This window comes from Colwellia sp. TT2012 (assembly GCF_001440345.1).
GTDB lineage: Bacteria > Pseudomonadota > Gammaproteobacteria > Enterobacterales > Alteromonadaceae > Colwellia.
The window spans coordinates 57,672-115,342 of record NZ_LJYX01000017.1 but is presented as its reverse complement, the minus strand read 5'-3'; the positions used below and the strand labels follow the sequence as shown (position 1 = coordinate 115,342).

The 57,671-nt window shown below is 39.2% G+C and carries 49 protein-coding genes, 5 tRNA genes and 3 pseudogenes (2 of these 57 cut by a window edge); 33 read left to right on the top strand and 24 right to left on the bottom strand.

From position 1 onward, the window contains the following. From sucC to ASU03_RS10175, 4 genes are all read left to right on the top strand, one after another. Positions 1-541, top strand: the 3' portion of a protein-coding gene (sucC, locus tag ASU03_RS10190) for an ADP-forming succinate--CoA ligase subunit beta (protein ID WP_057181172.1). The gene continues 629 nt to the left of window position 1, outside the view; the window shows 541 of its 1,170 coding nt (coding positions 630-1,170); its start codon lies beyond the left edge, outside the window; its stop codon occupies positions 539-541. Continuing rightward, entirely contained in the window at positions 541-1,413 is an 873-nt protein-coding gene (gene sucD, locus ASU03_RS10185) for a succinate--CoA ligase subunit alpha (protein ID WP_057181171.1), read from the top strand. The genes sucC and sucD overlap by 1 nt, the downstream gene beginning before the upstream one ends. Before the next feature lie 111 nt (positions 1,414-1,524). Further along, positions 1,525-2,121 carry a hypothetical protein gene (locus ASU03_RS10180; protein WP_157465882.1) on the top strand — a complete coding sequence of 199 codons (597 nt, stop codon included), beginning with the start codon at positions 1,525-1,527 and terminating at the stop codon, positions 2,119-2,121. A 925-nt stretch (positions 2,122-3,046) separates the two neighbouring features. Next, entirely contained in the window at positions 3,047-3,484 is a 438-nt protein-coding gene (locus tag ASU03_RS10175) for a plastocyanin/azurin family copper-binding protein (protein ID WP_057831731.1), read from the top strand. A 123-nt stretch (positions 3,485-3,607) separates the two neighbouring features. On the opposite strand, the gene trxC is transcribed toward ASU03_RS10175, so the two are convergent. After that, positions 3,608-4,042: a thioredoxin TrxC gene (trxC, locus tag ASU03_RS10170; RefSeq protein ID WP_057831730.1), complete on the bottom strand. Its 435-nt coding sequence runs from the start codon at positions 4,040-4,042 to the stop codon at positions 3,608-3,610. A 248-nt stretch (positions 4,043-4,290) separates the two neighbouring features. On the opposite strand from trxC, the pseudogene ASU03_RS19920 reads away from it, so the two are divergent. After that, positions 4,291-4,442, top strand: a pseudogene (locus ASU03_RS19920) (transposase); the annotation flags it as partial. Positions 4,443-4,528: 86 nt separating this feature from the next. On the opposite strand, the gene ASU03_RS10165 reads toward ASU03_RS19920, so the two are convergent. Then, a complete protein-coding gene (locus ASU03_RS10165) occupies positions 4,529-5,125 on the bottom strand; it encodes a TetR/AcrR family transcriptional regulator (protein WP_057831729.1) in 597 nt (198 codons plus the stop codon). Between the two features lie 123 nt (positions 5,126-5,248). Here ASU03_RS10165 and ASU03_RS10160 point away from each other — a divergent pair, with 123 nt between their 5' ends. From ASU03_RS10160 to ASU03_RS10150, 3 genes are all read left to right on the top strand, one after another. Further along, a complete protein-coding gene (locus tag ASU03_RS10160; RefSeq protein WP_057831728.1) occupies positions 5,249-6,004 on the top strand; it encodes an SDR family NAD(P)-dependent oxidoreductase in 756 nt (251 codons plus the stop codon). A 94-nt stretch (positions 6,005-6,098) separates the two neighbouring features. Beyond that, entirely contained in the window at positions 6,099-6,698 is a 600-nt protein-coding gene (locus ASU03_RS10155; RefSeq protein WP_057831727.1) for an FMN-dependent NADH-azoreductase, read from the top strand. Positions 6,699-7,125: 427 nt separating this feature from the next. Beyond that, entirely contained in the window at positions 7,126-7,479 is a 354-nt protein-coding gene (locus ASU03_RS10150; protein ID WP_057831726.1) for a DOPA 4,5-dioxygenase family protein, read from the top strand. Between the two features lie 197 nt (positions 7,480-7,676). Here ASU03_RS10150 and ASU03_RS10145 read toward each other — a convergent pair whose 3' ends face one another. Together ASU03_RS10145 and ASU03_RS10140 are read right to left on the bottom strand one after the other, a co-directional pair. Continuing rightward, complete coding sequence (locus tag ASU03_RS10145) at positions 7,677-8,126, bottom strand: SMI1/KNR4 family protein (protein WP_057831725.1); 450 nt, start codon at positions 8,124-8,126, stop codon at positions 7,677-7,679. 118 nt (positions 8,127-8,244) lie between these two features. Further along, the gene (locus ASU03_RS10140) at positions 8,245-8,601 is read right to left on the bottom strand and encodes a winged helix-turn-helix transcriptional regulator (RefSeq protein ID WP_057831724.1); all 357 of its coding nucleotides are present in this window, start codon (positions 8,599-8,601) and stop codon (positions 8,245-8,247) included. A gap of 135 nt (positions 8,602-8,736) precedes the next feature. Between ASU03_RS10140 and ASU03_RS10135 the strand changes: the two genes are divergently transcribed. Both ASU03_RS10135 and ASU03_RS10130 read left to right on the top strand, forming a co-directional pair. Continuing rightward, positions 8,737-10,068: an aldehyde dehydrogenase family protein gene (locus tag ASU03_RS10135; protein ID WP_057831723.1), complete on the top strand. Its 1,332-nt coding sequence runs from the start codon at positions 8,737-8,739 to the stop codon at positions 10,066-10,068. A 74-nt stretch (positions 10,069-10,142) separates the two neighbouring features. Continuing rightward, positions 10,143-10,928 (top strand): prolyl hydroxylase family protein, encoded by a 786-nt coding sequence (locus ASU03_RS10130; protein ID WP_057831722.1) that lies wholly within the window; start codon positions 10,143-10,145, stop codon positions 10,926-10,928. Between the two features lie 91 nt (positions 10,929-11,019). Here the strand turns inward: ASU03_RS10130 and ASU03_RS10125 are convergent, their stop codons facing one another. From ASU03_RS10125 to ASU03_RS10110, 5 genes are all read right to left on the bottom strand, one after another. Continuing rightward, positions 11,020-11,889: an MYG1 family protein gene (locus ASU03_RS10125; RefSeq protein ID WP_057181209.1), complete on the bottom strand. Its 870-nt coding sequence runs from the start codon at positions 11,887-11,889 to the stop codon at positions 11,020-11,022. 194 nt (positions 11,890-12,083) lie between these two features. Then, a complete protein-coding gene (locus tag ASU03_RS10120; protein WP_057831721.1) occupies positions 12,084-12,359 on the bottom strand; it encodes a hypothetical protein in 276 nt (91 codons plus the stop codon). 134 nt (positions 12,360-12,493) lie between these two features. Further along, positions 12,494-12,784: a YkgJ family cysteine cluster protein gene (locus ASU03_RS19910; protein WP_082627242.1), complete on the bottom strand. Its 291-nt coding sequence runs from the start codon at positions 12,782-12,784 to the stop codon at positions 12,494-12,496. A 388-nt stretch (positions 12,785-13,172) separates the two neighbouring features. Beyond that, positions 13,173-14,147, bottom strand: a complete 975-nt coding sequence (locus ASU03_RS10115; protein WP_057831720.1) for a transposase — start codon at positions 14,145-14,147, stop codon at positions 13,173-13,175. A 363-nt stretch (positions 14,148-14,510) separates the two neighbouring features. After that, positions 14,511-16,367: a DUF885 domain-containing protein gene (locus ASU03_RS10110; RefSeq protein ID WP_057831719.1), complete on the bottom strand. Its 1,857-nt coding sequence runs from the start codon at positions 16,365-16,367 to the stop codon at positions 14,511-14,513. Positions 16,368-16,546: 179 nt separating this feature from the next. Between ASU03_RS10110 and ASU03_RS10105 the strand changes: the two genes are divergently transcribed. Next, positions 16,547-17,014 carry a GNAT family N-acetyltransferase gene (locus ASU03_RS10105; RefSeq protein WP_057831718.1) on the top strand — a complete coding sequence of 156 codons (468 nt, stop codon included), beginning with the start codon at positions 16,547-16,549 and terminating at the stop codon, positions 17,012-17,014. Positions 17,015-17,112: 98 nt separating this feature from the next. Here the strand turns inward: ASU03_RS10105 and ASU03_RS10100 are convergent, their stop codons facing one another. Together ASU03_RS10100 and ASU03_RS10095 are read right to left on the bottom strand one after the other, a co-directional pair. Then, complete coding sequence (locus tag ASU03_RS10100) at positions 17,113-18,579, bottom strand: M28 family peptidase (RefSeq protein WP_057831717.1); 1,467 nt, start codon at positions 18,577-18,579, stop codon at positions 17,113-17,115. Positions 18,580-18,594: 15 nt separating this feature from the next. After that, positions 18,595-19,128 (bottom strand): YaeQ family protein, encoded by a 534-nt coding sequence (locus tag ASU03_RS10095; RefSeq protein ID WP_057831716.1) that lies wholly within the window; start codon positions 19,126-19,128, stop codon positions 18,595-18,597. Between the two features lie 245 nt (positions 19,129-19,373). On the opposite strand from ASU03_RS10095, the gene ASU03_RS10090 reads away from it, so the two are divergent. After that, positions 19,374-20,504 (top strand): pyridoxal-phosphate-dependent aminotransferase family protein, encoded by a 1,131-nt coding sequence (locus ASU03_RS10090; RefSeq protein WP_057831715.1) that lies wholly within the window; start codon positions 19,374-19,376, stop codon positions 20,502-20,504. 152 nt (positions 20,505-20,656) lie between these two features. On the opposite strand, the gene ASU03_RS10085 is transcribed toward ASU03_RS10090, so the two are convergent. Beyond that, positions 20,657-21,076: a VOC family protein gene (locus ASU03_RS10085; protein WP_057831714.1), complete on the bottom strand. Its 420-nt coding sequence runs from the start codon at positions 21,074-21,076 to the stop codon at positions 20,657-20,659. A 918-nt stretch (positions 21,077-21,994) separates the two neighbouring features. Between ASU03_RS10085 and ASU03_RS19900 the strand changes: the two genes are divergently transcribed. From ASU03_RS19900 to ASU03_RS10055, 8 genes and pseudogenes are all read left to right on the top strand, one after another. After that, positions 21,995-22,234: a beta-ketoacyl synthase chain length factor gene (locus ASU03_RS19900; RefSeq protein WP_082627241.1), complete on the top strand. Its 240-nt coding sequence runs from the start codon at positions 21,995-21,997 to the stop codon at positions 22,232-22,234. 134 nt (positions 22,235-22,368) lie between these two features. Further along, positions 22,369-23,060 (top strand): annotated as a pseudogene (locus ASU03_RS19895) (beta-ketoacyl-ACP synthase); the annotation flags it as partial. A 243-nt stretch (positions 23,061-23,303) separates the two neighbouring features. Further along, positions 23,304-25,292: a collagenase gene (locus ASU03_RS10075; protein WP_057831712.1), complete on the top strand. Its 1,989-nt coding sequence runs from the start codon at positions 23,304-23,306 to the stop codon at positions 25,290-25,292. A gap of 300 nt (positions 25,293-25,592) precedes the next feature. Further along, positions 25,593-25,784 carry a hypothetical protein gene (locus ASU03_RS20730; RefSeq protein WP_157465881.1) on the top strand — a complete coding sequence of 64 codons (192 nt, stop codon included), beginning with the start codon at positions 25,593-25,595 and terminating at the stop codon, positions 25,782-25,784. A 281-nt stretch (positions 25,785-26,065) separates the two neighbouring features. Beyond that, the gene (locus ASU03_RS10070; protein ID WP_057831711.1) at positions 26,066-26,269 is read left to right on the top strand and encodes a hypothetical protein; all 204 of its coding nucleotides are present in this window, start codon (positions 26,066-26,068) and stop codon (positions 26,267-26,269) included. Between the two features lie 291 nt (positions 26,270-26,560). Then, positions 26,561-26,995, top strand: coding sequence for a CBS domain-containing protein (locus tag ASU03_RS10065; RefSeq protein ID WP_057831710.1), 435 nt, complete (start codon positions 26,561-26,563; stop codon positions 26,993-26,995). A gap of 194 nt (positions 26,996-27,189) precedes the next feature. After that, entirely contained in the window at positions 27,190-31,320 is a 4,131-nt protein-coding gene (hrpA, locus tag ASU03_RS10060; RefSeq protein ID WP_231731550.1) for an ATP-dependent RNA helicase HrpA, read from the top strand. A gap of 97 nt (positions 31,321-31,417) precedes the next feature. Further along, on the top strand, positions 31,418-31,717 hold the full coding sequence (locus ASU03_RS10055) for a PilZ domain-containing protein (protein ID WP_057831709.1): 300 nt from the start codon (positions 31,418-31,420) through the stop codon (positions 31,715-31,717). Between the two features lie 112 nt (positions 31,718-31,829). Here ASU03_RS10055 and ASU03_RS10050 read toward each other — a convergent pair whose 3' ends face one another. Continuing rightward, on the bottom strand, positions 31,830-34,916 hold the full coding sequence (locus ASU03_RS10050) for a collagenase (protein ID WP_057831708.1): 3,087 nt from the start codon (positions 34,914-34,916) through the stop codon (positions 31,830-31,832). A 481-nt stretch (positions 34,917-35,397) separates the two neighbouring features. Next, positions 35,398-36,588, bottom strand: a complete 1,191-nt coding sequence (locus tag ASU03_RS10045; RefSeq protein WP_057831707.1) for a class I SAM-dependent methyltransferase — start codon at positions 36,586-36,588, stop codon at positions 35,398-35,400. An 88-nt stretch (positions 36,589-36,676) separates the two neighbouring features. Between ASU03_RS10045 and ASU03_RS10040 the strand changes: the two genes are divergently transcribed. Continuing rightward, on the top strand, positions 36,677-37,006 hold the full coding sequence (locus tag ASU03_RS10040; RefSeq protein WP_231731549.1) for an acylphosphatase: 330 nt from the start codon (positions 36,677-36,679) through the stop codon (positions 37,004-37,006). A 41-nt stretch (positions 37,007-37,047) separates the two neighbouring features. Here ASU03_RS10040 and ASU03_RS10035 read toward each other — a convergent pair whose 3' ends face one another. The 4 genes from ASU03_RS10035 to ASU03_RS10020 all read right to left on the bottom strand — a co-directional run bounded on the left by ASU03_RS10035 (position 37,048) and on the right by ASU03_RS10020 (position 39,429). Continuing rightward, a complete protein-coding gene (locus tag ASU03_RS10035; protein WP_057831706.1) occupies positions 37,048-37,257 on the bottom strand; it encodes a DUF1653 domain-containing protein in 210 nt (69 codons plus the stop codon). A gap of 36 nt (positions 37,258-37,293) precedes the next feature. Further along, entirely contained in the window at positions 37,294-37,740 is a 447-nt protein-coding gene (locus tag ASU03_RS10030) for a hypothetical protein (protein ID WP_057831705.1), read from the bottom strand. Between the two features lie 141 nt (positions 37,741-37,881). Continuing rightward, positions 37,882-38,862, bottom strand: a complete 981-nt coding sequence (gene cysK / locus ASU03_RS10025) for a cysteine synthase A (protein WP_057831704.1) — start codon at positions 38,860-38,862, stop codon at positions 37,882-37,884. A gap of 132 nt (positions 38,863-38,994) precedes the next feature. Continuing rightward, on the bottom strand, positions 38,995-39,429 hold the full coding sequence (locus ASU03_RS10020; protein ID WP_057831703.1) for an META domain-containing protein: 435 nt from the start codon (positions 39,427-39,429) through the stop codon (positions 38,995-38,997). Positions 39,430-39,742: 313 nt separating this feature from the next. Here ASU03_RS10020 and ASU03_RS10015 point away from each other — a divergent pair, with 313 nt between their 5' ends. From ASU03_RS10015 to ASU03_RS09970, 10 genes are all read left to right on the top strand, one after another. After that, positions 39,743-40,477, top strand: coding sequence for a DUF599 domain-containing protein (locus ASU03_RS10015; protein ID WP_057831702.1), 735 nt, complete (start codon positions 39,743-39,745; stop codon positions 40,475-40,477). Continuing rightward, on the top strand, positions 40,470-40,958 hold the full coding sequence (locus tag ASU03_RS10010; RefSeq protein ID WP_057831701.1) for a DUF2919 family protein: 489 nt from the start codon (positions 40,470-40,472) through the stop codon (positions 40,956-40,958). Before ASU03_RS10015 ends, ASU03_RS10010 begins: the two co-directional genes overlap by 8 nt. A gap of 34 nt (positions 40,959-40,992) precedes the next feature. Then, entirely contained in the window at positions 40,993-41,763 is a 771-nt protein-coding gene (gene dnaQ / locus ASU03_RS10005; protein WP_082627239.1) for a DNA polymerase III subunit epsilon, read from the top strand. Next, complete coding sequence (locus ASU03_RS10000; RefSeq protein WP_057831700.1) at positions 41,754-43,115, top strand: TIGR03503 family protein; 1,362 nt, start codon at positions 41,754-41,756, stop codon at positions 43,113-43,115. The genes dnaQ and ASU03_RS10000 overlap by 10 nt, the downstream gene beginning before the upstream one ends. A gap of 348 nt (positions 43,116-43,463) precedes the next feature. Further along, positions 43,464-43,540 (top strand) — tRNA-Asp (locus tag ASU03_RS09995). 192 nt (positions 43,541-43,732) lie between these two features. Then, positions 43,733-43,809: transfer RNA gene (locus tag ASU03_RS09990), tRNA-Asp, on the top strand. A 190-nt stretch (positions 43,810-43,999) separates the two neighbouring features. Next, positions 44,000-44,076 (top strand) — tRNA-Asp (locus ASU03_RS09985). A gap of 190 nt (positions 44,077-44,266) precedes the next feature. Continuing rightward, positions 44,267-44,343, top strand: a tRNA-Asp gene (locus tag ASU03_RS09980). A gap of 190 nt (positions 44,344-44,533) precedes the next feature. Further along, positions 44,534-44,610, top strand: a tRNA-Asp gene (locus tag ASU03_RS09975). Between the two features lie 581 nt (positions 44,611-45,191). Then, a complete protein-coding gene (locus ASU03_RS09970; RefSeq protein WP_057831699.1) occupies positions 45,192-47,012 on the top strand; it encodes an acyl-CoA dehydrogenase C-terminal domain-containing protein in 1,821 nt (606 codons plus the stop codon). A 106-nt stretch (positions 47,013-47,118) separates the two neighbouring features. Here ASU03_RS09970 and ASU03_RS09965 read toward each other — a convergent pair whose 3' ends face one another. The 3 genes and pseudogenes from ASU03_RS09965 to ASU03_RS22090 all read right to left on the bottom strand — a co-directional run. After that, positions 47,119-47,793: a TetR/AcrR family transcriptional regulator gene (locus ASU03_RS09965; RefSeq protein ID WP_057831698.1), complete on the bottom strand. Its 675-nt coding sequence runs from the start codon at positions 47,791-47,793 to the stop codon at positions 47,119-47,121. A gap of 166 nt (positions 47,794-47,959) precedes the next feature. Next, on the bottom strand, positions 47,960-50,389 hold the full coding sequence (gene fadE / locus ASU03_RS09960) for an acyl-CoA dehydrogenase FadE (RefSeq protein ID WP_082627238.1): 2,430 nt from the start codon (positions 50,387-50,389) through the stop codon (positions 47,960-47,962). 1,529 nt (positions 50,390-51,918) lie between these two features. Then, a pseudogene (locus ASU03_RS22090) lies at positions 51,919-52,416 on the bottom strand (IS3 family transposase); the annotation flags it as partial. Positions 52,417-53,058: 642 nt separating this feature from the next. Between ASU03_RS22090 and ASU03_RS09950 the strand changes: the two are divergent. Next, positions 53,059-53,862 (top strand): class II glutamine amidotransferase, encoded by an 804-nt coding sequence (locus ASU03_RS09950; protein ID WP_057831696.1) that lies wholly within the window; start codon positions 53,059-53,061, stop codon positions 53,860-53,862. Positions 53,863-54,221: 359 nt separating this feature from the next. Here the strand turns inward: ASU03_RS09950 and rlmF are convergent, their stop codons facing one another. The 3 genes from rlmF to ASU03_RS09935 all read right to left on the bottom strand — a co-directional run bounded on the left by rlmF (position 54,222) and on the right by ASU03_RS09935 (position 56,326). After that, positions 54,222-55,127, bottom strand: coding sequence for a 23S rRNA (adenine(1618)-N(6))-methyltransferase RlmF (gene rlmF, locus ASU03_RS09945; protein WP_057831695.1), 906 nt, complete (start codon positions 55,125-55,127; stop codon positions 54,222-54,224). 44 nt (positions 55,128-55,171) lie between these two features. Next, on the bottom strand, positions 55,172-55,654 hold the full coding sequence (locus ASU03_RS09940; RefSeq protein WP_057831694.1) for a DUF2947 domain-containing protein: 483 nt from the start codon (positions 55,652-55,654) through the stop codon (positions 55,172-55,174). A 318-nt stretch (positions 55,655-55,972) separates the two neighbouring features. Beyond that, the gene (locus tag ASU03_RS09935) at positions 55,973-56,326 is read right to left on the bottom strand and encodes a hypothetical protein (protein WP_057832230.1); all 354 of its coding nucleotides are present in this window, start codon (positions 56,324-56,326) and stop codon (positions 55,973-55,975) included. A gap of 361 nt (positions 56,327-56,687) precedes the next feature. On the opposite strand from ASU03_RS09935, the gene ASU03_RS09930 reads away from it, so the two are divergent. Continuing rightward, positions 56,688-57,671, top strand: partial view of an SEL1-like repeat protein gene (locus ASU03_RS09930; protein ID WP_057831693.1) — the 5' portion only. It continues 87 nt past the right edge of the window; the window shows 984 of its 1,071 coding nt (coding positions 1-984); its start codon is at positions 56,688-56,690; its stop codon lies off the right edge, out of view.

The following is a 57,671-nucleotide window of genomic DNA, read 5'->3' as shown; positions in this document are numbered from 1 at the left end:
CTGTCTAGACGGCAAAATCACTATCGATGGCAACGCGTTATACCGTCAGCCAAAAATCCGTGAAATGCACGATCCATCACAAGAAGACGAGCGCGAAGCTCATGCAGCACAGTGGGAGCTAAACTACGTAGCTCTTGACGGTACTGTTGGTTGTATGGTGAACGGTGCGGGCCTAGCAATGGGTACTATGGATATCGTTAACCTACACGGTGGCCGACCAGCTAACTTCCTAGATGTTGGCGGCGGCGCAAACAAAGAACGTGTTACTGAAGCTTTCAAGATTATCTTGTCTGACGAGAACGTGAAAGCGGTACTAGTAAACATTTTCGGCGGCATCGTTCGTTGTGACATGATTGCTGAAGGTATCATCGGCGCGGTTAAAGAAGTAGGCGTTAAAGTGCCTGTAATTGTACGTCTTGAAGGTACTAATGCTGAACTAGGTCGTGAAGTATTGAAAAAATCTGGTCTAGACATTATTGCAGCAACATCATTAACAGATGCTGCTATTCAAGTTGTTAAAGCTGCGGAGGGCAATGCATAATGTCTATCTTAATTAACAAAGATACTAAAGTAATCTGTCAAGGTTTCACCGGTGGACAAGGTACATTCCACTCAGAGCAAGCGATTGATTACGGTACACAAATGGTTGGCGGCGTAAGCCCAGGCAAGGGTGGTCAAACGCACCTTGGTCTACCTGTATTTAACACCGTTCGTGAAGCTGTATCAGCTACTGGCGCAACGGCAACAGTTATCTACGTACCAGCACCATTTTGTAAAGATGCTATCTTAGAAGCTATCGATGCTGGCATCGAGCTAATAATCACCATCACTGAAGGTATCCCAACTTTAGACATGGTTGACGTTAAAGTTAAGCTTGAGCAAACTGGCGTGCGTATGATCGGTCCTAACTGTCCGGGTGTTATCACTCCTGGCGAAACTAAGATTGGTATCATGCCTGGTCATATCCACTTGCCTGGTAAAGTAGGAATCGTATCGCGTTCAGGTACTCTTACTTATGAAGCAGTGAAGCAAACAACTGATTTTGGTTTCGGCCAATCTACATGTGTTGGCATCGGTGGTGATCCAATCCCAGGTTCTAACTTCATCGATATTTTGGAAATGTTCCAAAACGATCCACAGACTGAAGCAATCGTAATGATTGGTGAAATCGGTGGTACCGCTGAAGAAGAAGCAGCTGAGTACATTAAAGCACACGTGACTAAGCCTGTTGTTGCTTACATTGCTGGTGTTACTGCACCAGAAGGTAAGCGCATGGGTCATGCTGGCGCAATTATCGCCGGCGGTAAAGGTACTGCTGAAGAGAAATTCAAAGCATTAGAAGCGGCGGGTGTTAAAACTGTTCGTTCTTTAGCTGATATTGGTAAAGCACTTAAAGAGAAAACAGGATGGTAAGCTAACGCTTACAGCTTGTAATTCTTAATAAAAACCCGCATTTTCTAAAAGAGAGTGCGGGTTTTTTGTTTTAAGAATAGCCCTTTGTCTAATTTTAATCGGATTCTAATTATGAAAGAGGTAGTAATGGATGAAAAGAATTCAGGCGTAAAAGGTGATTTTCAAAAAGAAGGAAACACTACTGTTAAAAATGATAATACAGTACAAGCAGACACTAAGGCTGTAACTTCTACATTAGATCAACAAACAAAGCCAAGTATCCATGATGGCAGTTACCAATTACCTCCGCATGTAACTTTAATGATAGGTGGTGCAATCGCAACAACTATAGTCGTATCTTGGATAAATAATTATTGGCAAAGTAAAAGACAAAATAAGCAATTTGAGCACGATTCAAAGAAACATATAACAGAGATTGATAGCGAGTTTAAAAAGCAGGAAGCATTATTTCAGCATGAAAGAAGACTCGCAAACGAGGTGTTATTAAAAGAGAAAAGGGATCTTTTGTTTCACTCAGTAAAAGATTATGTAAATTATCATTTTTCATTGTCGACACAGTTCACTTTTAATATCACATCAAATGTGCCTGCTGATAATATTCAAAAGCTTAAAGATCTGCATGACAAATATGATGTTGAAAAAAGAACGGTTGAACTTGATTTATATGTTAATAATTATTTTTTTGATCTGAGTGAGCCACTTAAATAGTTAAAATTAGATGCACAAAAAATTTATCGAGAATATGCTAAACATCTATCGGAACCTAATAAGTCTCAAAGCGAGAGCATTATAAATTTACTCGAATTAACAGAAGAGTTTAAAATGAAATCAAATAAATTCTTATCAGAAATTTCGAGAATAAAAATATAAGAATATTTAAGCTTATTGTCGCGGTGGCGACTACACCCAAAGGGGGCTAGACGCCCAGCCCCCTTTGGAATCCCCCGGCGCTGCTAATCAAGTGTAATCCTCCATTCAAGGCAATATATTCGACGTAACAGTAATGATGGCACATCCATGTGCCGCATTACTTTTGCCATCATCCCTGATGGTAATACGTGAATATTTCCTTTCATTTCGGCACTTGATTAAAGCAGACTTAGTGCGTGTTGATAGGCTAGGGGATTAGGTTTGTACTTCTTATTTACTTTTAGTCGTCATTCCCGAAGTCTCTGATCTGGAATCCAGTTCACTAAGGTCTGAATCCACGATTAAACCACCACGAAGATGACAGTTGTTATGTGAGCTATCCGTGCCAAACACTCCAATCCCATCTCAGCAATGAAATGACATACTAGTAATGGCAAGCCTCGACTCGAGACACGAGGTCTAGAGCTGCCGTTGTTCAGGGATGATAAATCGGCAGGAATCGTGGTTTGCGCTAGTTTGTTATTGAATATGTTGCTGAGTAGGGACTCCGTGGGGTTCCAAGGGGACGCCGGAGGCAGTGTCCCTTTGGGTGTTGTCGCCACCGCGACGGGAATAAAGCTCAAGCTCTACAGTTCTCAAGGCATTTTGCTTTAATTTCTAGCGATAGAAATATATCTGACTGTGTTGCAACTACATTGCCATTGAAAATCTAAATAAGAATTGTTAACATCTATTTTTTATAAATAACCTACAGAAGTAAAAGATGAAACGACTAATTATTACCTTGGTATTATTACTACCGACTTTACTTGTGGCAAAAGAGCACCAAGTTAAGTTATTAACCGCCAATGCCAGTGGCCAAACTATGATCATGGAGCCTGATTTTTTGAAAATTTCACCCGGTGATACCGTGCGTTTTATTCCGTCTGATGCCTCCCATAATGCGCAATCTTTGGTCAGCCCCAAAGGTGGTATTACGTTTAATACGCCTATGGGTAAGGCTGCAGTAGTCGAATTCGAGCAAGAGGGCGTTTTTCTCTATAAATGTCTACCGCATTTCGCCCTTGGTATGGTTGGCGTTATCCAGGTAGGTAATGCGGTAAACCTAGCTGATGTTAAAGCTCAGTGGCAAACATTACAGGCGGGTGTAGTGATGAATAAAGAGCGGGTAACCGCTACTATAGCTAAAATAAAAAAATAACAATCTTCATAGATTTAATACCCGTACAGTAATTTTATTAAGGTGTTTTTATCTTAAAAAATGAATATATATAAGCCGCACTTGCGGCTTTTTTTATCGGTTATTTATGCGGGTGCGCCAAAGCTAGTAAGCCATTTTTTGCAAACTTTGCCCTAGCCACTGCTTCATTTGCATTTCATTAAGGCCTCCGGAAATACGATCGATTTCTTTGCCCTTATGAAAAAAGACTAAAGTAGGTAAGCTGCGAATATTAGCCTTAGCCGCTATCTGCTGTATTTGCTCAGTGTTTACTTTGGCAAAAAGTAATGTCGGGGAGTCTTGTGACACCTTGCTAAATACTGGTGCCATGTTTTGGCATGGGCCACACCAGCTTGCCCAAAAATCAACAACTACCGGTAAATCGTTACGCTCAATAAAGGGATAAAAAGTGTTGTTGGTTAGTTCAATAGGTGTCGATGAATAAAGCCCTTGTTGGCATTTACCACATTTACCCTTGTTATGGTCTTTATCATCGGGAATGCGATTGGTAGTAAAACAGTTGGCACAAACTATATTCATACTTTAGGTGTCACTTTCTTTAGAGGTGAATTTGTTGAATATTACCTGATTAGCAGTAAACTGTTAATAACTATCGACGCTGGTTTTTGTTGATACTCAAAGCACAAATATAGCCGACACCCACTCAAATATTCGTGACTACAATCAAAGTATGATTTTGTTCAATGTTAATTAATAACACTGGTTTTTTGCGATATTCTTTATTGATTATTTTGAGTGGGTGTCTGTTATCTTTCTGTTATCTTTGTTTGGTTGATGAATGGTTGCCATGGGTTCATATAGCCATCGGTAATTTAAAAATATTTTGGTGGGTACATTTCATGGGGTATCGGGAAAATACCTACAAGAATACCTAGATGAGTTTTGTTATAGGTTCAACCGTCTATTTATCGAAAAATAGATCCCTAACCGGTTGTTAAAATTGGCAATAGTTCATGCGCCTGTAAAATCGTCCTGAGCCAAGTACATGGGCATGTTTTATTATGATTAATTAAACTGACCGATAGAGAAGTTTACCACCTCTTTAAGTTCTTCCATATTACTGCCATTTCTCGCAGCAATAGCTAAGCCGAATTGTAGTGTTAACAGGTAATTCGCTATTGTATTTGGCGAATACCCCTCAACAAAATTACCTGATTTTTGCTCTTTTTCAAAAAAATCCGTTAACGTCAATATCGTTTGTTTATTTATGCTATTGATATTGGTTGCCGACTTCTCCGGTAAGCAATAACTCGCTATTTCTGCAGTAGATTGACAAATGAAGCAGCCTTTAGGTAAATCTGGGTTTGTTAACATCTTAGTTATCGAGAGTAAGAAGTTTCGAACTCGGTCCTTTAGACTTAATTCTGTTTTAAAAAGCTCAGCTGAATGTACTACTCCATGTTTATTTAAATAAAATTCAATCGATTGATTAAATAATTCTTCTTTATTACCAAAGGCAGCATAAAGGCTAGACTTATTAATCCCCATTGCATTCGTTAGGTCCGTTAGCGATGTGCCCGGATAGCCATTTTGCCAAAATACCCGCATAGCTTTTTCCAGTGTAATGTCTTTATCAAAGCTGCGATGACGGCCTGCTTTCATAATAATTTTCTCATTTAATAAAATTTACCCTTGTAATTATGAACCGTTCGGTTTAGATTGTCAATTCTGGACTGATCGGTACTGATTCGTGTCGATATTATTAATCTTAAAGGAAATATACAAATGAATGATTTAACAGGGAAAGTAGCAGTAGTAACGGGTGGTAATAGTGGTATTGGTTATGCAACGGCAAAATATTTTAAAGAGGCTGGCGCCAGTGTGATCATTACGGGTAGATCAGTTGATAGGGTGGCTACTGCTGCTAATGAATTAGGTGTTATCGGCATAGTTGCTGATGTTACGGATTTATCGGCTATTGATGCACTTGTTGAGCAAGTAAAAAATGAGTTTGGCAATATAGACGTATTGTTTGTTAATGCTGGTGTTTTTAGCCTCGCAGCTGTTGGTCAAAATACAGAAGAGATGTTTGACATGCAGATGGGCATTAACTTTAAAGGCGCAGTATTCACCACTGAAAAGTTTTTACCTATTATTAATGATGGCGGTTCTATTATTAACCTTTCGTCTATAAATGCTTATACAGGTATGCCAAATACGGCTATTTATGCTGCCTCTAAAGCAGCGTTAAATTCATATACAAGAACAGCAGCCACTGAACTTGCACCAAGAAAAATACGGGTGAATTCAGTAAACCCAGGCCCAACATACACCCCTATTTTTGGTAAAACAGGTATGCCAGAAGTACAATTAAATGAATTTTCAGAGGCTATGCAAAATAGAATTCCATTAAAACGCTTTGGGCAACCAGAAGATATTGCGAAACTCGTTACCTTCTTAGCTTCAGACGATGCTTCATTCATTACTGGTGGAGAATACAATATAGATGGCGGTATTAATGTAAACCCCATTGTGTCTTAAATTAATCTACATAAACACCTACTTCACATATTTAAATTAAACGGTAGGTGTTTATGTTATTTAACAAGCTATCAATATTGCAATAGAGGATGACATGGTTAAACGTATTTTAAGACTTGACGCAAGCATGAGAAAAACAGGCTCTTTTAGCCGAGATTTATCAGATAAGTTAATTAAGCAACTTACTGGTAAACAACATAGCAGTGAAAAAAATAGCAAAGTAACCATTAGAGATTTGGCTGAAGGTATTCCTTTAATTGATGAAAACTGGATTAATGCTAATTTCACTGCGGTTGAAGAACGAAGTGCAAAGCAAAATAAATACTTGGCAACGTCTGATATATTAGTTGATGAACTCAATAATGCTGACTTAATTGTTATTGGTCTTCCTATTTATAATTTTGGTGTGCCGGCAGCTTTTAAGGCGTGGATTGACCAAGTTGTTAGATCTAAATTAACTTTTCGATACGGGGATAATGGGCCGATTGGTTTATTAAATAATAAAAAGGCCTATATTATTATTGCTTCTGGTGGCACTAAATTAGGCACTGAACTTGATTTTATTTCAAATTATTTACGACATGTGTTGAGTTTTATTGGCATTACCGATGTCACATTTATTGACAGCAGTGGGCTTGGTCGAGATCAATCGAAAACTTTAGCTCACGCACATAAACTTATTGCACGTATTTAAACTAAAGTACAATGGTATGAATACTTTTAGTTCGCTTAATACCAATTCCAATAAATTTCTTCCGACTCAGCGAGAATTAAAAGTCTTAGAGGCAAGGCATTGATTGTAGATAATGGTTACTCAGGAGAATATGCTCCTGCATTCTCTACTAAGCCGCATCCATGCAGCGTCCTTATCAAAATCAATAACGCAGCATATAAGCCTTTACTTTTTATTAGGTAATCGCCCTTCGGGATCTTGCCAGCGATTCGGTAACCGCACAGAATTTCTTTCATATAGAGTGACTATATGCAAAAAAATTCTATTTATTGTCAAAGCGCTGGCAAGTTCTGAGTGAGACTCACTTAATGGACTTGGTATAACACGGCGCTAAGTAGAAATTAATACTTCATACACCACTGAGAATAAGAAAGAAGGAAATAAATAGATGAACAAACTGAAATCGCCAGTTAATATTCATGACTATTACCATGCCCATGTTTATTTTGAGCAAGGAACGATCGAGTTTGCTAAAGATTTATGTCAAAAGGCAGGTGATTTATTTACGTTAAAAATTGGTAGGGTGCATCAAAAACCTATTGGTCCTCACCCTAAGTGGAGCTGTCAAATAACTTTTTCATCAAATGACTTTGAGCAATTTATTCCGTGGCTTGAAGATAACCGTCAAGGATTAAGTGTATTAGTGCATGCGTTAACGGGTGACAATCTTCAAGATCATACTGAGTATGCATATTGGTTAGGAAATGAAGTTGTATTAAGTTTAGATTTATTTCGACCTTAGTGAACTTTTAAAATAATATTTGAGTTAACTGTTAGCTTCTTCAATAAAGGCATGGTTAATTTAATTTCGGTAAACCACTGGCTCTGCCGGTAGTTGCTGATTACCGGTAGACAAAGAGGGCTGTTGGCAGGAGCGTTAAGTTAAGCGTGGCTGACCGCTTTCTAATTGTTAGGTCTTATGACACGCTGTTAAGCTTTTTAAAGGTCATTAAACTGTTCTAGCCACTCGCTGAAAGAGTCAGATACTTTTGTCACTGTGCATAAACCATAGTTATAGAACCATACGGCGACATCTGTTTGTGCACTTGCACAATCGCTCAGTTTGAAACAAAACATGTTGCCCTTACAATCAGAGGCAAACAAAATATGCCCCTTTGGCATACCACCCATTTCATAGAGTTTTGATAGTGAAAACACATCGTCTAGGCTTAAGAAGTCTTGCACTTCAGAAATATTGACGCCTAAATCACATATTTTAGTTAACACATTTGGCGAGTGCACCAAGCCATAGCTTGAAATTAAATATTTATATGAGTCAGGTAAAAAAGCATTTAATTTTTCTTCAAGCTCGGCAATATCATCACTGGCTATTGGTACCATGACGTTTTTACTGCCCCAGTTTTTTACAAATAGATCAATGCTATTCATTTTGACATACTCCAATATAACAAACGCCCGCATATAGGCAAAATTAAGCTGGCTATCATAACGAAGAATAAGCAAAAAGCCAGTCTCAGTGCCAACTCGTTAGCTAGTTTGTCTTGTTTTAGAGGTTGTTTTCTTCGGTCCAATCTTTAAGTTTCTCTAATATATCGAGTGCACTACGACCAAAATCGGTGATCTCATAAGTAACCGCAATAGGGCGAGTACAAATTACTTCTCGGTTAACGAGCCCTTGGCTTTCTAGTTCTTTCAGGCGTTGGTCGACCATTTTTTTACTCGCACCACTAAGCATGCGAGAGAGGTCATTAAAGCGCACTGGCCCATCTTTGACATGCCATAGAATTGAAGCCTTCCACTTGCCTCCTAATATTCGCATACCCCGCTCAATTGAACAGGGTTCTGCACAGCTATCACTATTTATTTTTATATTTTTATTCTTTGTTTTTAAAGTACTTTTCATCTTAATTTCAATCAAATTAGCCTGGTTACTAAAAGTATACTGGTTGCTTTAATTCTCCACGCTATCATAATGTAGCACAAGAACCAATGATAACTTGTTATAACGAAAGCAAATGCAGCTTTAAGGAACAAATCGATGTCCATGCTCGTCTCTTACGATCCCATCACTCAACTCGCACTGGGTGAAGTGCCAATAACGACCGCTGAAAAAATGTCCGGTGTTGTTAAACGAGCCAAGCACGCACAAAAAGCTTGGGCTGCGTTGTCATTAAGTGAACGGCACCAGCAAGTAATACTTGCCTATGAGCAGCTCGTTAAAGTGCAAGAGCCGCTGACACTGTTGATCAGTAAAGAGATGGGCAAAGACTATCAACGGGCGAGTTATGAAGTGGCTGGTACTGTGCAAAATGCCGATTACTTTTGCCAAGAAATTGCCAGTGCTCTTGCACCCGAGTCGCAGGGACATGGCGTTGAACTGCAATATCGGCCCCTAGGTGTAGTCGCTGTTATTTCCCCTTGGAATTATCCACTGGCCATGGCAAATAATTTACTGTTGCCAGCATTAATGGCGGGTAACACTGTGGTGTTAAAACCGTCAGAAGAAACACCGTTAGTGGCCGAGCTTTTTGTCAATACCCTTAATGAAGTATTGCCTGAAGGGGTGTTACAACTTGCCCATGGCGACGCCGAAACGGGAAAAGCCTTGGTCAATGCTGATATCAATATGGTGGCGTTTACCGGTTCGCTCGCGGCGGGTAAACACATCATGGCCAGTGCCGCATCATCGCTTAAACGCTTAGTGATGGAGCTAGGAGGTAATGATGCCATGATTGTTATGGCCAGCGCTGATATTGATAAAGCGGTGCAATTTGCTGTCGCCAGTTCCTTTGAAAATGCCGGACAGATGTGTACGTCAACTGAGCGTGTCTATGTTGATGCTCGTATTGCCGATGAATTTGAACAAAAGGTCGTGGCACTTGCTAGCCGTTACCAAGTAGGCCCTTGGGACCAAAAAAACGTCAATATCGGGCCTATTGTTAATCAGAAACAACATAAAAGTGTTATTTCCCAGCTTAAAGATGCCGAGGAAAAAGGCGCAAGATTCCTGTTAGGTACAGCAGACTATGAGCTGCCTTTTATTCAACCTACCGTAGTGGCAGATATCACGGCTGATATGTGTTTAGAGCATGATGAAACCTTTGGTCCTATCGTAGCTATTAGCCGTTTTAATCATATTTCAGAGGCGATTACCCGCGCTAATGCTAGCCCTTATGGCTTAGGTGCCACGGTATTTGGTGGCGCGGGTGCTGCTGACGTTGCCGAACAAATGGAAGCTGGCATGGTGGGAGTGAATCAAGGTCCGGGTGGGGCAGGGCCATGGGTAGGTGCTAAGCAAAGTGGCTTTGGTTTTCATGGCACAGCCGCCGGTCATCGACAGTTTACTCAGCTGCGCATTATCAGTAAATAAGGCGGATAAGCAATGACAGGGAGCTGTCTCGATTAAGACACTTGAGCAAAAAGAAATAACGATAAGAGATAACTATGCAGTTAGATAGAGACACCAAGGCTAAATTTTTTGTGGTAGCGTTAGAGCCGGGCGCTGAAAATCCATCATTACCAGCCTGGGGTAATACCGAGTCAAATCCGGTAAAATTGCGTCATGATCACGATAATGGTCAAGTTGAGCGCCACGAGTTAGCGCAAGTACCCGGTGCATTTCAGCTATTAAACGTCTTGTCTAAAGCCGAATGTGAAAATTTAATAGCGATTAGTGAGCAACTTGGTTACTTGCCTGATGCACCGGTGTCTTTACCTCGAAGTGTCCGTCATAACGACAGTTTAACGTGGATTGTTGATGAAAAAACGGATGGCACTATTTGGCAGCGTATGGCTCACTTAATGGATGATAGACAAGGGATTTTTAACGGTGATAAAGCGATAGGCATTAACGCTCGTTTTCGATTTTATCGATATAACCAAGATGACTTTTTTAAGCCTCATTCTGATGGCTCTTGGCCAGGTAGCCGCATCATAGATAATGAGCTGGTAGCGAATGCTTTTCCCGACCGATATAGTCAAATGACCTTGTTAATTTTCCTCAGTGACGACTTTCAAGGCGGTGCAACACGTTTCTTAGTGAATGCAAACGAGCCAACTAAGCCGGCACAAGCGGGTGATGATGTGGTCAATATTGATGTTCGCACACCAGCAGGTAGCGTATTATGCTTTCCTCATGGTATGCATCCATTGCACTGTATACATAGCTCAGTTGCCATCACGAAAGGGGTTAAATACATTATCCGCAGTGATGTCTTATTTACCTTGTAAGTCGACCTAACCGGCAGTCATTTATCACCTTCTATAGTAGCCATAAGTTAATGATAGAAGGTGCTAGATGCTAATTTTAATTGTTATGTTGTTATTCTTTCAGTGCCATAGCTGCCATTTTCATTGTGCTGGCAAATGACTCTGCACCAGCAATAAATAAGCCATTATGGCAAAACATAGCATCATCAAGTCCGGTCACATCTCGAAGTGCTTGCTCGGATAAGCCAGCCCATGCTTTAGGTAGCGACTTTCTGTCTTCGAATGAACCTGGTTCAACCGGTACTGTTTGAATGCGCCATTGACCAGAGCCAGAGGGGTAAACCATATATAAAGCCTCAGTAGATAAGGCATGCACCGTTCTTTTCCACGGGGTATATTTTTCTAAGACTATCACTCTTGCATCTTCAGCATTTTCAATAGCTTTAGCGACAATGTCCTTCGCACTGATGCCGCCGTTAGCCGCGGCAATGAATCGTGTTAATACCCGTGCGGCAAAATCAACGGCTTCATCAAAACAGCTATCAAAGTGACTATCTTCTTGCCAAGTCGGGTTAAACATGGCAATAGTTTGGCTAAGGCTAATACCTGTAGCAACACCTTCGACATGACCACAATCGATGGCATCAATGGTTGATACGAGCTCAGTATCCACAGCATCTGCTAGCTCTTGGTTATCCTGGCATATTGCTAGGCCATATTTTTGCCAAATTAAACCAAACGAGGAATAGGGAATACCATTGTCACGCGCACCCGCACCACCTCGTTGATGATGATCAAAGCGGCCGGTATCTGGATCATATTCACCACCAACATCAATGACAATATCGGCCTTGGCGATAATGTCTAAATCACGGGTGCGTACTAGGTTAAAAGCAGGGAAAATGTGCTTAAGTGCAGCGATACTGAAAACATCATCTGCATGAAAATTACCGTTGTGGGTTGCTATTGTTATATCATTCATTTGTTTGGTGTCATGTTAGAAAGTGATAAGAAGGTGTTGCCAGTAAAGCTTACTGTTTTGGACTTTATCGTTTAGAACATTTTAATAAGTAAAATTATAGGCGGATTCTATACCAAGACAGCTAACAAAAATAGCTGATTTTAAATCACGAAAATTTCAAACAGTCCCACCAAGTGATGCGGTTTATTCGCTAATTATTGCGCGATAAAATAGAGACCAAAACCTAAACCTAGATACATCATTAAAGAAAATATACTACCAACAATATTTAAAGCCGTTGAGATACCCATAAATTTGAACGTTAACACGGAAGAAAGTGCTTTAGGTCGTGATTGTAGTGAATGAAAATATTTAAATTCGGTTAACTTGTTAGCTAATGCTTGATTGCTTTTAATTTCATTATCAATGGTTTTGTCATAAGCATAAGCAACTAAATAAAATAAAATTAAAAAAGCTAAAATGGATGGCATAACTAAATATCCTGAGTTGTCTAGAGCCTCAATAAGGGCCTGGAAATTGTTGAGCAAGGAAACACCGCCAACGGTATGTTGCGTTTAAGCAAGGTGTAGGGGAGGAAAGTTCACTGTGCTAAAGGCGTAGCACATTACATTTTTTCTGTGCGTTCACTGATACATTCATATGAGCCCATTTCAAATTCTCGGCAAATCCACGGTCGACTTTCATAGATAGAACAGAGTAAAGTATTTCGATCTAAAGCTGAGCACCAGCCATCATCTAATCGCAACATGGATTCATTGCCATACTGATCAACATAAATATGCTGATCAGGAACCCCAGTCTCGGAAATGATCCTGACTTCGGAACTACAACAACATGCTTGGCAGTTTGAACAGCTGACTTCGGCAACAGCTATATTTTTTACGCTAATGATCATAAATAACAACAAAAAATTCAATGAGCAGTAGCATACTCTATATTGGTATATTCCTCTCAATTATAGGCGGTTTACACTTAAATAAGCAGAAAATAAAGGTAGCTAATAGTCCAAAGCAATGAGTCACAGTCGACGGTGACTGTTGGTTTGAGCGCCTTATTTTATTCTTTTCAACAAAAACACCAAAAACACCAGACACCCACTCAAAATAATTAATACATAAGATCAATAAATCATCGTTACTGATTTACATTGGGCAGAGTTTAACTTTGAGTATTATGGTGACGAAGAGGGTATTCAAATTAATTTAGTAAAATAGAGATTTCACCCAATTTAAGGCACAACTAGCCTTAAGTGATTGATATATCTAGATGAGTTATATGGATTATTAAGCAAGTAACTTTTGGCAAATTGACACCGTTGCTCGTTTTTTCAAATGTTGATGCTCGCAAAAATCCGTGAGTGCTTGCGCTCTACCTACCGCACCATGAAAACATTGTCTGAATTGTGTAGTTAACACCAACCAGTTTTCGTGACTTATACCTAAACGGGTTAATATTTCAGGTTGGGCTTTGTCTATATAACCGCGTTTATCGGCTCTAATACAACGGCCGGTTAAATCAAGCAATTGGATATAGTCATTTAATGCAAACGGTAAACCTGTAGGCATGTTCTTTCTTGGATTGCCAATAAAGGGCAGTAGTTGCTGGGCTTGTTGCCCTTTAATTGCGGCTTTTATCCGTCGTTGAATACTGGTGTACTTGGATGTTTCTGGGGTTTTAGCTATCTTAGCTCTAATGGGATTTAAATCGACATAAGCCATACAGGCTATTAACGCGGCGTCATCAAGCAAGGCTTGAGATTTAAAACGCCCTTCCCAAAATCGTCCAGTACAGCCATCTTCTCGATTGGCTTGTTTAGCGATAGTTTCATTTAAGATACGCATAAACCAACTGATATTCATCAATCGCTGACGATAAACCTTGGCTGTTTCGTCTACAACTTGTTGAAGCGTGTCAATAAGTGGCTCACCGCGTAAATATTGTTGCGTTAGCAAGGTTCCTTTAAATAGCTGATGCCAACGGCTAATCACTTCATGCATTGACCATGACTTCGCTTGCCGCTCATCAATAAACAACACCAAATGGGTGTGATTACTCATGACCGCATACGCACAAACATCAATCGAAAACACGTCACTTAATGCCTGTAATTTATCGGCGACCCAAGCACGTCGATGTCCATAATTTTGTCCGGTAAATTTATCTTCTCCACATAGATATGCTCGGCGAACACAACGAGAAACACAATGATAATAAGGTGTATCAACTAAGCTTATTTGCTGTTTTCTTGCCGTGGCCATAATAACTCTCAAAGATATTAATTGATGGTTATTTGAGCATAGTTGATGCTACTCATTATTTCCATTTAAGTGGGTGTCTGCTATCTTTCAGCTATCTTTCATTTTTTGCTATCTTTTTTTAGAAGATAACAAGGAATACTCAGATCAAACGTGGATAAAATAAGCTTTATAAAATGAATTATTGCTTACCCACACCAAACTACAACACAGTCTCGTAAACAGGTAGGGCTCCATGATTTTGTGTTTGAAAGTTGAGCATAAAAAACCCGCGGGGTCAGCGCAGATTTTATCGAAAGTATTAAGGGTTTAATTGTTGCCCTAGCTAAGGACAGTTAACCTTAGCTAGGGTTAACAAACATTAAACTAGGATTTTGTAGTTTTTATGTAGTCATTAATTAAGTCGGCTAAAACGTTAAGCGGTACCGGACCATTTTTTAATACTACGTCATGAAATTCACGAATATCAAACTTGTCACCCAGCTGAACTTTTGCATGTTCGCGTAATTCAATGATTTTGTTCATACCAATTTTATAAGCGGTTGCTTGAGAAGGCATTACCACATGACGCTCTACCATTTTAACTGCATCAGACATAGCATTAGGGGTATTGGTAGCGTAGTACTCTATACCTTGTTTAAGTGGCCATCTTTTTGAGTGAATACCGGTATCAACTACTAAACGACACGCGCGCCATAATTCCATGGCTAAGCGACCAAAGTCAGAATAAGGGTCTTGGTATAAGCCAATTTCTTTTGGGATCATCTCTGAATATAAGCCCCAACCTTCAGTATGGGCAGTATAACCACCAAATTTACGGAACATTGGAATGCCGGTTAATTCTTGCTTGATAGCTAATTGCATGTGATGGCCTGGAATACCTTCGTGGTAAGCTAAAGCTGCCATTTGATAAATAGGCATAGCTTTCATGTCATAAAGATTGGCGTAATAAATACCCGGACGTGAGCCATCTGGAGCAGGGCGTTCATAAAACGCTTTACCGGCAGATTTCTCTCTAAAGCTTTCTACCGCTTTAACTTTTAATGCCGCTTTGGGCTTTGTTAAAAACAAGCTATCTAGTCGGCCTTCCATATCATCGATAAGTGCTACTGCTTCGTCGATATAGCGTTGTCTACCTTCAACGGTCGCCGGGTAATAAAATTGCTTGTCGTTACGCATAAAATCGAAAAACTCGTTTAGACTGCCGTCAAAAGCGACTTTCTTCATGATGACGCGCATTTCATCATGAATACGTGCAACTTCACTTAAGCCAATGTTATGAATTTGTTCTGAGGTTAAATCGGTGGTAGTAGTACGTTTTAAAGCATTGTTGTAAAAAGCTTCTCCGTCAGGGAATTTCCATGCACCATCACGAGTATCAGCTTTTTTCTCAAGTGCGGTTAAGTAGGTGACTAATTGCTCATAACCTGGTTTTAAACTGTCGATTAATGCGGCTTTCACCTCGGTAATTAGAGTCGTTTTTTCGTCATCACTAATACTGAGTTTAGCTATTTTACCGGTGAAATCGGCAAATATCGTACTGTTTTCTCCATCATCAAATGGCGCGCCGACTAGAATGTTTTTTGAATCTCTAATGACATGTGGAAAAACAAATTTAGGGGCGATAATCCCTTTCTCTTCGCGTAATTTTAGTTGTTCAACAAGTTGTACTAATAGTTTGTGCGCCCCGTGTACACGAGCAATATAATCTTGAGCTTCTTTTACATTACTGATTGAATGTTGGTTAATTAAAAAGGCAGGTATTTGTGAATGGGTGCCGTACATTTGATTAACTGGGTAATTATGAAAACGCCATTTATAATCGGCAATGTGATTTTCAAAGTTTTGAAGGTATAAACTGCGACTTATTTTAGTTTGTGCATCAAGAGTGTTGACGTCAATGGCTTGGATTAAGGCGAGGTTTTCTTTGGCTATGGCTAGCTCTTTGGCGGCGTTTTCTTCGGAAAGATCATGCCATTTGTCATAATCTTTTTTAATACCTAAATAAGTCTGCCTAACGGGGTTACGATCAACGCCTTGCTGGAAAATCGTATCGAATAATTCATTCGCTTGCTCTGAAGCAGTTTGTGTTGTTAGCGCGGTTACATTAGCTGCGGCAGTTGCTTGCTTGTTATTATCTTGTTGGGCAATTTTTTCTGCTGAGCAAGCACTCAATAAAGCCGTTGCAACAGCAACGACTAAAAGGGATTTTTTAAAGGTCATACTATTCTCATTCCACTTACTATAGTTTGCATTATCTCTAGTGTGCCCTAAGGTGTAGCACTAATTCAATGAAAGCTCGATAGATTGTTATATAATTACGACCAATAGGTGTTGTGCTCTGCACAAAAGAAGTAAACTTAGTGATAATCTTACTTCTAAGCGTAAATGGACACTCAAACATGAAATTTACCCTTGGCTTTCGAAAAGTTAAACACGAAGATATAGATTTTTTGTTGTCATTACGTAGAAAAACCATGACCCAGCATTTGCTCGCGGCAGGTATTCGTATGACCGACGAACAACACTTAGTTCGCATCAAAGAACATTTTTATGAAAGTCACATTATTTTGGCGGACCGTAAACCTATTGGTTTGATCAAAATGGGTGTGGTGGCGCTTAATAATACCCATAAAAGCTTACACATTCGACAGATACAAATTATGCCTAAATACCAAGGTAAGGGCATAGGTAGTAAGGTGCTGACGGTAGTGAAAAAGCGGGCTTTGCAATTATGCTTACCGATCACCCTAAATGTATTATTGAAAAATCCAGCGAGAGGTTTGTATCTTAGGCATGGTTTTCAAGTAGAGAAAAAAACTCGCTTGGAATATCTATTACGTTGCCCATTAGAGGTGATTGCCGCTTAGTTTAAGCTAAGCAGCAATCCTTACTCTCGAACTAAGGAAACGAATTGAATAAAACGCCTAAGGTAAACTTACCGGGTTAAAGAGCCTAGTAACTGTCCTTAATAAATAAGCCCGTTACGTTTTACTTTATTTGGGTCAATACGTGAAGGGGTAATAGAGCCATCTACCAGTGGCGTAGTTGCGGTCGCTAGCATTCTAATGACTTGCAGCATTGACGGTAAGTTCAAGCTATTAATATCATCGCTGACTTGGTGATAATGTTGATCCTTATCTAGTTGTGTACTGCTAAAACTATGTGCTGGTACCCCTAATCTAGCTAAGGTAGCATTATCTGAGCGATAAAATAAATTTTGTTTAGGATAAGGGTCGGCATAAATTTTTAAGTTTTGTGATGCTAGTGCCTGATTTAATTGCTCTCCTAAATTTGAGCGATCCATACCGGTCATCCACACAGTACCTTCACCAAATATCGCGGGCTTGCCAATCATCTCAATGTTGATCATGGCGGTAATTTGTTTTGGCTCTACCTGGGTAGAAAAATGACGTGAGCCAAAACCACCAATCTCTTCGGCACTAAAAGCCGCGAACATTAAGGTTCTTTCATTGTTGCCCATTATGGCAAAGTGATTGGCTAAATTGATAATGGCTGAAACACCGGATGCATCATCATCGGCACCATTAAAAATTTCATTACCTGTTAGGGGAGTACTGTTAGGTGTCGCATCAACGCTGGGTTTAACACCTAGGTGATCATAATGCGCTGAATAGAGCACAATTTCATGCGCTTTGCTTTTACCGGGTAAAATGCCAACGACATTACTTAAGGTGGTATCAGTAACGTTGGCTTTACCCTTAACGGTAAAACGTTTTATTTGGCTGATATCTGTTAATACGATAACGATTACGCCACCGCTATCAGCAGTGGACTTTTCATCGACAAGTTTAGTTAGCCCACGAGCAAAATAACTTTGATAGCGTTTAAAACTTTTTTCATGTTTTGGGTGCAATAAAACTAAATGTTGACCGCCTTGGTTGTTTAGCTCACTCAGCGCTTTACGTAAATTGTCGTTTTCACCAATCATGACAGTATTGACGGGTGAACCTTTTATTGATTGATTACCTTTTAGGGTATTACTGTTCCATAAAAAATCAATTTTTGTTGTTGCCATTGCTAACGATTCAACAGAAATTTCTTGGCCATTAATTTCCACGCTAAGTGTATCAGGTATGATTCTCTGCAGCGAATATTGCTGTTTGAAATTGGGTGCACTCTGCGCTGGGCTAAGACCTACCTCGTTAAAGCGTTTTGCGATAAAATCGGCGGCTTGGCGAATTTCTAAGGTAAAGTTATTACGGCCTTTGAGCGCATCACTGGCTAAATAGCTAACATCTTTGCTGATTTGCGCTAAGGTGATGGTGCTATCTAAGGTAGCGGCGACACTTTTTTGAGTCTGATCAGTATCGCGTGCTAGATTCACGTTGCTACAGCTAGTTAAAGATAAGCTGGCCAATGAAATTAGGGTTATAGAGGTTGCTAGGGCAACAGGCTTAAAACGTTTATTCATCGTTGTTCGAGTCTCTTACTTGAGTTTTATGGTTTCAACCAAAAGGGTTTCTTCACCTGAAGTTAACCATAATTGACCATCTTGAATACTGCATTGAAAGTCCATATTACGGCTAAGTAGCTTAACTAAGGCTTCACAGGTACTTGGTTCAAATTGCTCTATGGTTAAGCGCTCAAATTTATTCAGGTTTTGTTCAACTTGTGACCACCAGGTCTTTACACTGGTGCCATAACAATACAGCTTAACCGCTTTTGCTTGATTACAGGCTTTCTTCAAGCGCTTTTCATCGAGCTGTCCCAGTTCAATCCACAGATTAATTTCATCGCTGTAATTAACTTGCCAAAGTGCCGCTTCACTTTCATCACTCAAGCCTTTACCAAACCGTAAGTCTTGGTGAGCATTAAGGATAAAAGCCATTAAACGCACCATTAATCGCTGTGGTGTTTCAGAGGGGTGTTGAGCAAGGGTAAGTTGCAAGCTATCGTAATAATTACGATCCATATCGGCAAGTTCGATATTAGCTTTATATATAGTTGCTTTAAGGGCCATGTTAGCTTAGAGGTAAGAAATAATGGCGCTATCATAACAGTATGATGCTTACTTGCCAAAAGTCAGTATAAGGCTTGGTAAAAATTGATCTGATCAGCATGTAGTATACCGACTATTTGATTGATATTTATCAAGTGAATAATTAGGATAAGGGTGGTTTATTCTACTTATGGCTGGTTTTAAAGCATGATAAAGCCAGTGATAAATTTCACATTATTTTATAATGAAACCTTTGAGAGGCGTACATGACAATCCAATCTTTTTTTCCACCGCAACGTACTTTAATGGGTCCAGGACCATCAGATGTGAGTCCCCGTGTTTTATCTGCGCTGGCAAGGCCGACCATAGGACACCTTGACCCTTGTTTTATCGGTATGATGGATGAAATAAAAGAATTACTGCAATATGCATTTCAAACTAAAAACAAGTTTACCATGGCGGTATCTGCTCCAGGCTCTGCCGGTATGGAAACGTGTTTTGTTAACTTGCTGACGGTAAATGATACTGTGGTTGTTTGTGTTAATGGCTTATTTGGCCTGCGCATGATTGAAAATGTTAATCGTATTGGTGCTAAATTGGTGGTTGTTGAGGGAGAATGGGGCAGAGCGGTGCAACCCTCTGCTTTAGAGGCGGCTTTACAAGCCAACCCACAAGCCAATTTTGTCGCCTTTGTTCATGCGGAAACTTCAACGGGGGCGTTATCAGATGCCAAAGCGTTATGCGCTATTGCCAAGCAATATGATTGTTTAACCATAGTTGATGCGGTGACATCACTGGGCGGTGTTGAACTGCGCGTTGATGAATGGCAAATAGATGCCGTGTATTCAGGTAGTCAAAAATGTTTATCTTGTGTACCGGGTTTATCGCCGGTGAGTTTTAGTGATAAAGCCGCCGCGGTAATTCAAAATCGCAGCACTGCTGTGCAAAGTTGGTTTTTAGATCAAACACTGGTAATGGGCTATTGGTCGGGAGCAGGTAAACGCAGTTATCACCATACCGCCCCGGTTAATTCTTTATATGCCTTGCATGAATCATTAGTGATATTACAAAATGAAGGCTTAGAAAATAGCTGGGCTAGACATAAAGCCATGCATGATAAATTAAGTGCTGGTTTAAGTGATTTAGGGCTAGATTTTATTGTGCCAGAATCTGAGCGCTTACCGCAGCTTAATGCGGTAACTATTCCCCAAGGTGTTGATGATGCCAAAGTGCGACATTTTTTATTAAATGAATATAATTTAGAAATTGGCGCAGGTTTAGGTGCTTTTGCTGGTAAAGCATGGCGTATTGGTTTAATGGGCTATGCGGCACGTAATGAAAATGTTGTCTTGTGTTTAGCTGCGCTAAAAGAAGCTTTAAAGCCGGAGAGACAGTAGCAACATAAGCCGCATAAGCAGTAATCCAGGCATATCATTCTGCTAAAACCGTTGAGCTAACTAAAAGCCCGCTACTGAACTTTGTCGGTATCGGGCTTTGTTCTTTATTCATCGCTATCAGTGGCCGTTAGGGTATTGATTTAGGGGTAACTTTACCAACTGCCGCTGTTTTTCATGCTTAACCACGGCTCTTGCGGCGCTAAAGCGCCATTTTTTTGTAATAACTCAATAGCGATACCATCGGGTGAGTTAACAAAGGCCATATGACCACAACGTGGTGGTCTATTAATAGTTATGCCGGCGTCTTGTAATTTTTGACAAGTTTGATAAATGTCATCAACTTCAAAAGCTAGGTGGCCGAAGCTGCGCCCTGCAGAGTATTCTTCTGTAGAGCCCCAGTTGTAAGTCAGTTCAACTTCAGGGCCGCCAATTTCGGTGGCTAAGTAAACTAAGGTGAATTTACCCGCGGCTACTTCAGTTCGCCTAGTCTCAATTAAACCCAGTTTATCGATATAAAAATCAAGAGATTTGTCTAAATCTCTTACGCGTACCATGGTATGTAAAAATTTCATAAGGCTCTCTACTTGCTAAAAGAAGGTTAAGTTAAATTAAGTTGCTTAAGTTCAGTTAAGGGGCAGCAATGGGTCATCGACCTTTTACGTATATACCCAAACCACATGAAGATGTTGGTTTCAGCTGGAATTAAAAATGCCTTTTGGCAAGGCATTGATTGAAGAGAATGGTTGTTCCCTTGTCGAAATCAATAACGCAGCATAAAGCATTTTTAAACCAGCCCTGCGGGGATGTCTGAGCAAATCATACTCTTCGTTACTTCCTTTTTTAAGGACGCTGCATGGATGCAGCTTAATAGAGAATGCAGGAGCATATTCTCCTGAATAACCATTAATAAAAGAAAGCGGCCTTGATCATGAATCGCTCAAGCATCCTGAAACACACATCTTCAAGTCGCTTGGGTATACTATCACAGTGGGAAGTTGGCATTTTAAATGACGGCCAATAAAAATGATGAAATAACCCCATCTATTGGCAGGAAATGCTCAATAGGGTGAAGTTCAATAGCAGCGGTTTTTTGATCATTGACGATGAATTAGCCGATGGAAAATAAAATAGCTAGAAAGTTAAAATCAAGTTAATGCCAGTGACAGTGCTGGTACTTTTACTCTACAATATGCTGTTTTAAAGATAATTTACGTATAGAGAATCAAATATTATTGGTCTTACTTGCTGTTGTTATTGTCATTATCTGGGCAAACAAATTTGTAGACTAAATAGCATTTTGGTAAAGTGTCTGGTAATAAAATAAAAACAATCTAAGACACGTCGTTACAGTTACTACAAAATAATAATGAAAGTTTATATAAACAATATTAATGTATGGCTCCAAGGCCAAGATAATAGCTTATCACTGACTTCATGGGCGAATAACAAATTAAAGCTAGCCGAAGACTTTATCATAGCCAAGCCTCAGTATTATCCTAAGGGGGCAATTAAGAAGGTTAAGCCCCTTTAGTAAGATTGCTCTGCATTGTTTGGATATGCCAGCAGCATTAAAGCAAAACTTACCCTTAATATTTGCTTCTCAGCATGGTGATTTAGCCAAAACAATTACGCTAATTAAAGACGCCGCCTTAGGTGAAAACTTATCACCGACCAAATTTTCCTTGTCAGTCCATAACGCCACCACGGGATTATTTAGCATAGCAACATAAAATACCGCGGCAACTACTACCATTAGTACCGGTTCTAACACTTTTTTTTAAGGTCTTATTGAAGCCAGTATGCAGTGTCAGCAAACTAATACCCAGGTTGTTTATAGTTATTGTGACTTAGCTGTACCCGAGGAATAAAATACGGCAAACAAACCGCAATGATCGCCGGCGGCGCTGAATAGCTGTGTGTCACCATAGCGGCAGTTTTTGACACTTTATTTGCAACCAGTACACAAAATGACAAGCCGAAAAACAACCCTAAACCTTATGATGCTCAGCGTGATGGTTTAGTGATTTGGGAAGGCGCTTGTAGCTTTATTCTGGATAGTTATGAGTCAGCTCAAGCTCGCGGCGCGACAATCCTTGCGGAACTCGTTGGCTATGGCACTAACTCAGATGGTCAACATGTCACGCAACCTTCAGTTGAAACTATGCAAATTGCTATGGAATGGCACTAAAAGATGCCGCTATACAGCCAAGCGACATTGGTTATGTTAATGGGCATAGCACGGCAACAGAAAAAGGTGATATTGCTGAAACTCAGGCGACAGAAAAGGCGCTAGGTAAAGATACCGCGATAAGCTCTCTTAAAAGCTATTTGGGTCATACTCTGGGTGCTTGTGGCAGTATTGAAGCTTGGGCAAGTATTAACATGATGAATGATAACTGGTTCGCACCAACGGCCAATTTGACCGATGTTGGCCCTCAATGTGGCGATTTAAACTATATCCAAGGTGAGGGCCTAACAAGAAAAACAGATTACATTATGACTAACAACTTTGCTTTTGGTGGTATTAATACCTCATTGATTTTTAAAAAATATTAATACCTCACTGATTTTAAACTCGCCCTTCGGGAGCTTTCCAGCTATTCGGTAACCGCACAGAATTTCTTTCATATAGAGTGACTATATGAAAGAAATTCTATTTGTTCTCAAACCGCTGGCAAGTTCTGAGAGGGATTCCCTTAATGGACTTGGTATAAGTAACCGCCTGAACTAAATAGCCAGTGTACCGAGGGTATATTGTATGCAATAATAATTTATCATTAAAACAACAAAGATATCTAGATGCAGAAATTTTCAATGACACTTGCCGCCGTTGCGATTACTTCGCTCATTGCTGCTTGTAGCTCCAGTACTCATAACACGATAGCGCCGCAAGTAAACACCAGCATAACCTCGGCAGCGATTGATCCTATGGTTGCCCAAATATTAGCGACAGATGTTGAACAATTGTGGAGTCAAGACTTTAACCATTATCAAGCGGGCTTGCTTAAAGCGGTTGCCGATGCAATTTCACTTGAAGCCTTAAAAGGTAAGTTAAACAATGATAATTTGGCAAAGCTAACTTTCTATTTACGTATCTACAGTAGTTTTGGTCGCGATAAAGACTGGGCTGCTGATACGGCCGAATCGGTTAACAATGCCTTGACCCATTTGTACAATATGCCGGGATTCTTTGAAGTAAACCAAACTACGGCGCGTTTGCATGAAAATTATGCTGTTGCCCTATACCGTTTGTATTTTTTAGCACCATTACAGCCTTTTACTGCTGAGCAGGTAAAACCGTTAACTCAGTTAATAAATCTTTATGCGAGTGCTGATTTAGCGGGTGCGGAGCGCGTAAATGATAAGGCTATTGATTATGCTTTATGGGAAATTCTTCGCGCGAGTGCCATTTTACCCTACGAAGCGCGAAGAAAAAATAACAGCGTATTTACCCAAACGCTATTAGGCGAAGATAAATTACCACAGGCGCTAATCCAATTTATTACTGCTAAAAATAATACCTTAGCCAATAATGATTGGCCTAGAAAACACGCACTTTGGGCATTGGCCCAATATTATAATTTATATAATAAAGAATATTGGAATGAATATTATCAGCATACAAGTGACGAGCAAAAACACTTAGATGATGACACGTTAACACTGCAAGTCGAAGCTAAAATGGCTGCCCTTGATAACAGTGTTTGGGCTGCTTTAACTATAAATGAACAAGTATCACCCCAGCAAAGCAAAACGCTTTTTAGTGTTCCTTATGTGGTCAACACTTTTCGAGGAAAATCAGCATGTGAAGAGGGGACATTAGCCGGTCGCTGTATTACACCCACGATTGAACAAGCTTTACCTAGCAATCATGAGTGCTCTGACCGAATTTATATTCTAAGCCAAGCTATGTCTATAGAGCAGTTAAATGACACTTGCCAACAATTGATTTCTCAAGAAAGTAATTTTCATAACATCTTAGCCACCAATAATCAGCCGGTAGCCAATGATTTCAACGATAAATTACGTGTGGTTATTTTTGATAATCACGCAGAATATAATAAATACGGTCAATTAGTTTTTGATATCAATACCGATAATGGCGGTATGTACATAGAGGGCACCACACAAGATCCCGATAATATTGCTACTTTCTATTCATTCGAGCACTTTTGGCTTAGACCTGAATTTGCCGTGTGGAACCTAAATCATGAATTTGTTCATTACTTAGATGGTCGCTTCGTAAAATACGACACCTTTAATCACTTTCCTAGCCATATGGTGTGGTGGTCTGAAGGGTTGGCTGAATATGTAGCTAAGGAAGATAATAATCCTAAAGCTTTTAAATTGCTCAATGATACTCAAGCGCATGATTGGCCGAGTTTAGCGGATGTTTTCAATACAGAATATAAAGATGGTACCGACCGAGTGTATCGTTGGGGCTATTTAGCGGTGCGTTTTATGAATGAACGCCATCAAGCTGATTATAGAAATATGGCACACTTGTTAAAGACTGATTTTTTTGCCGGCTATAAAAAACTATTAGCTGAGTCAGGAAAGAAGTTTAAGGATGAATTTAATCAGTGGCTTGTTGAGCATAATGCAAACTATGTCGCTGAAGCACAAGACAATAATCCACACAAACCACGTCAATTTTATCGCTATACTTATAAAGATTACTTACAGCCGGCACATTTAATCGAAGATGACTTGCATATGCACTGGCAATATTGGCATGAAAATGCATTAAAAGCGACAGAGGTAAAACTTGCCAACGAGCGCAACTAACCATCAATTAAGCGGCCCTTGACTTCCATTACCGATAAACGCTAGCTAAAGGGCTTATCAATACCCAATGGCTAGCGTTTTTTGATGGTAAGTTCAAATCGCAGTGTTGCAAACTGCGATTCATTGGTTGCAATAAGATAAAATTAACCGTCAGCTGGATAACGAGTGAAAAAATCTCCACAACATCAATAACTAATAAAATATTAAATTTGGCACTATTAATGCTTTATCTTTTATTATTAATCATAGATGTAATAAGTAAAACGTGTAGCGTCATTTTACTAAGTTGAGGGTAGTCGTATGTCAAGTAATAGTAATCATAGACGGATAATAATGTCAGCAGCTTTGCTGGACTTATATCAACAAAATGCCAAGGTAACACCTCAGGTTGATAAGCATAGTCATAATTTTAGTGAGCACCCCCCCGGACAAAGTTGGGAGGAATTACTCGATAAAGATGATAATCCTTTTTATATTTTGGGTTATAACTAAGCTAAATCCGGCTCAAGTAACTCTTTATCTAGGGTAAAATAAAAGCATTAGTTTTTCATGAACTTTATTATGCTTAATCACTGTTTTATCGATGAATAATGAACCGTGCACGTAGTTACTCTTTTTTATCGCGGATCATTTGAACGGCCCTTGCTTATTGGCGGCGGTTTGATGCTCATAGGTAATTTCCCTGACGTTAGTTTTGTTACCTAGGCTGCTATAATAATAGACAGAGAGAGCATCATGATGTTTTGGTGTGTCAACTATTTATGGAGGTTGAGATGGTTTCGTCAATCGAAGGTAATGGCTCTGTAGCTCAAGTGTTGCAACAACAGCGTCAACACATTGCAAGTCAACAAGAAGATCAGCGCATTAAAGATCAGCAACAAGAGGTTAATCGCCAAGATCAAGAAAGTCGCGCTGCAGAGTCAAGCCGAAGCTCTGCTGATGATCGAAAAGGTCGTTCTGTGGATTTAACCGCTTAACCTAACTATTTTAGTGCAACGTGCTGTCTGTTTGACAAGCCTAGTCTAATTGGCTTTGTTCATTGTTATAAGAAAAAATACAATAACTTGGCTGACATTTTAAACCCGACAAAATCTTTCATTAACTTGGCAAGTTATTGTTCAATAAAATGCCCCCGTCTACTAATAAAAGTGTAATAAAAACAAGCGAAAAGTGGTTTTATGGCAAAGGCTTAGCTAGAGTTAGTATTAAGGAAACGCTCGATTTAATAACAATGAAAAGTCTAAATTACTATTTAGTTAGGGGTTAAAATGGAATCATTAAAAGTACAAGAATATATGAATCACTACCCAGTCACTTTTACCGAGAATATGTCTGTTGAAGAAGCTGCCTTACGTTTTTTAAAAACTAAGCAAATTGGCGGGCCAGTGATTGATGAAAACTATAAATTATTAGGCTTTATTTCTGAAGGTGATGTTTTGGCTATTATGTTAGAAAGCCTTTATTTTAATGAACATGTTGCCATGATCAAAGATATTATGCGTAAAGATGTTTTATCAGTAAAACCCTATGCCAGTATCATTGAGCTAGGACAAAGCATGCGAGAAAATAAACCTAAGGTGTACCCAGTGATTGATGATGATGACAATTTACTGGGTACTATCTCTCGCAATGAAGTATTACAAGCTTGTTATCAGCATGGCCGAGCAAGGCTATCCATTGAAAAAGAGCATGCTGCTGTTTGATGAAAAATATCGATACTTAAGGTGATATTCCTGATTTACCGGCGCTACTTGCAGCTGTAGGCGGCAAGTAGCACCGGTAAATAGGCGTACAAAGCTCATTTACTGCCTGCCCTTACTCTTTTTAATACTTTACTCGCTGTAATTACGAAGTATTACTGCTAAAATGCTCTTTTGATTTTCTATCCGAGTCTGTTTTGTCTGTTTCGATTGAGTCTGCTATCACTTCATTTTCCCATCTACAAAATCTTTTTGAATTATTGCCACAAGCAAAACATTGCGATGTGCCACGTTTTAAAAAAAGATTAAGCAACCTTAAAAAAACAATTGCTAAGGAGGCGGGAAAAAAATCAGCGACCGAATTAGCAACATTGGTGTTATCAGCTAAGCAAATAAACTTAGTTGAGCAGTTGCAATGCCACATTGTTAAATCAATTAAAGATAAACAATATAAAATAAACAATTTACCAAAAATTAGCTATCCTGAAGGTTTACCCATAGCGGATAATGCCAAGCAAATTGCCCAAGCTATTCAAGCTAACCAAGTGGTTATTATTTCCGGTGAAACGGGCTCAGGAAAAACCACGCAAATCCCTAAAATTTGTCTAGAGCTAGGTCGTGGTGTTGATGGCCTTATTGGTCATACTCAACCTAGGCGTATTGCTGCGAGAACCGTTGCCAACCGAATTGCCGAAGAACTGGGTACCAAACTAGGCGACGAGGTAGGTTATAAAGTTCGTTTTAATGATCAAGTCAGTGACCGTAGCTATATTAAATTAATGACCGATGGTATTTTGCTGGCGGAAATGCAAAAAGACCGTTTACTGCGTCAATACGACACCATTATTATTGATGAAGCCCATGAGCGTAGTTTAAATATCGATTTTATTTTAGGTTATTTAAAACAAATACTGGTTAAACGACCTGATCTTAAGGTTATTATTACCTCAGCAACCATTGACCCGCAACGTTTTGCCAAACATTTTGCCAGTAAAACAGGTGTATTAGCGCCAATTATCGAAGTATCAGGCCGAACTTTTCCGGTTGAAATTCGCTATAGACCTTTAAATGATAGGCCAGTGAATGACGGTGAGGCGCAATCCAGCCAAGATGTCGATATTATCAGTGGCATTTTATCTGCGGTTGATGAACTCAGTGAGTGTAGCCAAGGCGATATTCTCGTGTTTCTTAACGGTGAGCGAGAAATCCGTGATACTGCGGCCGCGCTCAATAACGCGAATCTACGCGACACCCATATTTTACCCCTGTATGCCCGTTTAACCATTAGTGAGCAAAACCAGATATTTAAACCTCATAGTGGTCGCAACTTGATTTTGGCTACTAACGTCGCTGAAACGAGCTTAACCATACCGGGCATTAAATACGTTATTGATCCTGGTACCGCGCGTATTTCTCGTTATAGTTATCGCACTAAAGTTCAGCGTTTACCCATTGAAGCTATTTCACAGGCAAGTGCTAATCAACGCGCAGGCCGCTGTGGTCGTGTCTCTGATGGTATTTGTATTCGTTTATATGCCGAAGACGATTATAATAATCGGGTTGAATTTACCGAGCCAGAAATTTTACGCACTAACTTAGCCACGGTTATTCTACAAATGCATGCCCTAGACTTAGGCGACATTGCTAACTTCCCGTTTGTTGAGGCTCCAGATAATCGTAATATCACCGACGGTGTGCGTTTATTGGAAGAAATCGCCGCTATTGAAAGTGTCGATAAGGATGACCAAGAAAAGTATGGTAAATCAGCCAAAGGTAAACAGCTCAGTACGACAACACAACTGACCAAGTCAGGGCGCTTATTAGCAAAATTCCCCATAGACCCACGTTTGGCCAAAATGGTTATCACCGCCATTGAGTTTGGTTGTATAGAACAAATACTTATTATCGTTAGCGCGTTAAGCATTCAAGACCCGCGTGAAAGACCTTATGAAAAAAAGCAGCTTAGTGATGAAAAACATAATCGTTTTAAAAACAAGCAATCTGATTTTATCAGTTTACTGAATCTTTGGCAGTATTTTAATACCCAACAAAAAGACTTAACACAAAGCCAGTTTAGAAAGCTATGTCAGCGAGAGTTTCTTTCTTATGTGCGTTTACGTGAATGGCAAGATATCTTTAGTCAATTAAAGATGACGCTTAAAGAGCAAAAAATAGCGTTAACATCCGTTGATTACCGTTTTACCTTACCCAGTATTGAGCAAGGTCAAGCAAACGATAAAAGCAAAGAGAGTGAGCAAGACTCAGCGTTAACACCTATCCACCAAGCATTATTATCTGGCTTGTTGAGTCATATCGGTCAACAAGATGAAAACCGCGAGTATAAGGGCGCGCGCGGCATGAAGTTTTTTATTTTCCCTGGCTCGGCATTAACTAAAAAGTCGCCTAAGTGGTTAATGTCGGCTGAATTAGTGGAAACCAGTCGATTGTTTGCCCGTATGAATGCCAAGATAGATCCCTTGTGGCTTGAACCGCTGGCACAGCATCTAGTTAAGCGCAATTACAGTGAGCCGCACTGGGAGAAAAAGCAAGGTGCGGTGATGGCCTTTGAGCAAGTGACACTCTATGGGTTAACTATCGTCAATAAACGTAAGATTAACTTTAATACTATCGAGCCTGCTACTTGTCGTGAACTATTTATTCGCGAAGCGTTAGTTCATGGCGATTGTGTTATTAAAGAGAAATTCTTAAGTAAAAACCAACAATTAGTCGAAAGTATTGAAGCCTTGGAGCAAAAAGCTCGCCGGAAAGATTTCTTGATTGATGAACAGCACTTGGTAGATTTTTACCGTGATAAGTTACCCGAAACGGTTATTTGCCAACGTAGCTTTCTTGCTTGGTGGAAAAAAGCCAAGCAAGTTAATGGTCATTTATTAGACTTTAGTAAAGCCTTTTTATTAAATGAATCCTCAGCTGAACTGAGTGAAGCAGACTATCCAGATCTGTGGCATCAAGATAACATTACCTTGCCGCTAAGCTATCATTTTACGCCAGGTGATATTGATGATGGCATTAGCCTTATTATTCCTATTGCCTTATTGAACCAAGTACAGGATGTTGGTTTTGATTGGTTGATCCCAGCATTACACCATGAGCTCGTTATCGCTTTGATTAAAGCACTGCCTAAAACATTAAGGCGTAACTTTGTTCCAGCACCTAACTATGCTCAAGCTTGTTTAGCGGCAATGCCGAGCGAGCAAGGTGATTTGCAACAGGCACTGGCAAAACATCTATTACGCATGACTGGGGTACGTTTACCCGAAGATGCTTGGCATGATATTTCACTGCCAGTACATTTAACGATGAATTTTCAAATAGTAGATGATAAAGGTAAGTTATTAAAGCAGGGCCGAGACCTTAACGAGCTTAAAGCTGAGCTACAAGGTAAAGTTAAAGCCTCGATAAAAAAAGTAGCAGAAAAAGGCATAGAGCAAACCGATTTAACTCAGTGGAACTTTGGTACATTACCTAAAGGTTATGAAAAGAAAATTGCCAATATAACGATTAAGGCCTTTCCTGCGTTAGTTGACCATAAAAGCAGTGTCGCCATAGAGCTTTTTGAGCAAGAGCAACATGCACAAGATGCCATGTTAAAAGGTATCAGCCGACTTATTTTGTTGAATATCCCGACACCAGTAAAATATTTACAGGAAAAACTGCCGAATAAAGCCAAGCTTGGTTTATATTTTAACCCTTTTGGCACAATCAATGAGCTACTACAAGACTGTATTCAAGGTGCTTGTTTGTCTTTGGTGCAAGAGTTTGCTCAACAGAAAAATGCTGGCCAACTTCCGCGTGATGAACTACAGTTTGCTCAATGTAGTGATTATGTTAGGGCTGAAATAGCTGAATGTGTATTAGCGGCCGCCATTAAAGTGGAGCGTGCCTTAAGTTTACGCTATGAAGTGGCCAAAAAGATGAAGGGTAGCGTGCCGTTAAATGTTATCCAATCTCATGGTGATATTAAACAGCAATGTGAGAAATTAGTGTTCAAAGGTTTTGTCAGTGACTCTGGCTTAAGTAGACTCGATGATATTACTCGCTATTTACAAGGCATGTTACGTCGTTTAGAGAAGCTACCCATTGACCCTAATCAAGATAGATTAAAACTTATTGATGTGAATAAAGTGAATGACGCCTATCAAGTCATCATAGGTAAACAGCGCAAAGATAAACCCGTTGAAAGTGAGTTACTTAACACTCGTTGGTTGATTGAAGAGCTGCGTATTTCATTGTTTGCACAAAACCTTGGCACTGCCGCGCCGGTATCAGTAAAACGTATTCTTAATTATTTAAAGGACTTTTCTTAGTTAACCGTTAATGTACTTTTTTATGACGGTTAGTTGACACTTTGGCTTTTGCTCAGTATAAATAATAAGGTATTAAATAGTTTTTTTGGGAGAGCGAATGAAAGGTTTTGATGATAAACGTGATTTTTACCGCATGATGTTAAATAGTGAAGTTTATGTCACTGTTATAGATGACGAAGTAAACAGTCATTTTCTTGCTACCTGCCGGGATTTAAGTGCCACGGGTATGGCGTTTGAAATTGAACATCCATTAGCTATTTCGACCCATGTTAGAGTGAAAATTGATTCAGCTAGCAGTCAAGTTCAAGCACTGGATGTCAGTGGTCGTGTGGTGCGCATTGAAGAAGAAAGTAATAATTGTTACCTCATTGGCATTACTATCGAAGAAATTGATTAGCGGATTCATTTACTTTTTCCATTTCGATAAAAATAAAACCAGAGTAAACTCTGGTTTTATTTAGTCTTGCGGTTATTTTTTTATATTCACCGTTTGATTTATATTAATGGCCTTAACGACAACCGCTAGTATCAAAATCAATAACTAACGAAGCATTATTCGCCTCACCTGATACCTTAATATATCCCCAGTATTCCGACAGATTTGTTAAGTAAATACACTCACTATTACCTGAGTTATATGAAGCACCATGATGATTAACACCATTTGGCCAGCCCATATTACTAAACTCTATGCTTAAGTCTCCAGTACCATTACCGGTAGTGATAGCAATACTGCTATGACCACTAACATCGGCAATGGATAACCAACTAGTACTTATATTACCAAGACAAATGGCTTGTCCTGCTTGTACTTGACCACTTGACTGTGGCCCTTGCACAGCACACATATCAGCAACATTACTACCTGGCGTTGTTGAGGCACTAATATTAGCCGTTGTTGTCGCTGTTTCCGTTAAACCTTGATTATCGGTAATGCTCAAGGTTACTGGATAATTGTTTGCTGAAGTATAAGTATGACTTGGGTTTGCTAATGAGCTGCTCGCGCCATCACCAAAGTTCCAACTATATGAGGCAATTGCACCATCAGAATCATAGCTGCCGGCGCTACTAAAGCTAACCTCGACACCTTCATCCGCAACATACGGGCCATTGATGTAAACAACGGGCGCTCTATTTGGTGTTCCTTGACCTGTATCGAAGCTGGCCGTCAGGGTGACATTGACAAAGGCACTATACGCATTAACATTCATATACCAAGTCCCAGCAGCAGGAGCGGCAACTGTACATGTTTCATTATTACCCGCCAGGTAAGGACGACAATCATAGCTACTAGCCGATGGCGCTGTGCCTTGCTTAAGGAATAAGTCAGCGTCGCCACTGCCGCCATTAATACTTACCACTAAGTTTGTTGCGCCCACGGGAACATGAATATAATAACTGTCAGTGGTTTGATTAGTACTTGCGCTTAAGCCTGATTTTGAGCCACCGTTAGCAATTTCAAGACTGGGTCCAGAGGAAATAGTCACCGGTGCAGTTGCTGTACCAATAGCGCCTTTATCATCCGTTACCGTTAAGGTTACCCTATAGTTATTAGCCGTAGCGTAACTGTGGCTAGTGGTGCTACCTGTGCCCGTTGTACCATCACCAAAATCCCAACTATAACTGACGATAGAGCCATCTGAGTCTACTGAGCCGTTACTATCAAAGTTGATCACTTCATTCACTTGACCTGCATAGGGTCCATTCGCGTTGGCTGATGGTGCCGCGTTATTTGGTGTTGTGCCACCATCACTTTTCACGGTTTGTGTCCAGGTGGTAAATTCGTTACTGTAATTGCTAACCCAAGTATTTAAACGTGTTTTATAAGCAGTCCAGTTACCGGCGCGTGTTTCCGCAATCATGGCTTTAACTTCACTGAAATGGTTTTCAAACATAAAGCGCACCGCTAAATAACCCCAGCGGTAAATTCTATCCTGATCAAAACCATCATAAGTGGTTTCAAATATGGTACTTAGGGTATAAGTTGAGCCATCATGAATGGTATCAATTGCTGCTTGGTTATTATTTTGATTGGCAACGTATTCGGCCACACCTTCAGCCCACCAAACAACTTTTTCAGTCGGGGTGTTAAAGTTGCCAAACAAATCAAAACGCCCATCTAGGTAATGTACGTACTCGTGCTCTAAGTTCCAAACATAATGTGGCGCTTCAGCATAAGAGGCTTCATAGGCAACAAAGTTTGGGATATTACCGGCAACGGATGGGTCACCTTCTAAATACATACCACCATTATTGGTATTTATATCAAAGATAGGACCGGCATATTTACCATAGTCGGTGCTGCTATCGAAAATATTAATTTGCAATTGATTATTGGTATCACCAGGAATTGGCACATTGCCAGACTGTGTTTTGTTGTGGAAATAAGTTTCTTCAGCCCCTAACACGGAACAAGCGGATGATTGCTGTGCCGATGTTAGGTTTTGCGAGCGAATTTTAAGCGTTGAACTACAGGTATAAGTTTGTGCTAACGCTTTTGCTTCTAATTGCGTTTCATAACCACAAATACCGTAATCAGCACAGTTACCATAGTAAGTGGCGGTATCAGCAGCCCCTAACCAGACAGCATCGCCATTACCAAACATAACATAGTTAGCAAAAATGCTATTTAGACCGGAGTCCACAGTAGACTGAATGGCAGTGCCATACATCTTCATACGTCCTAATTCACGGGCCGCATTAGAGATAAGATATTCAGACTCACTGTTAAGCATCCAACTTTGTTGAGTAAAGTTATTTAAGCGACTTATTAACGTGGTGTCATTATTTACTAAGTTTTTAAAATTAGTATTGTATTGGCCGCGAAATAAAATAGTGAAGATACCATTAACGGCACTACGTATATTCCATTTATTGGCGTAACTTTGATTCCAGCGGCTTAACCATTCTTTAACAACAGGTAAATATATATCTTGTTGCTCAGAGCTATCCATAGTGATGATAACTTCAGCTAATGTTTTTCCATGGCCGTCGTTATCTTGGTAAAAGTTGGCATTGTTAACAAAAGCATCAATAGCACCTTTAACCGCAGGCTTTACCCAAGAGACAAACGTTACGCCATTATTGTAAAACTCGACATAATAGCCAGCGCGTAGATAAAGAAACATGGCTTCAATATCAACGTCACCACCACCGGCATACGATTGAGATAAGCTTTTTAAATGATTAGCCACTGAGTACATGTTGTCTGAGCTATAGGCACTTGTTTGAATGCTAGCTGAGGCGTTAAACAATTCATTAACACAATTCGGACCTTGAGCTTTAATTTCATTGATCAAGGTTGATGCGTTTGATGTAGCAAATGCATTAACGTTACAAGGCGCTGCGGCAGCGACTTGTAATGACATGGGCTGCATAGCTTGGCTATTTATACTTGTTAATGGGTTTGCCGTTGTTTGCTTATCCCTTTGGGGCGTAGGTGCTTTACTATCTAGGGTGTTTTCATGTGCATGACCACTGTGTAATTCGATGGTTGGCACGCTTGCTTGTTGGGGGGCTTGCGGTATGTGTGCCGCTTGTGCCGAGGCTATTGTTAGCAAAGTACAGCTAGCAATAAAGAGCTTGTTAAGCTTCATATTTATCTTCCTTTTTATTGTTAGTATTATTTTGTCTTCCATAAGTCATGAATTATTCATGTAAAAGCCACATCCATGAGGCAAATAAAATCTACCATATACTTTATACCGTATACAATATAAAAGTTGATCAAATTTTAAGCGCAAAGTTTATGCGAAGGATACTTTGACTGGATAATACTCGTTTGAAGTAAGGTTAATACTTAGCGGTTATATTGTTAACGTACTGTAAATTAACGGCAATATAAAGGAGGGATAAATATTATCGTCGTAATAATTGTTGGCAGAAATTGGCGGTTTTGGTGGGTTATTTGAAGAAAATAAAATTTTAATTTAGAAGCCATTAAAGCTGAAGTTTGTGTAATATAACGTTAGCTATTGAATTCTAATAGTTAACCTGAACTCTGGATAATGGCTTATTTTTATTGAGATGGCCATCCATAGCCATCACTAAAATGAGATGTTTTTGCTGATATGTTAACTACTCAACCTGGCAAACTAAACCTTTTAAATAATACCCTTCAGGGTAATTAGATGAAATAGGGTGATCTGCAGCTTGTTGTAACCGCTCGACAAAATAAACTTTTCTTTTGGCATCTAATGCGGCATCGGCAACTACTTTTTGAAATAAACTTGCATCGAGTAAGCCTGAGCACGAAAATGTCAGCAATATGCCATTAGGGTTTAATAACTGCATAGCAATCATGTTGATGTCTTTATAACCACGACAAGCGCCCGTTAACTGTGCTTTTGATTCAACAAATTTAGGCGGGTCAAGGATAATCATATCAAAGCGACGTTTTTCTTCGCGGTATTTTCGTAATAACTTAAAAACATCATCTTTAACAAAAGAAACGTTGGCGTCAGTCAAACCATTTAAGGCCAGGTTACGTTTACCCATATCAAGAGCCGCTTGCGACACATCGACATTAATGACTTCTTTGGCATTGTTCGCCGCGCAATGTAATGCAAAACTACTGGTATAGGAAAAACAATTTAAAATAGTTTTTCCTTTGGCAAACTTACCCGCAGTAAGTCGAGAGTCTCGTTGGTCGAGATAAAAACCGGTTTTGTGGCCAGTAGCGATATCAACGTAAATTTTGATACCGTGCTCTTCAATAATACATTCGGTTGACTCTTGTGGCTCGGTTAACCAACCGGTTACCGGCTCTAAGCCTTCTTTCTTACGGACATCAACATCAGAGCGCTCATAGATATGACAATTAGGATAAAGCTCGGTTAAACAGCTAACTAGGGTGTAGCGATGATAATCTGCGCCGGCGCTAAGTAACTGACAAACTATAAAGTTATCATATTTATCAATAGTGACGCCAGGTAGACCATCGGACTCACCAGCAATCAAGCGATAGCCAGTTAATTTTCCCTGAGCGATAAACCAATCACGCCTAAGTTGCGCCTTTTGTAATTTGTTCAAGAAAAAATCACGATCAATTTCTTCATTCTCATCAAAGCTCCAGACTCTGATCCTAATTTGAGATTCAGGTGAATAAGCACCTTTAGCTAACCAGTTACCTTTACTATCGAATACATCAACAGTATCCCCAAGCAGAGGTTTACCTTTGATTTTATTGATTGCTTTCGAAAAAATCCACGGGTGTTTACGTAATAAAGATTTTTCACGACCAACATTTAAAGAAATTCTTGCTGACATAGGTCTATACTTATTTTTAATGAATAAAATACCTAGTGTGAAACTAGGTTTTATTCGGTGAAAGAGATATTTGTGCCGATTTTAGACAATGACAGTCCCAGGTGCAAACTTTACTGATAATAATAGTGATTTAATAAGAGAAATAGGTATGAATGTTAGTTATATTGCGCATATTTCCGGTCAGGTGCAAGGGGTTTATTTTAGAGCCTCATCTCAGCAACAAGCTATTGAATATAGCTTAAGTGGCTATGCGCGTAATTTAGCCGATGGTGATGTCGAAGTGCTACTTTGTGGTGAACAGGTTAATATTGACAAAATGCTAGTATGGTTGGCCCATGGCCCAGATCAAGCAAAAGTGACCGAGATACAGCATAAAAAAGTGCCATGGCAAGAACATAATTTTTTTTCTATTGGATAAATCCGCTATTAAGAATAATTATATTGATAACGGTAAAAATGTTACGGCTTAATAAAGCTAAAACGCTTTAGCATTTTACCGCCTCGCTCGATCGTTTCATCAAACATAGTTAAAGGGCGCAGCCATATATCTTCTTTATTATCAGTAGGGTGGTAAACCACCATATATTCTTCGGTTTCACTATGTCGCCCAATATGAAGCACTTGGTAGTAGTTGCCTTTAAAGTGTTGGTAGGTACCTATTTTTAACATTATTTTATCTTATTGGTAATTATTGCAGAGGAGGTGTTAAAACGGGTCTTTTAATATTTTATCAATAAACCACTTGCCGTCACGCTGGACAATCGCGAGGCGTTTAACGTCTTTAATCCGGTTTTCTTGGTAATAGCCATCAAAATATACGGTAATTCTAGCACTATCTTTAAATTGTTCTCTCACTTTTACCCCTGAGCTATCGGGCTTAATTGCAACTTTATCGTATGACATATTAAACAAGTGACGGGCTACCGCTTGAGGTGAGCGATAATGGAGAATAAGTCGGGCTAACTTAGGATTACAAACCGAAGCCGCTTTTTCAATATTTTTTTCATTATAAAGCGCATCAAAAAACGCAATGGCAACAAGTTCTGGGTCATCAACCGAGGTGATTTTTTTTGAGTCATTGTTATCACAAGCAGTTAATAAAAAGATTGAGCTTAATAACAAAGCAGAGATAAGGGGTTTTAGATAGTGCATTAAAAGTAAGTCAAAGTAAAAGCATCATGCTTAATACTAACGTAATTACTTCGTTAAAGTGAAGTGAAATATCTAGGTGAATGGTTAAAAAGAAAAGGCACCGAAGTGCCTTTAGTCAACATTAAGTACATTTAGTATTGTTTATTGAACAAGTTCTTTATCGCTAAAACTGTCACTAAAAAGCGCACTTGATAAATAACGTTCCGCAGAGCTTGGTAAAATAACGACAATATTTTTCCCTTTATTTTCAGGGCGTTCAGCTATACGTTTCGCAGCAACAACTGCGGCGCCTGATGAAATACCGGCAAGAATACCTTCTTCTTTCATTAAACGGTGTGTCATAGCAAAAGCATCCTCATTTGAAACCAGTTCAACGGCATCAACCATTTCAAGATCTAAGTTACCAGGAATAAAGCCGGCACCTATACCTTGAATTTTATGAGGGCCTGGTGTTAACTCTTCACCCGCAAGTGCTTGAGTGATGACAGGGGAGTCAACCGGCTCAACTGCAACCGTAGTAATAGCTTTACCTTTGGTTAGTTTAATATAGCGACTTGTACCGGTAAGGGTACCACCAGTACCAACACCAGAAACAAAGATATCTATATTACCCTCAGTATCCTTCCATATTTCTGGTCCAGTGGTTTCTTCATGAATCTTGGGGTTCGCTGGATTGTCAAACTGACCTAATAATACATATTTTTCTGGATCAGAATCTTTGATCTCTTGGGCTTTAGCAATTGCGCCACCCATACCTTTGGCGCCGTCAGTAAGTTCAACTTTTGCACCTAACGCAGTCAGTAATTTACGACGTTCTAAGCTCATGGTGCTAGGCATGGTTAAGGTAATAGCGTAGCCACGCGCTGCAGCAACAAACGCTAATGCGATACCGGTATTACCACTTGTTGGCTCAACAATTTCTTTTCCTGGGCCTAATAAACCTTTTTCTTCAGCATCCCACACCATACTCGCGCCGATACGGCACTTAACGCTGAAGCTTGGATTTCTAGCTTCTATTTTAGCGTAAACATTTGCGCCATTTTCAGCATTAATCACTCGATTTAGCTTCACCAGAGGTGTGTTACCTATGGTGGTGGTGTTGTCTTTGAAAATTTTAGACATATTGGATCCTGTGAATTAGTTATATTAACTGAGTAAGAGTAGCTTTTTGTTATAAAAAAAGAAGTGATATTTTGTTATAACTTATATTCCTATATAGCAAAAAAGTATAGGCAGCTTGTTTTTTGATATTAATTAAGTGCTAGGCTCAGGCTTTGCTCTTTTTGCTTTTATTTGTAAGCTGCCTTGTTGGTCGTACATTGATAGCTCACCATTATGTAATTGAAAGCGTTTTACTTTAGCAAGTGCTTGTAATAATCGAGACTCTTGTGCCATTAACCCCGGTGCACACATTTTCCGAGTCGTGGCTATAGGCCCAATGTTTAGCGAGTTGTTCTGTAAGCTATAGCGTGATGATATATTATTACACGATGCAGAACCGCTTAACCGGTTTTTTTGATCAAAGTTTAAGCGAGCAATATTTTTAATCAGAACAGCTTTATCTTGGATTGACTCAACGAGCCAGCTGCCAGGTAATTTTTCTTGAATAGGCACGGCAGGGGAGTTATTACAAGCAGACAGTGTGATTGTAATAGCCACTAATAAGGCCAGTCGTTTAATATTTATCATAGAAATTCCTTGCTTGCGTTATACGTACTTCAAGGCCAAAACGCGGTGAATTATAATAACGGTATTGTTATTATAATATATATATAATTCAATTGCTTAGTGAGTTCGTCATAAAAACTAAATAAGTAACTTACTTTTTAAGGCGCAATTTTTATGCAGGATAACACTTTTATTCGGTATTTATTAGCCGGCCAAATTACTTGTAGTAATCAAAAATACCTTTTTATCTATTAAATGAAGTTGTTGGTCAATAAAATTTGTTGGCGTATAATCATATTTTTATTATCCCTGTTACGTATTAAGGAATGGACTTTTGCCTTTTACCCTAATCGATATTTTAGCGTTATCTGTATTTATTGCCTCTTGGTATGGTTATACCGTATTTGCACGAAAAAAGGCGAAAAATACAGATTGTATCGCAAGATCTTTACATCAACACCGAATTCATTGGATGTATGAAGTTATTTCCCGTGAAATCAGAGTATCAGAAGCGGCTTTACTCGCCAACTTGGAACGTAATATTGCTTTTTTTGCTTCTAGCACCTTGTTAATTCTGGCCGGTATTTTTACTTTATTTGCCAAAGTCGATACCTTGGAGCAGGTTATTTCATCATTACCTTTTGCCGCTGATGTTCACCACTTAGCAATACAATTAAAACTCAGTTTATTAGCCTTTATATTTGTTATTTCTTTTTTTCAGTTTACTTGGTCTATGCGCCAATACGGCTTTTTGAATGTGATGATAGGGGCGACGCCCTATCAAAAGTCGGGTAAAAATGAGAATTTACTGGCTTATGCAAAGCAAATGGCAATAGTACAAGATCAAGCCGCCCATTCTTATAACTATGGCTTGCGGTCGTATTACTTTGCCTTAGCGGCAATATGTTGGTTTTTTCACCCGTTTTTATTTGCCTTGATGAGTTTATGGGTCGTTTACACCTTATATACCCGTGAATTTAATTCTAAAGCCGTTAAAGCCATTACTACCGCTCAACATTTGTTACATAAAGAGCGTCAATTGAAAAATAAGCAAACACCAGGTGCCTAAAAAATATCAACAGTATTCTATTGAAGATTTTGATAAGTTTGACTGCTTAAAGTTATCTAAACGTTTTTATCTGGTATTGCTGTTTGTTTTACGTGGTTATCTCGTTTGGCTTATGTCGGTAACTAATATGAAAGATAGGGTATCAACCATGCAGTGGGTTTATCCAGACACCAATGTATTTTTGTTAAGCCTACTCTCTGGCGTCATTGGTTTATTTGTGGTCCTGATTATTAGTCTACGTCGCCCCAATGCGCCAAAGTGGGTAAAAATGCTTTGGCCTTATTGCCGAGCATTGTTGATAGTGGCGTTAATTTTTGACTTTACCATTAACCTGATTAGTTTTTTTTACTGGCAATTGACCTCAATGCCATGGTTAATATGCCAAGCATTGATTGTCTTTACTTTAATTACTCTATGCTTTACCAGTAAACGTATGCAAATTAATTTAATTGAATTTCCTCAAACACTACCCGATAAATAGTCATCGAATTATACATTTAATATAAGGTTCGCAAGTGAATAATAACCCCGATCAGAACATTTCAGACAAAGACCAGCGCTTAATCATTTTGGATACTGAAACTACGGGTATCAACCCCAGAGATGGGCACAGAATTGTAGAAATTGGTTGTGTTGAAATGGTGAACCGTCAATTAACAGGTCGAACCTATCATGCCTATGTAAAACCCCTTGATCATCGTGGTCAGGTATTTGAGATGGATCAAGAGGTTATTAATATTCATGGTTTAACCAATGAATTCCTTAATGACAAACCTATTTTTTCCCAAGTTATTCATGAATTTATTGATTTTATCCGTGGTGCAGAGTTGGTTATACATAATGCAAAATTTGATGTTGGCTTTATGGACCATGAATTTTCATTGTTTAATGCCAGAGCGCGGAGCCAAGATAAAGTACCGATGACTACAGAGTTATGTACCATTACCGATACCTTGAAACTATCAAAAGATGAATTAGGCTCCCCAAAAACCTTAGATTATTTAGCACGATTTTATCGAGTTGATAAATTAATAGACCGTACTTATCACGGGGCATTAATTGATGCGCAACTACTTGCTTTTGTCTATATTGAAATGACACGCAAGCAGTCTAGTTTAAACTTGTCGATAGGTGACGGCAGTAATGCTGACGCGAATGCTATCAGGCGTTTATCAGCCACACGTAATAAATTAAAGGTTATAACGGCTTCGGCCGATGAATTAGATGCACATGCAGATCGTATTGCTGTAATCGCGACAAAAGGAGGAGAGCCACTTTGGAAATAAATAAGCATTATTGTGTTAATCCTAAAAAAAATAAAGTAGCAAGCTGGTCTGCTGTTTTTATTTTTGTGGTTGCCTCCTTTAGTGCTGAGGCTTTCATGACGAGTGATATAGAAAAAAACAAAAAAGAAGGTAAGCTTAATAAAACGAAAGTTGAATATTATCAAAATGATAATATAACTAATCAGGTACCCTATTTTGATAATCGTTTTCGTCTAGATGCAAACTTAGATGAAATAACGTTAATTTTTTATCGTAAAAGTGGCAGTAAACCTATTATTCTTATTAGACCTGATGGCAGTAAAATAAGGGTTAATGAATTTGATCATAAAAAAGTACAATGGTTTGATGACCGGACTTTTGACATGATTAAAATAAAAAACCCGATGCCAGGGCCTTGGCAAGCCGTAGGCGATATCTTACCTCATAGTCAAATACTGGTTGTTTCCGATATTAAAATTGCCGTAGAGCCATTACCCGAAATTGCGTTTTCAGGAGAGACCCTTAAAGTAGTAGGGCGCTTATTTAATGGTGACGAGGCAATAGATAGCCCCCATTTTAAAAATGTTGTTAAATTAGATGTTAATTTTTACAGCACTAATAACTCCGCTTATGAAAACTTTGGTGCAGATGCCATTAAAGTGACTTCCTTTCGTGATGACGGTTATGGTTTAGATGAATATGCTAATGACAATATCTTTACCGGTGAGTTTATCCTAGATTTTGCTCCAGGAGAATGGCAACCAGTTTACTTGGTCAAATTACCCATGGTAACGCGAGAGCTAAGACAATCGACTATATTATTACAAAAAACACCGGTAGCAGTGAGTGTGGTTAAATCACAAGTCACTGATAAACCTCACCAGATACTGCTTACTATAGACCCTAGTTATGTTGACCCTAATAGTCTTATCTTTCAGGGGGAGTTTACTTTTCCTGACCGTCAAGTTGAACCTTTTTCAATTATGGAGAGTCATGGCGAGACAAGAAGTACAACTATGGCCAATACCGAGCCCGGTCTTTATCGTATCAATGTCAGTGCTTTTGGTAAAACAATTACTGGGCGAGAATTTCGCTTAGTGTTGCCAGAGTACACTTTTAATGTTGAAGCTACTAACCAGCTGATCGCTAGTGCTAGTGTTGAAGCCAATTCGGGACGCGCTGATACTATTACAGTAGATTTGTTAGCTAAAACAGCACAAGAAAAAGAGCTGGCTTTATTAAACCAGCAACAAGCGCAAAATAAGCAAGACCAAGAAACTATATTACTCATTGTCGCTGGCAATGGGGTAATTATACTTATTGCGGTGGTATTATTTTTTTCTTTACGTAGAAAGAAAGCAAAAACTAAGTAAAGCTAAGACGATTTTTAATTTATCCTGGCTATAGTGACGGATATGCTTTGATTTTCAGCAGATTGCTCGTCAAATACACATGCAGTCAATTTTATTAAAAAAGTGGTTGACTGCACCGCGCCATAACCGTATTATCTCGCCGCATTCAACGACATGTTGTTGAGTGCGGCTATAGCTTGTAATGATTGATTAAGGTCAGTTGAGTAAGCTATAGCAAAAGATAGCAGCGTAGTAGCTCAGTCGGTTAACTTTTATTAGGAAAACGGCCTGTTACGACCAGTGATCTTTTACCGGTTTTGAGTACCGTTCACTTCCCCTAGTGAAAAACTCAAGATAAACAAGATATGCGGAGTGGTAGTTCAGTTGGTTAGAATACCGGCCTGTCACGCCGGGGGTCGCGGGTTCGAGTCCCGTCCACTCCGCCAATTTTGTTTGAAATCATCATAGTTGATGCGAAAGGAATTTCGTTAAATATTCAACGTAAACAAGATACGCGGAGTGGTAGTTCAGTTGGTTAGCTTTTTAGTAAGATAAGCGACCTGTCACACCGGATGTCTTTCGCGGGTTCGAGTCCCGTTCACTTACCCTGGTGATAAACTCGAGATAACAAGATACGCGGAGTGGTAGTTCAGTTGGTTAGAATACCGGCCTGTCACGCCGGGGGTCGCGGGTTCGAGTCCCGTCCACTCCGCCAATTTTGTTGTAATCATCATAGTTGATGCGAAAGGAATTTCGTTAAACATTCAACGTAAACAAGATACGCGGAGTGGTAGTTCAGTTGGTTAGCTTTTTATAAGATAAGCGGCCTGTCACACCGGATGTCTTTCGCGGGTTCGAGTCCCGTTCACTTACCCTGGTGATAAACTCGAGATAACAAGATATGCGGAGTGGTAGTTCAGTTGGTTAGAATACCGGCCTGTCACGCCGGGGGTCGCGGGTTCGAGTCCCGTCCACTCCGCCAATTTTGTTGTAATCATCATAGTTGATGCGAAAGGAATTTCGTTAAACATTCAACGTAAACAAGATACGCGGAGTGGTAGTTCAGTTGGTTAGCTTTTTATAAGATAAGCGGCCTGTCACACCGGATGTCTTTCGCGGGTTCGAGTCCCGTTCACTTACCCTGGTGATAAACTCGAGATAACAAGATATGCGGAGTGGTAGTTCAGTTGGTTAGAATACCGGCCTGTCACGCCGGGGGTCGCGGGTTCGAGTCCCGTCCACTCCGCCAATTTTGTTGTAATCATCATAGTTGATGCGAAAGGAATTTCGTTAAACATTCAACGTAAACAAGATACGCGGAGTGGTAGTTCAGTTGGTTAGCTTTTTATAAGATAAGCGGCCTGTCACACCGGATGTCTTTCGCGGGTTCGAGTCCCGTTCACTTACCCTGGTGATAAACTCGAGATAACAAGATATGCGGAGTGGTAGTTCAGTTGGTTAGAATACCGGCCTGTCACGCCGGGGGTCGCGGGTTCGAGTCCCGTCCACTCCGCCAATTTTGTTGTAATCATCATAGCTGATGCGAAGGGAATTTCGTTAAACATTTAAAGTAAACAAGATACGCAGAGTGGTAGTTCAGTTGGTTATCTTCTTATAAGGTCGGCGGTCTGTCACACCAAAGGGTTCTTCTCAGCTTCTAGTCCCGTCCACTCCGCCAGTTTTGTTGATCATCTAGAATATCCCCCCTTGATATAAACACCCAGTTAAACACCCAATTAAACATAGAATATCTCCTGCAACGGAATAACATCCCATATTTTCCTTCTATAGCATTAACTAGCCGCAGCTTTATTTTAAATAATTACAAAAAATAATTGATTATCAATTGCTTACCTTGTTATTTTTATTTTAATTTGCACTTAATTTCTTCATCTTTATATTTGATTTTTATAGCGCTTTACCTAGTTAACCCTAGGTTTATTCTTTTATATAGCGGGTTATTCTGCTGGCAAATATTTGTTGTCTATTGTCATTATTAATAAATAAACTAAAAAAAGCTTGAATTAGTGGTACGACCAGTGCTTTAATCTAGCTATAAAATTATAAATAGTTCACTAAAGTTGTCGGAGAAAGCTAATGCTAACTTATAAAGCACCCATAGCAGATATTAAATTTTTGCTTGAAGACGTATTCAATTATTATGATCATTATAAAAAATACGAAGAATTTGAAGAAGCTACGCCTGACTTAGTGGATGCTATTCTGCAAGAATGTGCAAAGTTTTGTGAAAATGAGTTACTGCCTTTGTATCAAAGTGGTGATAAAGAAGGTTGCCACTATGATAACGGCAAGGTAACAACACCTAAAGGCTTTAAAGCCGCTTATCAACAGTACATTGATGGCGGCTGGTCTTCGTTATCGCATTCCTTGGAATATGGTGGACAAGGTTTACCACCTTCTTTAGGCATGGTGCAATCAGAACTGACAGGCACGGCCAACTGGTCTTGGGCAATGTACCCAGGCCTTAGCCATGGTGCCATGAATACTATTACTACTCATGGTAATGATAAGCAAAAAGAGTTGTATTTAACGCGTTTAATTCAGGGTACTTGGACAGGTACCATGTGTTTAACCGAGGCACAATGTGGTACTGATTTAGGGCAAGTGACCACGAAAGCCGAGCCAAATGGTGATGGCACTTACAATATCACCGGCACTAAAATATTTATTTCTGCAGGTGATCATGACTTGACGGATAATATTATCCATATCGTCCTAGCAAGATTACCAGACGCGCCAAAAGGCACTCGTGGCATTTCCTTATTTATTGTACCAAAAATAAAAACGGATCAGGATGGTACCCTAGGTGAGGCAAATAATGTTACTTGTGGCTCAATAGAAGACAAAATGGGTATTAAAGCTTCTGCGACAGCGGTTATTAATTTTGACAATGCCGTTGGTACGCTAATAGGCCCAGAAAATAAAGGTTTGGAATGTATGTTCACCTTTATGAATACTGCGCGTATCGGTACAGCGTTACAAGGCGTTTGTGCCGCAGAGCTAGCTTTTCAAAACTCATTAATTTATGCCAAAGAACGTTTATCTATGCGTTCTTTAACAGGAAAAAAATATCCTGATCAAGTTGCTGACCCTATTATCGTTCATCCTGATGTGCGTAAGATGCTGATGACACAAAAAGTGATTTCTGAAGGCGGCAGGGCAATGATTTATTATACCGCTAAAATTGTTGATGATATTTCTATGGCAAAAACCGAAGCAGAGCGTCAAGCAGCAGATGATCGTTTAGGTTTTATCACGCCTATCTTAAAAGCTTTTTTAACTGAACTTGGCACTGAAAGTGCCAATCATGGTTTACAAATATTTGGTGGCCACGGTTATATTAAAGAGTGGGGCATGGAGCAAATAGTACGTGACGTAAGAATTTCTACGCTTTATGAAGGCACCACAGGTATTCAGGCACTCGATTTATTAGGTCGTAAAATATTAATGACTCGTGGTAAGTCTTTAAATGATTTCTCTAAAGAGGTCCTTGGCTTTTGTAAAAACAAAAGTTTAATTTCAAGTAATCCACATAAACGTCAAATGAATCGCTTTATCTGGCCATTGGGCAAGGCTATCGCTAACTGGCAACAGTATTCAATACGCTTAGCACTCAAGGCTAAATCGAATCGTGATATTGTTGGCTCAGCATCAGTCGACTTCTTGATGTATTCTGGCTATATCGTCATGGCTTATTTTTGGGCTCAAATGGCGCAATCTGCCTATGAAAAATTAGCTGGAGATGTTGAAAATCGTGACTTCTACCGAGCAAAAATCAAATCAGCTGAGTTTTATTTTGAGAGAATGTTACCTAGAACTAAGTCTTTAGCTAAAACTATGATGACAGATCCAAAAAGCATAATGCAACTTGATCAAGAATTGATGTCGTTTCTTTAATTCATAACTAAAGCAAACTAAACTAAGTATTAGTCTTTAGTACAAATAAAAAGGCCCCGTAACTATATATAATAGTTACGGGGCCTTTTTATTAACTATTTATCCATTATCTTAGTGACATAATCCAAGCAATAATCCTGCGTGTTGTCTGTGCAATTAACTCGCTATCAATATTTACTTGCATGGCAAGCTGACTATATTGCAGTTGAGAGAAAACCGTGTACATTATTCTAGCATCGAGCTCAGGATTCACTTTGTTAAAAAATCGACATAGCTGCTCGTAAGGTACTAACTGAGCTAATTCATGTTCTTGGGCAAGCAAGCGTAACTCTGGTGTTACTTGAATCTCGGTTAACATTAATTGTTCGACAGCAAGTGATATAGCTTGGTGTTTGATGTTGTCAATTAAATGCTGAGATGTCATTTCACTCAATTGTAGACACAATGCTTCCTTAACTGCCGTCTTTCTTAGTTCTTTCTTCTCTATTTTAGTAATAAGGATAACAGCGCCAGCTAAGTTTGTATCAGCACGCGAGGTGATATGTTCTGCATTCAATTTAAAAGCTTGATTAATAAGTTCTTGAATATCTTTAAAATAATAAGTCGTTAAAGAAAGTTGTAGTTGTGCATGGCTGGCAATCGCACGGTGGGTAGTGCCTTTTATACCATTGAGCGCTAAAACATCAATCGCAGCAATCAGAATTTTCTCGCGTGTTCTTTGCCCTTTTGAGCGACGTTTTACTGGCATGTTCGTCTGTTGTTCAGTCTGTTCTTGGGGCATTATCTCTTTTACGGGCATGTTCAGCTCAGTTAAAGTATTAGTTTTATCATTACATTTACCTTATGTTAACATCGTTTCTTGCTTCTGATAATATTTAAAAGGCACTTTATATATCCATACAACAAATTAACACAGTTACTAAGGTGGATTTTAGTGCATTATTTTTCTAAATGTTGGGCTTAAATGCGGATAATTCTTTGCTATCAAAGTCGTCTACCGCAATAACCCACTGACGGCCCGTCTCTGCAGTTGTTAATACCTCTGCTTCATCTTTAGAAATAATGTTTTCAGACAGACCAAGCTCGGCTACTTTATCTAGTTGATAAAATGGTAATGTTTTATTTAAAGCACGACAGATTTTTTCATGAATTGCCTCACATTTGATAATATCCTCAAGTACTTGTTCCAATTTACCAAAAATATTATTGCCATCGCGGGTTAAATATTGCCCTTGACCTAAACGAGTACGACTTGCACCAGGTGTTTGTAGTATTCTTGCGACCTTTTGCGCTATTTCATCACTTGGTTTTTTCAGCCACATACCTAGAGGGAATATTATCAGCCGTAAAAGTTTTGCCACAACCTTGTTCGGAAAATTATTAATAAGCTCGTCAATGGCATGTTGCATACTATAGAGACAATCTTCAACGGCATGCTGAACAAATGGCAGATCAGCAGTTTTTCGGCCCTCATCATTGTATCGTTTTAAGGTGGCACTCGCTAAATATAGCTGACTAAGTACATCTCCTAACCGCGCAGAAATACGTTCTTTACGTTTTAGCTCAGCACCCAGTATAAGCATGGAAATATCCGAAAGCATCGCTAAGTTGGCGCTAAAGCGAGTAAGTAATTGATAGTAACGGTGAGTTTCGTCATTAAATGGGCTATTCAAGAAGCGTGAACCGGTAATTGAGCACCATAAACTACGGCTAATATTACTGATACTAAAACCTATATGTCCAAAAAGTGCATGATCAAAGTCATTAAGAGCTTGTTCACTATCACTATTATTGGCAGCTTCTAACTCTGCCAGCACATAGGGATGACAACGAATGGCGCCTTGACCGTAAATAATCAGACTGCGGGTTAAAATATTAGCTCCTTCAACAGTGACGGCGATAGGTGCACCTTGATAGCCGCGTGCTAAATAGTTGTTCGGCCCCAGGCAAATACCTTTACCACCATGAATATCCATGGCATCGATAATGGACGATCGCATCTTTTCGGTCAGGTGATATTTGGCTATGGCTGAAATAACAGACGGTTTTTCGCCCAGATCTATGGCTCCGGTTGACATCGTTGTGACGGCATCCATGAGATAGGCATTTGCGCCTATGCGAGCAAGTGGCTCTTCAATACCCTCCATTTTACCAATAGGCATTTTAAATTGTCGCCTTATCCTGCTATAGGCTCCAGTAGCCAAGGCCACGGTTTTAATACCACCGGCACTATTTGACGGTAAGGTTATAGCACGACCTACTGAGAGGCATTCAACCACCATACGCCAGCCTTGTCCAGCCATGGCAGAGCCACCAATGATAAAGTCAAGTGGCACAAAAACATCAGTACCTTGTGTTGGACCATTTTGAAAGGGAATATTTAAAGGGAAATGTCTACGGCCAATAATAATATTAGGTAAATTGGTTGGGATAAGGGCACAGGTGATCCCCCATTCTTTTTTATCTGAGAGCAGTTGCTCTGGGTCTTGTAATTTAAATGCTAAGCCTAACACTGTCGCAATAGGCGCTAAGGTGATATAGCGTTTATCCCAGGTGAGTTTCATACCTAACACATCTTTGCCTTCAAACTGGCCATGACAAATAATGCCGTAATCTGGAATAGATCCAGCATCAGAGCCAGCTTCTGGGCTGGTCAGGGCAAAACAAGGGATTTCTTCACCTGAGGCTAAACGTGGTAAGTAATAGTCTTGTTGCTCTTTAGTACCATATTCTTGTAATAATTCACCTGGCCCTAATGAGTTCGGAACTCCTACAGTACTGGCAAGCACGGAACTTACACCAGTAAGTTTTTGTAAGACACGAGATTGGGCAAAAGCGGAGAACTCTAGGCCGCCATATTGTTTTTTAATTATCATGGCAAAAAATTTATTTTCTTTCAAAAATTGCCATATCTCTGGTGGTAGATCGGCAATTTCATGAGTAATATGCCAATCGTTAACCATGGCGCAAACCTGCTCAACAGGTCCATCGATGAATGCTTGCTCTTGGGTGCTCAGTCGAGGTCGAGGGTAATTATGTAATTTTTCCCAATCAGGGTCACCGCGAAATAAATCAGCATCAAACCATGTGGTGCCTGCATCAATGGCTTCTTGTTCTGTTGATGACATTCGTGGCATTATTTTTTTGAAAAGAGCCAACAAGGGCATACTAATAAACTGTTGGCGGATATTATCTATATTCAGTGGTAGTGCGATTACAGCAAAGAGTAACCAAGAGACAATACCTATTATGTTGAAAAAAGACCCTAAGGCCATCAATGCGGCAAAGGCTAAGGTAAAACTAGATAATGTTGTTCTCGCATAGCTCATAAACCAAGTAAGCGAAAATGCGACAAATAACCAAATAATAATATCCACAAGGAATCCCTTTTAGTGTTTTTTGATGTGATGCTTAATATAAGAAAAAGTATTTGAATTTAAAATAAATTTTTGTCAATGATACACTCTATTTATAGAATAAATTGTTGCTTTAGCCAAGCATATTTAACTTTTAGGTGTTTGGCTGTTTTAAGAGGTTTTATATGTGTGAATTGCTAGCGATGACTCTTTAGCCTTTATTGATTAATATCAGTTAATTAATTGGGCACCAACCACAATCAAACGCACTAACAATTCATGCACTAGTAATGTTATCCCGTTTACAACCGTGGCGCTAAACAACAGGCTTGGGTATATGTGTAAATTTTCCATCGAATTTTATAATTATCCGGAGCAATTCAAAAAATAAAATCGTTATGGCTTAACAAATAACCCCCATTCTAGATATTAGTTTTGATATACCTAAAAATGCCGGTGAACGTGGGTTAACGATAGAAGAACTTTATAAGGCTTGGCACGCAAACGATTTAGCCAAAATGTCACAACTCTATGTTAAAGCCGCTTAAGTATTTAGTGGCCAAGGTGTTTGTGAATTGTATTATACCATTCTCATTAAGTTTATGATCTTGTTGTGCTCAGTAAAAATATTTCAGCATAAGGAGTTCGATTGACCAATAGCTGGCTATTGGGATTGAGAGCAACGTAGTCTTGGGGGCATTTCAACCAGCACAAGTGGGCAATAACTTAGTGAAATTGGTATTACAGTAAATTAAGCGAGTTTGATGTAGAGAAACAAATTTTTACCAAACCAAAAGACAGCATTAAAATTATAAAAAGTGGTGAACACCTGGAGCCAATTTCACCGCTGGGTAAAGAAATAATCATGAAACTGGCATTGATGAGAGACCAAGCAGGGCATATATGGCCCCACAGTGAAGATGTTAACGAGCATGCTAAATCGAACGTATCAGCGATTCACCATGATAGATATAACTACATAAATGAAAAACGCAGCCCTAAATACGTGGACAGCCATTTTTAATGGAAAAGATAATAAATAAAAAGCATAATAAATGCAATAACATAGAGAGCCTTAACACGATATTACCACTTCATTCAATAGCGCGTAATGCCCTGTAATGTTTTAATTCGTAACAATGCGTTATATTTCCCCTGTTGTATTTGTTTTTAAAGTGTACCAGGTTTGATGTACTGGTTTTTTACAGTTAATAATTGAAGGTTTCTGATAAAACCTGTAAATTATTAACTGTTTTTTTTATTAACTTTAAATTTTAAGGATTCAATGGATAATAGAATTATCCAGTGTAAATATTACTAAAATTTAAAGTATTGATCAAAAAATCACTACAAAAAAGGGAGGTAAAACTGTAACTCCTAAATCATGGCGGTAGTGGTCTTCATATACCAACTACAAAAACGGATGCTGTCACTTTGATCACAATTAGTCCTGAAGGACGATCCCCTAGGCATATATTTTTATCGATATATTTCGTGGGGATTCGTCAGTACCCAAGCCACTTCAAGATGCAGGAAACTTGCATCTGGGTATAATCTTCAACACCTTCTTTCATACCACTGCGTGTTAAATGATAAATATTTAACAGCCATTGGTTTTTAAAATCATCAAAGAATCGTTCAACAACTGCATTATCCAAACAAGCACCACGACCACCGATAGAAGCGGTAATATTATTCATCTTCAGTTGCTGCCCAAATCGATGGCTAGTATATTGAGAGCCTCGTTCACTGTGAAATATCAAGCCAACGGCCATTTGCTTATGGATTGACCAACCGATATTACGGCAAGAGTATAAATCCATAACAATCACTAAGTACATCCAGCCTTGCCCCGTTCTGAGATACGTCACCTCGCCAGCCAAAATTTTATTTACTTGTTTTGGGTTGAATTTCTGGTCGACTATATTGTCTGCAACACTATGGCTATGCTTGTGCATCGTTGTTATTTTATAAGCAATGCGCTGTTTAACGTGTAAACCAAGTTTATTCCTCAAACGAATAACTTTATCTCGGCCAACCTCAAAGCCTTATTTACGGAGTTTTATCAACTGACTGCGTTCGTCACCACTTTAAATATCACCCACTTGTTTTTCTTTAAACTGTTGTTTCCAGCCATAAAGTAAATTTGATCTGATCCCTAAAGACTGTGTTGCATCAGGAACTGTGTAGCCTAGCTCAATTTTCATTTTTTGATCTGATTTAATGGGCGCATTAAAGTTATTGATAGGTTAAAAACCGCTATAGTTGCTTTAGATTACTTATTACTTGGTAGTAAAAATAAAAGCACAGACAACATGCCCCTTGAAAGCTTAAAGCAGATTCAAGTGAAATCGGCAGTGCTAGTAAAAGTGCAGGGCGGTAAAGGTATGGCTTGGCAGTGATGGTTTAAATGTGGTGAAAGTGTTGCTTGATTTGATTGATTTAGTCGGTGAAGTAGCGCTTACCTTAAGTACCTCACGGGCCCCACACAAAAAACCGCTGTTTTCACTAGCCAGAACGCCAGTGCCGTTAAGTTATCTAGTGACTTAAAGCCAATTACAGATTAATATTAATAAAAGCTAAACGGATTTTTGATCCGTTTAGCTTTTTATTTTATATAAGGCCTCTGTTGGCGTGATAGTTGATTTAAGTTCTATGTATACATTTGATTAATAAGGGATATTTTATTTATGTGTGAACTCCTAGCAATGAGTGCCAATGTGCCAACAGATATCTGTTTTAGTTTTAGTGGTTTAATGCAGCGTGGTGGTAATACTGGGCCGCACAGTGATGGTTGGGGAGTCACTTTTTATGAAGGCAAGGGGTGTCGAAGCTTTAAAGATCCCATGCCTAGTGCACATTCGCCTATCGCCGAGCTGGTTACTAAATACCCGATGAAGAGTGAAGCGGTAGTTTGCCATATCAGACAAGCTAATTCTGGCGCTGTATGTCTTGAAAATACCCACCCGTTTGTTCGCCAGATGTGGGGGAGAAATTGGACTTATGCACATAATGGTCAGTTAAAAGACTTTAATAGTGAGCTGCCAATTCACTTTCATTTACCCGTTGGTACCACGGATAGTGAACATGCTTTTTGTTGGATACTTGATCAATTACACTTAGAGTTTGGTGCTAAACAGGTAGAGGCTAAAACATTATTTGGCTTTATCGCTGCACTTACGGCAAAACTTGATAAGCTTGGCGTTGCCAATATTATTATTACTGATGGTGAATACATGTTCGTGTATTGCTCTACTAACTTACATTGGCTCACTCGTAAAGCTCCCTTTGGTCAAGCAAGTCTTATTGATGCAGAAATGGCGGTCGATTTTAAAAAAGAAACCACCAGTAATGATATTGTCACTGTTATTGCGACAAAACCGCTCACCGGTGATGAAACCTGGCATAAAATGGCGCCAGGGCAATGGCTGTTATTTTGCTTGGGAGAGTTGGTTACGGGTGGTCTTGCTAGTACAGATAAAGAAAATGCTTAGGGGGCTAGAATGCCCCTAAATGGCCGTATATTTTAAATTTAACCACGCTATTGCAGCTGAAACTCGTAACTGGAACTAGTCCACTAGCGTTCCGTTGCTCTGCCTCGGCTATAATTAAAATTATTGCGCTAAAAGTAATCTCGAAAGAGCAAGCGCTTTTAGTCGTTTGGCTTAAGTACAGAGTAATACCAATTTCATTTAATTATCGCTCACTTGTGCGGGTTAAAATACGCCATGTCAGCGTTGCTCTCAATCCCAATAGCTCGCTATTGCTCAATCGAGCGTCTTGCCCTGATTTATTTTCCCTATGCACAACAAGATCACAAACTTAATAAAAGTGGTATAAGTGTCTTATTAGGTTAACTAATATCATAAAAACTCCAAGCAATAAAGCGACTGATCTTTTGCCCTTGATCCATTTTAATCACTTTGATTTGTTTTACTTGCGCTTTTTTTAAATAGAGCTTGAGTTTTGACAGGTGTTCTTTTTTCGAGACTAAACAGGTAAACCAAAGTACCTGTTGCTGATAATTTTTACTTTCCTTAATCATTTTATCAATAAAGGCTAATTCACCACCTGGACACCATAGTTCAGCTTTTTGTCCGCCAAAATTTAGTTTTTCTGTGTGCTTTTTTGAGGGGGTGTTAGCTTTATTCAAATTTCGCCATTTTCGCTTAGTGCCCTGACTTGCTTCAGCTAAAGAACGATGAAATGGCGGGTTACATAGGGTTAGATGATAAAAGTCATCTTCAGCGATAATGCCATTAAAGATATGATTGCTATTGGGTTGTAAACGACAGCTAATCGCTTGGTTGAGTGTTTTATCAGCTGATATTATCTGTTTTGCCACCTTGATTGAAATGGGGTCAATATCAGAGGCGACAAAATGCCAGCCGTATACTCTTTGCCCTAAAATAGGGTAAATGCAACTTGCTCCTGTGCCTATATCGAGCACTTTAACAGGTTTCTTATCAACTAAGCGTGTTGTTGGCGTTGTCGCGAGTAAGTCATTGAGGTGGTGAATATAGTCAACTCTTCCTGGGACAGCGGGACATAGGTAACCATCTGGTATATCCCAGAAGCTAATATGATAGTCACTTTTTAATAAAGCTAAATTAAGTGATTTAATTGCCAATGGATTAGCAAAATCGATGGTATCTTGATTATTATATTTATTCTTTATAATAAAAGGTGATAATTCAGGATGTTTTTTAACTAAAACCGTAAAATTATAACCTTGTTTATGGCGATTTTTTTTATGCAAAGTAGGACCGTTAGAATATAAAGATGATTTGAATAGCAGGCTGCTTAAAAAATATTTGGTTTTTGGCCAACTTTAAAATAGCCATTACTGGTAAATTGCACGACTTGTTGACGTTTTTTACCCAGCAAAATAGGGCCATCATCCATAAATAAAAAGTTTTTCCAACAACGTTTGAATATTAACCAATTTGTCTCTATGACATTATCTCGTGAATTACAGAAGTAGACCACGGTATTTTGATCCCAGTCTAGATGATTGTCGATTAACTCAGGTAGTGCTGGGTCATTGCTGTCCCAAAGCCCCTCCCATTTTCCTTGCTCTAACCAGTTGCTATTATCGGAGGGCCAATCGCCTTTTTTGAAAAAGTCTGGGTGATCAACTTGGCGTGAAATAAAGGTGTCCCATACTATATTGGCACGTTCAATACTCATAGGTTTTATTTTTGCTAAATCAGACTCAGCAATAGGTAAACTCTTATGCTTGAAAATCCAAGCATTTTTTAAACTTTCTAGTGGCAGGTAATTCATTAACAATACTCAAAAAGGGAAACAAGGTAATTATACCCAGCAATAGCGAAATAAAAAAGCGATAGATAAAGTAACATATTGTCAGGTGTCTCAATGGCACAATAATAGTCATGGTAGGGATTACATTAACGCTGGGCGAGAGGGTGTTGATGCGAACATGTAGCGTTTATCACTTGCTGTAATATGCAGACAAAAATTTAACCTAAATAAAAACTTGCTAGCTAGTTGCAAAAGGGCCAGTTGAGGTGGTAACTGGCCTTTTTGTTGCTACTGAGACCTTAAAAAAGCAAAAAACAGTTGAACTTTACTTTACCGGTTTTATTCGCTGATATTATCGGGCTTGTTTTTTTTTGCAATTCGATAGGCGTCAAAAGCGGAAAGTCCCCAGATAGCTAACATGACATAACCCATAGTTGTTAGCTGAGGATTTTCTAATACGCCTTGGTCAATCAATGCTTGTCGGATTGCAGCAACATCAAGAGAAACCTCTCCTCGCATAATACTGTCAATGACTTGCTGACTCTTAGTAAACATCTCATTGACAAAGCCCAATAGTAGGTATGAAAAGCTAGCAATAAACCCTAAGGCTATGGCATATTTTTTTAATAGTAAATGTCCAACGCCAGGGAATACAAGTAATGATAATAAGGTAACTTTAATTGTTTTTTTCATGTGCATACTGTAAATAAGACAAGTGAGGTAATAGGCATCTTATCCTGATAAGTCAAGTTAGGCTAATACAAAATAATAGCTGCTAAGTTAGTAAAGAGAGGGGATTTTTTTTAACTATTTTGGCACAATAATCAAACGATTGTTTTAATTGCAGTAAAATCAGTAAAAATTCAGCATTAAATATAATAAACCCAGATGCTTGCGTTGTGAATTAAAGTCACGGGTACGGGACATCTAAGTGTCATATTGATGTGGTTCTGGTTTAGCCATGCAAATGTTAAATCAAAGTAATATAAAATTAACGCTTGTTTAATTTATGTTCAAATGGTATTAATTATGAAAATAAAAATAAGGAGCGGTTATGCCACAAGCAGCAGTTCGCCAATATGAGGAAGATGGAGTTTTGCCCGAAGCAGCAGTTGAGCAACAGGCTGTATCAGAAGCAGAATCTGAAGAAACATTAGCTAGTGCCGATTCTCCAAGCGCGGAAGATAAACAAGATGAATCCTATTACCATTATACTTTAGATACTAAGGATCCCGATCCTTGGCTGACCAGGCATAGAAGAAAAATAATCGCTGTGGTTGTTTTTGCTGCAGTTGCGCTAGCGGTTAGTATTTTGTATAAAAATTATCTATCAAGCGAGCAAACAAAAACAATTGTCGCTGCGCCGCAATTGAATGATCTTTATTATATCGATTTCCGAGTCATTGAAGATAACCTTCGCCCCGCGGAAAAATTTCGTATGGCGAAAGTTAAAGATATTACCGGCGATGTAGTCACGCTTAACTTTAGTAGCTTTTTTTATCCACAAGAGCATGAGTTGAATGAAACGATACGTTATGCGCTACTGAGGTCTGATAGTTTTTTCCAAGAAAAGCGTCATAATTATAAGATTGCAGAATTACAAGGAATGATCGCTTCAGGTGCTATCCTTTTAGCTCGTCGCCCAGAAAATAATATCCTTGATGGTAATGTAGTTGTCCCAGATTCACATTTTGAATCGACCTCGGTATTTATTCCAGGTAAAAAAGAAAACTTTATTGGCTTAGAGTATTTAAAGTTTGCTCAAAGCGGTAGTGAATCAGCACTAGCAATAGCATTAGTGAAGGTTCAAGAGTCTGCAGACCTTGGCTTTGCTCAAGGTCAAGTCAATCTTGCTCAAATGTACCTTACCGGCACAGCGGTACGGAAAAGTTTACCTGCAGCGCTGGTTTGGTTTAAAAAAGCCTCTTTGCAAGCCTATGAGCCAGCAATATTAAAATATGCCATCGTTTGTCAACAAGTTAAAAGTTGTGCTATAGCCGATTTTTACCAAGAGGTAGTTAAAGCGGGAGTGAATATT

Excerpts from the sequence above, each read along its gene's own strand:
- ASU03_RS10125 (WP_057181209.1), bottom strand. The coding sequence starts at position 11,889 with ATGAATGATATAACAATAGCAACCCACAACGGTAATTTTCATGCAGAT.
- ASU03_RS09970 (WP_057831699.1), top strand. The coding sequence starts at position 45,192 with ATGCTAACTTATAAAGCACCCATAGCAGATATTAAATTTTTGCTTGAA.
- ASU03_RS10105 (WP_057831718.1), top strand. The coding sequence starts at position 16,547 with ATGAAATTTACCCTTGGCTTTCGAAAAGTTAAACACGAAGATATAGAT.
- ASU03_RS19910 (WP_082627242.1), bottom strand. The coding sequence starts at position 12,784 with ATGATCATTAGCGTAAAAAATATAGCTGTTGCCGAAGTCAGCTGTTCA.
- ASU03_RS10150 (WP_057831726.1), top strand. The coding sequence starts at position 7,126 with ATGAACAAACTGAAATCGCCAGTTAATATTCATGACTATTACCATGCC.
- ASU03_RS10050 (WP_057831708.1), bottom strand. The coding sequence starts at position 34,916 with ATGAAGCTTAACAAGCTCTTTATTGCTAGCTGTACTTTGCTAACAATA.
- ASU03_RS10175 (WP_057831731.1), top strand. The coding sequence starts at position 3,047 with ATGAAACGACTAATTATTACCTTGGTATTATTACTACCGACTTTACTT.
- ASU03_RS10165 (WP_057831729.1), bottom strand. The coding sequence starts at position 5,125 with ATGAAAGCAGGCCGTCATCGCAGCTTTGATAAAGACATTACACTGGAA.
- ASU03_RS10030 (WP_057831705.1), bottom strand. The coding sequence starts at position 37,740 with ATGCACTATCTAAAACCCCTTATCTCTGCTTTGTTATTAAGCTCAATC.
- ASU03_RS09965 (WP_057831698.1), bottom strand. The coding sequence starts at position 47,793 with ATGCCCCAAGAACAGACTGAACAACAGACGAACATGCCAGTAAAACGT.
- ASU03_RS10140 (WP_057831724.1), bottom strand. The coding sequence starts at position 8,601 with ATGAAAAGTACTTTAAAAACAAAGAATAAAAATATAAAAATAAATAGT.
- ASU03_RS10045 (WP_057831707.1), bottom strand. The coding sequence starts at position 36,588 with ATGTCAGCAAGAATTTCTTTAAATGTTGGTCGTGAAAAATCTTTATTA.
- ASU03_RS10145 (WP_057831725.1), bottom strand. The coding sequence starts at position 8,126 with ATGAATAGCATTGATCTATTTGTAAAAAACTGGGGCAGTAAAAACGTC.
- ASU03_RS10160 (WP_057831728.1), top strand. The coding sequence starts at position 5,249 with ATGAATGATTTAACAGGGAAAGTAGCAGTAGTAACGGGTGGTAATAGT.
- ASU03_RS10110 (WP_057831719.1), bottom strand. The coding sequence starts at position 16,367 with ATGACCTTTAAAAAATCCCTTTTAGTCGTTGCTGTTGCAACGGCTTTA.
- ASU03_RS10180 (WP_157465882.1), top strand. The coding sequence starts at position 1,525 with ATGAAAGAGGTAGTAATGGATGAAAAGAATTCAGGCGTAAAAGGTGAT.
- ASU03_RS10055 (WP_057831709.1), top strand. The coding sequence starts at position 31,418 with ATGAAAGGTTTTGATGATAAACGTGATTTTTACCGCATGATGTTAAAT.
- ASU03_RS10135 (WP_057831723.1), top strand. The coding sequence starts at position 8,737 with ATGTCCATGCTCGTCTCTTACGATCCCATCACTCAACTCGCACTGGGT.
- ASU03_RS10075 (WP_057831712.1), top strand. The coding sequence starts at position 23,304 with ATGCAGAAATTTTCAATGACACTTGCCGCCGTTGCGATTACTTCGCTC.
- ASU03_RS10115 (WP_057831720.1), bottom strand. The coding sequence starts at position 14,147 with ATGGCCACGGCAAGAAAACAGCAAATAAGCTTAGTTGATACACCTTAT.
- trxC (WP_057831730.1), bottom strand. The coding sequence starts at position 4,042 with ATGAATATAGTTTGTGCCAACTGTTTTACTACCAATCGCATTCCCGAT.
- ASU03_RS10040 (WP_231731549.1), top strand. The coding sequence starts at position 36,677 with ATGACAGTCCCAGGTGCAAACTTTACTGATAATAATAGTGATTTAATA.
- ASU03_RS20730 (WP_157465881.1), top strand. The coding sequence starts at position 25,593 with ATGTCAAGTAATAGTAATCATAGACGGATAATAATGTCAGCAGCTTTG.
- ASU03_RS10100 (WP_057831717.1), bottom strand. The coding sequence starts at position 18,579 with ATGAATAAACGTTTTAAGCCTGTTGCCCTAGCAACCTCTATAACCCTA.
- ASU03_RS10090 (WP_057831715.1), top strand. The coding sequence starts at position 19,374 with ATGACAATCCAATCTTTTTTTCCACCGCAACGTACTTTAATGGGTCCA.
- ASU03_RS10065 (WP_057831710.1), top strand. The coding sequence starts at position 26,561 with ATGGAATCATTAAAAGTACAAGAATATATGAATCACTACCCAGTCACT.
- cysK (WP_057831704.1), bottom strand. The coding sequence starts at position 38,862 with ATGTCTAAAATTTTCAAAGACAACACCACCACCATAGGTAACACACCT.
- ASU03_RS10130 (WP_057831722.1), top strand. The coding sequence starts at position 10,143 with ATGCAGTTAGATAGAGACACCAAGGCTAAATTTTTTGTGGTAGCGTTA.
- ASU03_RS09935 (WP_057832230.1), bottom strand. The coding sequence starts at position 56,326 with ATGAAAAAAACAATTAAAGTTACCTTATTATCATTACTTGTATTCCCT.
- ASU03_RS10085 (WP_057831714.1), bottom strand. The coding sequence starts at position 21,076 with ATGAAATTTTTACATACCATGGTACGCGTAAGAGATTTAGACAAATCT.
- sucD (WP_057181171.1), top strand. The coding sequence starts at position 541 with ATGTCTATCTTAATTAACAAAGATACTAAAGTAATCTGTCAAGGTTTC.
- ASU03_RS10155 (WP_057831727.1), top strand. The coding sequence starts at position 6,099 with ATGGTTAAACGTATTTTAAGACTTGACGCAAGCATGAGAAAAACAGGC.
- ASU03_RS10070 (WP_057831711.1), top strand. The coding sequence starts at position 26,066 with ATGGTTTCGTCAATCGAAGGTAATGGCTCTGTAGCTCAAGTGTTGCAA.
- ASU03_RS10095 (WP_057831716.1), bottom strand. The coding sequence starts at position 19,128 with ATGGCCCTTAAAGCAACTATATATAAAGCTAATATCGAACTTGCCGAT.
- ASU03_RS10120 (WP_057831721.1), bottom strand. The coding sequence starts at position 12,359 with ATGCCATCCATTTTAGCTTTTTTAATTTTATTTTATTTAGTTGCTTAT.
- ASU03_RS10020 (WP_057831703.1), bottom strand. The coding sequence starts at position 39,429 with ATGATAAATATTAAACGACTGGCCTTATTAGTGGCTATTACAATCACA.
- ASU03_RS10035 (WP_057831706.1), bottom strand. The coding sequence starts at position 37,257 with ATGTTAAAAATAGGTACCTACCAACACTTTAAAGGCAACTACTACCAA.
- ASU03_RS09940 (WP_057831694.1), bottom strand. The coding sequence starts at position 55,654 with ATGAATTACCTGCCACTAGAAAGTTTAAAAAATGCTTGGATTTTCAAG.
- ASU03_RS09950 (WP_057831696.1), top strand. The coding sequence starts at position 53,059 with ATGTGTGAACTCCTAGCAATGAGTGCCAATGTGCCAACAGATATCTGT.